The 57,671-nt window shown below is 67.7% G+C and carries 46 protein-coding genes, 3 tRNA genes and 1 pseudogene (1 of these 50 running past the window's edge); 20 read left to right on the plus strand and 30 right to left on the minus strand.

What is annotated here, in order from left to right; all coding sequences use genetic code 11:
• Positions 1 to 147: 147 nt before the first annotated feature.
• The 3 genes from RWR81_RS01695 to RWR81_RS01705 form a co-directional block, all read right to left on the minus strand.
• Complete coding sequence (locus tag RWR81_RS01695; protein ID WP_314453493.1) at positions 148 to 954, minus strand: helix-hairpin-helix domain-containing protein; 807 nt, start codon at positions 952 to 954, stop codon at positions 148 to 150.
• 152 nt (positions 955 to 1,106) lie between these two features.
• Entirely contained in the window at positions 1,107 to 1,994 is an 888-nt protein-coding gene (locus tag RWR81_RS01700; protein ID WP_314453495.1) for a DegV family protein, read from the minus strand.
• 77 nt (positions 1,995 to 2,071) lie between these two features.
• Complete coding sequence (locus tag RWR81_RS01705) at positions 2,072 to 3,331, minus strand: glycosyltransferase (RefSeq protein WP_314453498.1); 1,260 nt, start codon at positions 3,329 to 3,331, stop codon at positions 2,072 to 2,074.
• A gap of 383 nt (positions 3,332 to 3,714) precedes the next feature.
• Here RWR81_RS01705 and RWR81_RS01710 point away from each other — a divergent pair, with 383 nt between their 5' ends.
• Positions 3,715 to 5,661, plus strand: a complete 1,947-nt coding sequence (locus RWR81_RS01710; protein ID WP_314453502.1) for a helicase HerA-like domain-containing protein — start codon at positions 3,715 to 3,717, stop codon at positions 5,659 to 5,661.
• 121 nt (positions 5,662 to 5,782) lie between these two features.
• Here RWR81_RS01710 and RWR81_RS13665 read toward each other — a convergent pair.
• From RWR81_RS13665 to RWR81_RS01755, 10 genes and pseudogenes are all read right to left on the minus strand, one after another.
• Positions 5,783 to 5,964 (minus strand): annotated as a pseudogene (locus RWR81_RS13665) (hypothetical protein); the annotation flags it as partial.
• Positions 5,965 to 6,039: 75 nt separating this feature from the next.
• Positions 6,040 to 7,119 carry an ankyrin repeat domain-containing protein gene (locus RWR81_RS01715; RefSeq protein ID WP_314453505.1) on the minus strand — a complete coding sequence of 360 codons (1,080 nt, stop codon included), beginning with the start codon at positions 7,117 to 7,119 and terminating at the stop codon, positions 6,040 to 6,042.
• Between the two features lie 22 nt (positions 7,120 to 7,141).
• On the minus strand, positions 7,142 to 10,111 hold the full coding sequence (locus RWR81_RS01720) for a class I tRNA ligase family protein (protein ID WP_314453507.1): 2,970 nt from the start codon (positions 10,109 to 10,111) through the stop codon (positions 7,142 to 7,144).
• Positions 10,112 to 10,341: 230 nt separating this feature from the next.
• Positions 10,342 to 10,785, minus strand: a complete 444-nt coding sequence (locus RWR81_RS01725; protein ID WP_314453510.1) for an HIT family protein — start codon at positions 10,783 to 10,785, stop codon at positions 10,342 to 10,344.
• Between the two features lie 61 nt (positions 10,786 to 10,846).
• Positions 10,847 to 11,560 (minus strand): metal-dependent transcriptional regulator, encoded by a 714-nt coding sequence (locus RWR81_RS01730; RefSeq protein ID WP_314453711.1) that lies wholly within the window; start codon positions 11,558 to 11,560, stop codon positions 10,847 to 10,849.
• Positions 11,561 to 11,610: 50 nt separating this feature from the next.
• Positions 11,611 to 12,345 carry a vitamin K epoxide reductase family protein gene (locus tag RWR81_RS01735; RefSeq protein ID WP_314453513.1) on the minus strand — a complete coding sequence of 245 codons (735 nt, stop codon included), beginning with the start codon at positions 12,343 to 12,345 and terminating at the stop codon, positions 11,611 to 11,613.
• Positions 12,346 to 12,436: 91 nt separating this feature from the next.
• The gene (locus RWR81_RS01740; protein WP_314453714.1) at positions 12,437 to 14,272 is read right to left on the minus strand and encodes a serine/threonine protein phosphatase; all 1,836 of its coding nucleotides are present in this window, start codon (positions 14,270 to 14,272) and stop codon (positions 12,437 to 12,439) included.
• A 176-nt stretch (positions 14,273 to 14,448) separates the two neighbouring features.
• Positions 14,449 to 15,300, minus strand: coding sequence for an HAD hydrolase family protein (locus tag RWR81_RS01745; protein WP_314453516.1), 852 nt, complete (start codon positions 15,298 to 15,300; stop codon positions 14,449 to 14,451).
• Positions 15,301 to 15,406: 106 nt separating this feature from the next.
• Positions 15,407 to 15,580, minus strand: coding sequence for a methionine/alanine import family NSS transporter small subunit (locus tag RWR81_RS01750; RefSeq protein WP_314453519.1), 174 nt, complete (start codon positions 15,578 to 15,580; stop codon positions 15,407 to 15,409).
• A gap of 1 nt (position 15,581) precedes the next feature.
• Positions 15,582 to 17,159 (minus strand): sodium-dependent transporter, encoded by a 1,578-nt coding sequence (locus RWR81_RS01755; RefSeq protein WP_314453522.1) that lies wholly within the window; start codon positions 17,157 to 17,159, stop codon positions 15,582 to 15,584.
• Positions 17,160 to 17,387: 228 nt separating this feature from the next.
• On the opposite strand from RWR81_RS01755, the gene deoD reads away from it, so the two are divergent.
• Together deoD and RWR81_RS01765 are read left to right on the plus strand one after the other, a co-directional pair.
• Positions 17,388 to 18,110, plus strand: a complete 723-nt coding sequence (gene deoD / locus RWR81_RS01760) for a purine-nucleoside phosphorylase (protein ID WP_314453524.1) — start codon at positions 17,388 to 17,390, stop codon at positions 18,108 to 18,110.
• 314 nt (positions 18,111 to 18,424) lie between these two features.
• Positions 18,425 to 18,703 (plus strand): DUF1540 domain-containing protein, encoded by a 279-nt coding sequence (locus RWR81_RS01765; RefSeq protein ID WP_314453526.1) that lies wholly within the window; start codon positions 18,425 to 18,427, stop codon positions 18,701 to 18,703.
• A 116-nt stretch (positions 18,704 to 18,819) separates the two neighbouring features.
• On the opposite strand, the gene RWR81_RS01770 is transcribed toward RWR81_RS01765, so the two are convergent.
• The 9 genes from RWR81_RS01770 to nadD form a co-directional block, all read right to left on the minus strand.
• Positions 18,820 to 19,707 carry a hypothetical protein gene (locus tag RWR81_RS01770; RefSeq protein WP_314453529.1) on the minus strand — a complete coding sequence of 296 codons (888 nt, stop codon included), beginning with the start codon at positions 19,705 to 19,707 and terminating at the stop codon, positions 18,820 to 18,822.
• A gap of 124 nt (positions 19,708 to 19,831) precedes the next feature.
• On the minus strand, positions 19,832 to 20,479 hold the full coding sequence (locus RWR81_RS01775; RefSeq protein WP_314453532.1) for a MarC family protein: 648 nt from the start codon (positions 20,477 to 20,479) through the stop codon (positions 19,832 to 19,834).
• 85 nt (positions 20,480 to 20,564) lie between these two features.
• A tRNA-Ala gene (locus RWR81_RS01780) sits at positions 20,565 to 20,637 on the minus strand.
• Positions 20,638 to 20,678: 41 nt separating this feature from the next.
• Positions 20,679 to 20,751 (minus strand) — tRNA-Ala (locus RWR81_RS01785).
• 41 nt (positions 20,752 to 20,792) lie between these two features.
• Positions 20,793 to 20,865 (minus strand) — tRNA-Ala (locus tag RWR81_RS01790).
• A 93-nt stretch (positions 20,866 to 20,958) separates the two neighbouring features.
• Entirely contained in the window at positions 20,959 to 21,600 is a 642-nt protein-coding gene (locus RWR81_RS01795; RefSeq protein ID WP_314453534.1) for a histidine phosphatase family protein, read from the minus strand.
• Complete coding sequence (rsfS, locus tag RWR81_RS01800; protein WP_314453536.1) at positions 21,597 to 22,019, minus strand: ribosome silencing factor; 423 nt, start codon at positions 22,017 to 22,019, stop codon at positions 21,597 to 21,599. The genes RWR81_RS01795 and rsfS overlap by 4 nt, the downstream gene beginning before the upstream one ends.
• A gap of 67 nt (positions 22,020 to 22,086) precedes the next feature.
• Positions 22,087 to 23,706, minus strand: coding sequence for a hypothetical protein (locus RWR81_RS01805; RefSeq protein ID WP_314453538.1), 1,620 nt, complete (start codon positions 23,704 to 23,706; stop codon positions 22,087 to 22,089).
• Positions 23,696 to 24,379, minus strand: coding sequence for a nicotinate-nucleotide adenylyltransferase (gene nadD, locus RWR81_RS01810; protein WP_314453541.1), 684 nt, complete (start codon positions 24,377 to 24,379; stop codon positions 23,696 to 23,698). Before nadD ends, RWR81_RS01805 begins: the two co-directional genes overlap by 11 nt.
• 580 nt (positions 24,380 to 24,959) lie before the next feature.
• Here nadD and RWR81_RS01815 point away from each other — a divergent pair.
• The 10 genes from RWR81_RS01815 (at position 24,960) to RWR81_RS01860 (ending at position 37,344) form a co-directional block, all read left to right on the plus strand.
• Positions 24,960 to 25,736 carry a DeoR/GlpR family DNA-binding transcription regulator gene (locus RWR81_RS01815; RefSeq protein ID WP_314453544.1) on the plus strand — a complete coding sequence of 259 codons (777 nt, stop codon included), beginning with the start codon at positions 24,960 to 24,962 and terminating at the stop codon, positions 25,734 to 25,736.
• A 109-nt stretch (positions 25,737 to 25,845) separates the two neighbouring features.
• Positions 25,846 to 27,141 (plus strand): glycosyltransferase, encoded by a 1,296-nt coding sequence (locus RWR81_RS01820; RefSeq protein WP_314453548.1) that lies wholly within the window; start codon positions 25,846 to 25,848, stop codon positions 27,139 to 27,141.
• Positions 27,138 to 28,445 carry a glycosyltransferase gene (locus RWR81_RS01825; RefSeq protein WP_314453551.1) on the plus strand — a complete coding sequence of 436 codons (1,308 nt, stop codon included), beginning with the start codon at positions 27,138 to 27,140 and terminating at the stop codon, positions 28,443 to 28,445. Before RWR81_RS01820 ends, RWR81_RS01825 begins: the two co-directional genes overlap by 4 nt.
• Positions 28,445 to 29,614 (plus strand): glycosyltransferase family 4 protein, encoded by a 1,170-nt coding sequence (locus RWR81_RS01830; protein WP_314453554.1) that lies wholly within the window; start codon positions 28,445 to 28,447, stop codon positions 29,612 to 29,614. Before RWR81_RS01825 ends, RWR81_RS01830 begins: the two co-directional genes overlap by 1 nt.
• A gap of 47 nt (positions 29,615 to 29,661) precedes the next feature.
• Positions 29,662 to 31,437, plus strand: coding sequence for an ABC transporter ATP-binding protein (locus RWR81_RS01835; RefSeq protein WP_314453555.1), 1,776 nt, complete (start codon positions 29,662 to 29,664; stop codon positions 31,435 to 31,437).
• Positions 31,434 to 32,666, plus strand: coding sequence for an aminoglycoside phosphotransferase family protein (locus RWR81_RS01840; protein WP_314453558.1), 1,233 nt, complete (start codon positions 31,434 to 31,436; stop codon positions 32,664 to 32,666). The genes RWR81_RS01835 and RWR81_RS01840 overlap by 4 nt, the downstream gene beginning before the upstream one ends.
• The gene (locus RWR81_RS01845) at positions 32,663 to 33,760 is read left to right on the plus strand and encodes a phosphotransferase (protein ID WP_314453561.1); all 1,098 of its coding nucleotides are present in this window, start codon (positions 32,663 to 32,665) and stop codon (positions 33,758 to 33,760) included. The genes RWR81_RS01840 and RWR81_RS01845 overlap by 4 nt, the downstream gene beginning before the upstream one ends.
• Positions 33,757 to 35,082: a UDP-glucose/GDP-mannose dehydrogenase family protein gene (locus RWR81_RS01850; RefSeq protein WP_314453566.1), complete on the plus strand. Its 1,326-nt coding sequence runs from the start codon at positions 33,757 to 33,759 to the stop codon at positions 35,080 to 35,082. The genes RWR81_RS01845 and RWR81_RS01850 overlap by 4 nt, the downstream gene beginning before the upstream one ends.
• A gap of 89 nt (positions 35,083 to 35,171) precedes the next feature.
• On the plus strand, positions 35,172 to 36,707 hold the full coding sequence (locus RWR81_RS01855) for a sensor histidine kinase (protein ID WP_399497822.1): 1,536 nt from the start codon (positions 35,172 to 35,174) through the stop codon (positions 36,705 to 36,707).
• Entirely contained in the window at positions 36,685 to 37,344 is a 660-nt protein-coding gene (locus RWR81_RS01860; protein ID WP_314453568.1) for a response regulator transcription factor, read from the plus strand. Before RWR81_RS01855 ends, RWR81_RS01860 begins: the two co-directional genes overlap by 23 nt.
• A 54-nt stretch (positions 37,345 to 37,398) precedes the next feature.
• Here RWR81_RS01860 and RWR81_RS01865 read toward each other — a convergent pair whose 3' ends face one another.
• A complete protein-coding gene (locus RWR81_RS01865) occupies positions 37,399 to 37,914 on the minus strand; it encodes a ubiquitin carboxyl-hydrolase (RefSeq protein WP_314453571.1) in 516 nt (171 codons plus the stop codon).
• 148 nt (positions 37,915 to 38,062) lie between these two features.
• Complete coding sequence (locus RWR81_RS01870; RefSeq protein WP_314453574.1) at positions 38,063 to 39,358, minus strand: glutamate-5-semialdehyde dehydrogenase; 1,296 nt, start codon at positions 39,356 to 39,358, stop codon at positions 38,063 to 38,065.
• 185 nt (positions 39,359 to 39,543) lie between these two features.
• Between RWR81_RS01870 and RWR81_RS01875 the strand changes: the two genes are divergently transcribed.
• Together RWR81_RS01875 and RWR81_RS01880 are read left to right on the plus strand one after the other, a co-directional pair.
• The gene (locus tag RWR81_RS01875) at positions 39,544 to 40,698 is read left to right on the plus strand and encodes an AAA family ATPase (protein WP_314453577.1); all 1,155 of its coding nucleotides are present in this window, start codon (positions 39,544 to 39,546) and stop codon (positions 40,696 to 40,698) included.
• Positions 40,699 to 40,723: 25 nt separating this feature from the next.
• On the plus strand, positions 40,724 to 41,311 hold the full coding sequence (locus RWR81_RS01880) for a hypothetical protein (protein ID WP_314453579.1): 588 nt from the start codon (positions 40,724 to 40,726) through the stop codon (positions 41,309 to 41,311).
• A gap of 22 nt (positions 41,312 to 41,333) precedes the next feature.
• On the opposite strand, the gene proB is transcribed toward RWR81_RS01880, so the two are convergent.
• From proB to RWR81_RS01905, 5 genes are all read right to left on the minus strand, one after another.
• Entirely contained in the window at positions 41,334 to 42,428 is a 1,095-nt protein-coding gene (proB, locus tag RWR81_RS01885) for a glutamate 5-kinase (protein WP_314453720.1), read from the minus strand.
• Positions 42,429 to 42,516: 88 nt separating this feature from the next.
• The gene (obgE, locus tag RWR81_RS01890) at positions 42,517 to 44,124 is read right to left on the minus strand and encodes a GTPase ObgE (protein WP_314453582.1); all 1,608 of its coding nucleotides are present in this window, start codon (positions 44,122 to 44,124) and stop codon (positions 42,517 to 42,519) included.
• Positions 44,125 to 44,208: 84 nt separating this feature from the next.
• Positions 44,209 to 44,466 carry a 50S ribosomal protein L27 gene (gene rpmA / locus RWR81_RS01895; protein ID WP_314453585.1) on the minus strand — a complete coding sequence of 86 codons (258 nt, stop codon included), beginning with the start codon at positions 44,464 to 44,466 and terminating at the stop codon, positions 44,209 to 44,211.
• A 69-nt stretch (positions 44,467 to 44,535) separates the two neighbouring features.
• On the minus strand, positions 44,536 to 44,856 hold the full coding sequence (gene rplU, locus RWR81_RS01900; protein WP_314453588.1) for a 50S ribosomal protein L21: 321 nt from the start codon (positions 44,854 to 44,856) through the stop codon (positions 44,536 to 44,538).
• A gap of 183 nt (positions 44,857 to 45,039) precedes the next feature.
• Positions 45,040 to 48,393 carry an Rne/Rng family ribonuclease gene (locus RWR81_RS01905; protein WP_314453591.1) on the minus strand — a complete coding sequence of 1,118 codons (3,354 nt, stop codon included), beginning with the start codon at positions 48,391 to 48,393 and terminating at the stop codon, positions 45,040 to 45,042.
• 645 nt (positions 48,394 to 49,038) lie between these two features.
• On the opposite strand from RWR81_RS01905, the gene RWR81_RS01910 reads away from it, so the two are divergent.
• From RWR81_RS01910 to RWR81_RS01930, 5 genes are all read left to right on the plus strand, one after another.
• Complete coding sequence (locus RWR81_RS01910; RefSeq protein WP_314453594.1) at positions 49,039 to 50,595, plus strand: cytochrome ubiquinol oxidase subunit I; 1,557 nt, start codon at positions 49,039 to 49,041, stop codon at positions 50,593 to 50,595.
• Positions 50,596 to 50,615: 20 nt separating this feature from the next.
• Positions 50,616 to 51,749: a cytochrome d ubiquinol oxidase subunit II gene (gene cydB / locus RWR81_RS01915; protein ID WP_314453597.1), complete on the plus strand. Its 1,134-nt coding sequence runs from the start codon at positions 50,616 to 50,618 to the stop codon at positions 51,747 to 51,749.
• 75 nt (positions 51,750 to 51,824) lie between these two features.
• On the plus strand, positions 51,825 to 53,555 hold the full coding sequence (cydD, locus tag RWR81_RS01920) for a thiol reductant ABC exporter subunit CydD (RefSeq protein ID WP_314453599.1): 1,731 nt from the start codon (positions 51,825 to 51,827) through the stop codon (positions 53,553 to 53,555).
• Positions 53,552 to 55,405: a thiol reductant ABC exporter subunit CydC gene (gene cydC / locus RWR81_RS01925; protein ID WP_314453602.1), complete on the plus strand. Its 1,854-nt coding sequence runs from the start codon at positions 53,552 to 53,554 to the stop codon at positions 55,403 to 55,405. The genes cydD and cydC overlap by 4 nt, the downstream gene beginning before the upstream one ends.
• A 19-nt stretch (positions 55,406 to 55,424) precedes the next feature.
• Complete coding sequence (locus RWR81_RS01930; protein WP_314453605.1) at positions 55,425 to 57,599, plus strand: GAF domain-containing protein; 2,175 nt, start codon at positions 55,425 to 55,427, stop codon at positions 57,597 to 57,599.
• Between the two features lie 4 nt (positions 57,600 to 57,603).
• Here the strand turns inward: RWR81_RS01930 and RWR81_RS01935 are convergent, their stop codons facing one another.
• Positions 57,604 to 57,671 carry the final stretch of a response regulator transcription factor gene (locus RWR81_RS01935; RefSeq protein ID WP_314453607.1) on the minus strand. The gene runs 586 nt beyond the window's last position, so 68 of the gene's 654 nt are visible here — the last part of the coding sequence; the start codon falls outside the window, past its right edge; the stop codon is at positions 57,604 to 57,606.

Raw genomic sequence — 57,671 nt, forward strand, 5'->3', positions numbered from 1 at the left:
GCAGACGCAGGTCGAGGGCCTCGGGGGCCTTGGAGGAGGTCGCGTGCGCATGTCGCCTGCGGCGTCGGAGCCGGTCCTGGCGCAGGCGCTCACAGAGCGCGGGGTCGTCCCACGGGGCCCGGGAGTCGGTGACAGCGGAGGCGGCACTCATACAGAGGCCTGTTCTCGCAGGGCCTCGAGCTTGGCCTGACCGATGCCGGGGACATCGGTGAGCGCGTCAACGCTGGCGAAGGGTCCATGGGAGTCGCGGTACTCCACGATCCGTTGGGCCAGGGCCGGGCCAATACCGGGAAGCTTCTCCAGTTCAGATGTCGAGGCCGTGTTGATATTGACCGACCCTGAGGAGCCACCGCCATCGGGCCTTCCAGAAGCCGCGCTCGTTCCGGAGCCGGCGGCCCCGGCGGACTGGGGTGCAGGATCGGGCAGGACCTCGCCGACGCGCGGCACCCGGATCTGCTCGCCGTCAGTCAGGACTCGAGCGAGGTTGAGCTGCTCGGCGTCCGCGTCCGGAGCGGCTCCCCCAGCGGCATTGATGGCGTCGGTAACGCGGCTGCCTGTCCCCAGGATCACAACACCCGGCCTGGTCACCGCCCCGGTGACATGGATGACGACGCTGCTGGCGCCGGCCCTCGGTCCCCCCGGAGCGTGTCCTCCCGGGCCTGTAGCCGTACCCGCGATCGGCCCAGCGGTGGATACGGCGGCCGAGGGACGCGCCGCAGCGGTGGTCCCGGCTGCGGCCGGAATCGATTCGCCGCCGGCCGCGGTGGAGGTCATCACGGCCCGTAGTGCCAGGACGACGGCCAGGATAAGGAGAACGGAGCCGGCGACGACGGCGGCTCTCGGTGCGATCGCCAGACGGCGCGGCCGACGCACAGGCTCCTCGGGGTCGGTCGAGCACGCCAGACGCACAAGGTCGTCCAGGGACCGGTTCCCGGTGCTTCTCCTGACGCCCATGCCTCCGACGCTAAGAGCTGGAGCTGGTCCCCGCACAGTCGCCCCGTCTGCCTTGTGGAGAGCACTCGCAACCGGCTGCCTGTGGCAACCGGACGTCGTCGTGTCCGATAGTGAACATCGGCAACGGGGTGGAACGCGGCGTCGCGCCGCACTCAGCGGGACTGGAGGTCGGGAGCCACGGCGATGCCAAGGGCTCCGGGGCCCACATGGGTACGGGTCGCTTCGTCAACCGGGAGTGTGAGGATCTCGCTGACAATGGCGCCGGCCTCCTCCATGGCCTCGCGCAGACCGCTCTCGAGCTGCGCCAGCATGTCGGCATCGTCGCCCTGGATGGCCAGACGCACCGGGTCGGCGGGGCGCCTTGGGCCGGACAGGGCGGTTCCGCCAGCAGCACGGACGGCCTGCGCGATGAGGTGGCGCCTGGCGCGGGCCGCGCCGCGCACGGTCTCCGCAGCCCGGATCCCGTCGCGGGTGAGGGCCAGGACCGGCCGGATTCCGAGGACACCGTCGAGGCGAGCGGTGGTGCGATCGATCCGCCCGGAGCGGGCCAGCCGGCCCAGGTCGTCCACGACGAAGAGCTGGCAGGAACGGGCAGTGCTGGCCTGAGCCAGAGCCGCGCCACGCCGAGCGTCATGGGCGCGCGCGGCGGCAAGCACCGCGAGTCCCAGGGCACCCGAGCTGGTGCCGGAGTCGACGACACGCAGCCACTGCGGCCTGCGACGAACCGTATTCGTTACCCGCCCAGTCCCGGTGTGCCCCACGTCACCGGAGAGCTCGGCCTCGATCTGGGCCGCGGCGGTACGGGCGTTTTCCAAGGTGCCGGACAACGCCGAGGAGATATGGATGGCCAGGACCTCCTCGGCCCGTCGCGCTGCGCGGCGATAGGCGTCCACCAGTTCCTGAACGCTTGGACGTGACGTGGTTCCGGGCGCTCCGTCCTCACCGGGCACGGCGTGGAGCGGAACCACCTCGATCGCACGACCGCGCACCAGGGGCTCCGTCAGGCAAGCGGCCGAATCGGTGACGACGGCGAGCGACATGCCGTCTACCCTATCGGCTTTCCCTGCGCTCGCCGGCCAGGCGGTGCCAGTCGAAACCGGCTACCGGGTTCCATCTGTCAGGCGCTGCGGGAGGCGATGAGATCGGTGTAGAGGGCGACGAGCCGTTCGGTCACCGCCTCGGAGTCGAATTGCCGGGCCACCTTCAAGGCGCCGTCGGACAGCTCGGCGAGCCGGGACTCATCGGACAGCAGCGAGGCCAAGACCCGGGCGAAGTCCTCCCCCTCGATCCCGTCGGTGAGGATCGCGTTGTACTCGGTGAGGCACTCAGTCATCCGCTCGTCGCAGTAGACGATGGGCAGCCCGGAGGCGGCGGCCTCCAGGAACACCATGGGCTGGTTGTCGAAGTGGTAGGAGGCCAGGGAGAAGACGTCGGCCTGCTTGAGCAGGGCGGCCACCTCCTCGGGCGAGCACTGCCCGGCAAGTATCACCCGGTCGGCGACTCCGAGGGCCTCGGCGCGTAGGCACAACTCTTCCTGGGAAGGACCGGGCCCTACCAGCACCAGCTTGACCGGCATGTCGGCCAGGTAAGGCATGGCCTCAATGAGTGTCATCTGCCGTTTCTCGGGGCTGAGGCGCGCCACACAGATGATGATCTTCTCACCGGAGGCCTTGGGGACCGGAGAGTCGGCGGCGTTGGCCCGGCGGTAGCGACCGGAGTCCAGGCCGTTGGGCAGCACTATGCAGGGAGCGGCCAGTCCACCATCATCGATGAGGATCCGGGCCAGGTGCTTGGAGGGCGACAGGCAGGCGTCGCACTTGTTGGCGAAGGCCGCCGTCAACCGCCACCCCTGACGGGACAGGGCCATCTTCATATCACGCCGGTTGAGGTGCTTGATGGAGTTGCGACGAACCCGGGGAAGAACCGGCATCGACTTGAGCGCCACGGGGAAGGCGACGGAGAGAGCCAGCAGGCCGGAAATCACGGCCAACGGGTAGTCGTCGATGAGCTCGGTGTAGAGGGTGTGGATGGTGGTGACGTGAGGGATGTTCTGACGCTTTGCCACCCAGTGGGCCAGGACGCCCAGGCTGAACTGGGTCTGGCTGTGGACGATGTCGAAGTCGTAGGCGTCGAAGCGCTTGGCCAGACCGGGGTAGATGGTGGCGACCTCGCGGCTGTCGAAGACGTAGTAGCGCGAGGAGGGCAGGCGGATGACATGGTCGTCGGTCTCCTCGTAGCCCTCGGCCTTGGGAGCCACCACATAGACCTCATGGCCCATACCCTCCAAGGCCGCCCGGAAGGTGGCTGTGGAAGTGGCCACACCATGGACGGAAGGCAGGTAGTCGTCGATGAAGAAGGCGATCCGCATGATGCTCATCCGATCCTGTCGGCTGGAAGTGGCGGCAACCCGCCCCACGAGGGCGGCACATCCGGGCGTGACGACGGACGGGACAACATAGGGGCGCACAGACCTCGTGGCAGGGGACGGGTGGAGGGTACGGAGCCGGACGCGTGGTCACGAAGACTTCCGATCTCAGAGGCTACCCTGTCTGCCACGTTCTCGCCGCCCACAGGGCCCGAAACCACATAAAGACCGTTTTCTTTCCATTTCTCCTGCTCACCAGCGCCTTGGTGCCCGTGAGACCCCTATGACCGAAGTCCTCGGAGCCCCCTCCTCGCCCCTCCCTGATCCGAGGGCACGTCAGGCTTCCGACACGCCAGGATCAGCGCCCTGACAGGGGCGGCGTTTACGATGACATCATGACCGACTCCGCTGAGATCGCACGCCTCAAAGCCGAGGCCGCTCAGGCCGCCGCCGAAGCCGCCACAGCCAAGGCCGCCGCTGCTCAAGCCGCCCTCGACGCCGCAATCGCCTCCTCCAGTCCCGTCTCCACTGAAACCGTCCCGGTCATGGAGCCGGCCGACGCCGTCACCCCCGCCGACTCCGCACAGCCCGCCGCTCCCGCGCAGGCGCCGGCGCAGGAAACCCCCGCAGCACAGGATCAGGCAGAGGCCGAGCCTGACGCCGAGGAGACCGGCTACACCGCCGACGTCCGCGCCGGCTACAGCTTCTCCTCCCCCACCCTGGCAGTGGGCACTTACCTCGACACGCTCTCCGGCGGCGAGCCCGCTGCGGTCAAGGGTCTATCGGTCGGCATCCCTCTGGGGCTGCTCAACCGGCACGCGCTGGTGGCCGGCGCGACCGGGACCGGCAAGACCCGCACGCTCCAGCTCCTGGCCGAGGGCCTGTCCAGTGCTGGCGTCCCAGTGTTCCTCGCCGACGTCAAGGGAGACCTGACCGGCCTCGCCGAGGCAGGCGCCTCCAACGACAAGATCGTCTCCCGGATCGGCTCCACCGGTCAGGACTGGAAGGGCCAGTCCTTCCCCATCGAACTGTTCAACCTCGGCGGGTCGGACTCCGGCGCCGGCATCAGCGGCACCCCGATCCGCACGACGGTCACCGAGTTCGGGCCGATCCTGCTCTCGCGGGTCCTGGGCCTCAACGACACGCAGGCCTCCGCCCTCCAGCTCGTCTTCCACTGGGCGGACGGCCAGGGGCTGGCCCTGCTGGACCTCAAGGACCTGCGCGCCGTCGTCGACTACCTGACGAACACGGAGGCCGGTAAGGAGGAGCTCAAGACCATCGGTGGGGTCTCGGCCGCGACGGCCGGGGTCATCCTGCGTGAGATCGCGGCGCTGGAGGCCGCCGGCGGCGAGGCCTTCTTCGGCGAGCCGGCGCTCGACGTACGTGACCTCATGCGGGTCTCGCCCGACGGGCGGGGCGTCATCTCAGCACTGGAGCTGGCCGACATCCAGTCCCAGGGCACGCTGTTCTCCACCTTCCTCATGTGGCTGCTCGCCGAGCTCTTCGAGACGCTGCCGGAGGTGGGCGACCCGGACAAGCCCACCATGGTGTTCTTCTTCGATGAGGCCCACCTGCTGTTCTCCGGCGCCTCGAAGGCCTTCCTGGAGGCCGTGGTGCGCACGGTGCGGCTCATCCGCTCCAAGGGCGTGGGCATCGTCTTCATCACCCAGTCCCCCACGGATGTTCCCGACGAGGTCCTGGCCCAACTCGGCAGCCGGGTCCAGCACGCCCTGCGCGCCCACACCCCGGCCGACGCCGCCAACCTCAAGAAGGCGGTCTCCACCTTCCCGGTCAGCCCTGTCGACCTCAGCCGGGTGCTCACGTCGCTGGGAACCGGCCAGGCCGTCATCAGCGTCCTGGACGAGAAGGGGCGCCCGGCCCCGGTGGCCCCGGTGGTCGTCAACGTGCCCGCCGCCGTCATGGGGCCGGCCCAGGACGGCACCGTCAACCAGGTGCTGGGCTCCTCACCGCTCAAGTCCAAGTACGCCACCGGGGTGGACAACGAGTCCGCCTACGAACTGCTGGCCCAGCGGGTCCAGGCCGACGCCGAGGCAGCGCAGGCCGCCCGAGCCGCCGAGCAGGCCGCCAAGGAGCAGGCCAAGGCCGACGCCGCCGCCCAGAAGGCCCTGGAGAAAGAGGCCGCCCGCCAGGCGGCTCAGCGTCAGAAGGAGGCCGAGCGCCTGGAGCGCGAGGCCGTCAAGGAGGCCCAGCGCCGCCAGCGCGAGGCGGAGAAGGCCGCCGAGCGCCGCCAGCGGGAGATCGAGAAGACCATCGGCTCCGTGGGCCGTCAGATCACCCGCGAGATCACGCGCTCCATCTTCGGCACGCTCAGGCGCCGCTGAGCACCGACTCAAGCAGAGCGAAGGGGCCGCACCAAACCATCTCGGTTCGTGCAGCCCCTCGTGCTGTTCCTCGGCTACTCAACCATGACTGTGAACGACGCCGTCGGAGAGCCCGCCCCGGTCACTCGGGGACGATGCTCACCAGCTCGGGGCCCGGACGATCACCGTGCGTGTGCCCCGCCCGTCCAGGGTGCGGATAATGCCGGGGTCGACCTCGAGACGGTCGTTGGCCTTGCCCTTGACCTAGATGATGCAGGTGACCTTGTCAGCCGCCAGCGGCGCCTCAGCGGTCACGACCGGGAAGGCCTTGCGGTCCGGCGGGTACCGCGTTGGCCACGCCGTTGATTCGACGAGCACGACAGAACAGGCTCCTGCATGTCACCGCCCAACGTCCGGTAGCGGATTGGGAATGGGCGACGGGTTGAGACGAACCCAGGCGACAGCGAGTTCACTGACTCGGTCGATGGCATATTCGTCGTAAGCCGCCTGTCGCAACGCCGCCAGGTGCTGGCGGACCTCAGCTAACTCACCGGCAGGCAAAGACACACCGGAGCCGAGAATACCGGACAGCCCATCGACCAGTCTCTCATATGCCCTATCCCAGTTTCCCCCGCCGTTGTGGAGGATCTCGTAACTGATCCGCCCACCAATACGAATCGCTTCACCCTGAGCAGTTTTAGCACGCCCAGAGAGGGGAACCAAAGAATCCCATAGCGCCCCAAACGCCTTCTTCCAGTCTCCTGCGGGAACCACGATAGGACTGATTCCATCATGAAACTTGATAGGAGCGACAGGATCAACACCGCAGATCTCAAATAGACGATCTATCGCTCGCCCTGCTTCTGTAATTCTCTCGCTGCGCAGACCTTTAGCGAGCGCGCGTTGGTGATCCTTACTCATCTCTCGAAGCAACGGTGCCTCAGCGCCGGTAGGGCGCGCCCCGGCTGCAATAAGTCGCTCGATGACGTTGAGCGCGTGCAGCGGTGGAGGTTCTCTACTGAGCGCCAGATAGATGGCACTGTATTCATCCCCGCTCCAGCCCCGTTTGTGCTTCGTTGCATCGGCCCCGGAATCAAGAAGGATATCGATCGCCTTCAGGTAGCAGTGACTTGCAGCAACAAGCAAGGGGGTCACTCCCTTGGGATTCGCGGCCTCGATGTCGGCGCCCAGATCCAACAGCAAAGGAATCTGGTCATATTCTCCATGAGAAACACGACAGTGCAAAGGCCGGTCACCGAAACGGTTCTCAGCATTGATGTCCTCACCGCGCTCAACGAGCCAGCGAACCACTTCGTTCGAGCACGGGGTGAGATGCAGCACCGTACTCCTCGAATAATCTCGCGTCCGAGCACCGATCTCATACCTGGAAAGTGTGGCCGATATTTGCTCCAGGTCGCCGCCAGATAAAAGATCGGCGATCCCTTCAGGAAGAGTCTTCCGCAGCCTCACCATTCGCATCCCCTCATGATGTCCTGCCTAGTCACTCGGGAACGATACTCACCAGCTTGGGGGCGCGGACGATCACCTTGCGAACACCGCGCCCGTCCAGGGTGCGGATGACGCCCGGGGCCGCCAGGGCCAACCTCTCCAACTCGGTCTCGGAGATACCGGGGTCGACCTCGAGGCGGTCACGGACCTTGCCCTTGACCTGGACGACACAGGTGACCTTCTCGGCGGCCAGGAGGGACTCGTCGGTCACGACCGGGAAGTCCTCGTGGGCCAGGGAGTGCTCGTGGCCCAGACGCTTCCAGATCTCCTCGGCGATGTGCGGGGCCACGGGCGCCGTCATGAGGACGAGGGCCTCGACGGCCTCACGCGGGACCACGCTCAGCCCGGTGAGGTGGTTGTTGAGGACGATGAGCTTGGCGATGGCCGTGTTCAGGCGCATCCCCTCGTAGTCCTCGCGCACGCCCACGATCGTCTTGGCCACGAGCCGGCGGGTCTCCTCGTCGGCGAACTCGTCGACCACCGTCAGCTCGCCGGTGGTCTCGTCGACGACGTTGCGCCACAGGCGCTGCAGGAAGCGCTGACTGCCGGCGACGGCGCGGGTGTCCCACGGGCGGTCGGCGTCCAGCGGCCCCATGCTCATCTCGTAGACGCGGAAGGTGTCGGCGCCGTAGGCCTCGTACATGTCGTCGGGAGTGACGATGTTCTTCAGGGACTTGCCCATCTTGCCGTACTCGCGGCGCACCGGCTGCCCCTGCCACAGGTAGCTGGTGGTGCCGTCCTCGGCGGTGACCTCCTCGACCTCGTCGGCGGGCACATACTGGCCACGAGCATCGGTGTAGGCGTAGGCCTGAACGTAACCCTGGTTGAAGAGGCGGTGGTAGGGCTCGGAGGAGGAGACGTGACCCAGGTCGAACAGGACCTTGTGCCAGAAGCGCGCGTAGAGCAGGTGCAGGACGGCGTGCTCGACGCCGCCGACGTACAGGTCGGTGCCGCCGGAGGTGTTGCCGGCCTCGGGGCGCGGCCCCATCCAGTAGGCCTCGTTGGCCGGGTCGACGAGCGCATTGTCATCGGTGGGGTCGATGTAGCGCATCTCGTACCAGCACGAGCCGGCCCACTGCGGCATCGTGTTGGTCTCGCGATAGTACGTCCGGGGGCCGTCGCCCAGGTCGAGCTCGACCTCGACCCACTCGGTGGCCTTGCCCAGCGGCGGCTCCGGGGATGAGTCGGCATCGTCGGGGTCGTAGGAGCGCGGCGAGTAGTCGGTGACCTCGGGCAGCTCGACCGGCAGCATCGACTCGGGCAGTGCGTGGACGCCGCCGTCCTCGTCCCACACGATCGGGAAGGGCTCGCCCCAGTAGCGCTGGCGGGAGAAGAGCCAGTCGCGCAGGCGGTAGGTGACCGCGCCGCGGCCGGCGCCCTTGGCCTCCAGCCAGCCGATCATGGTGGCCTTGGCCTCGTCCTTGCTCATGCCGTTGATGTCCAGGTCGCCCTGGGCGGAGTTCACGACGACACCGTCACCGGTGTAGGCCTGGGCGGTCAGGTCGACGCCGTGGGGGTCATCGGCCGGGCCGATGGTCTGGATGATGTCGACGTCGTACTTGGTGGCGAAGGCGTAGTCGCGCTCGTCGTGAGCGGGCACGGCCATGATGGCGCCGGTCCCGTACCCCATGAGGACGTAGTCGGCCACGAAGACCGGCACCTTCGCGTCATTGACGGGGTTGATGCCGAAGAAGCCGGTGAAGACACCGGTCTTGACCCGGCCCTCGTCGGTGCGCTCGACGTCCGATGTCGCCGCGGCCCGGGCACGGTAGGCGGACACGGCCTCGGCCGGGGTCGCGTAGCCGCCGGTCCAGGCCTCCTTGGTGCCCTCGGGCCAGGCGGCCGGGACGGTCAGGGCCGCGGCGTCGTCGGCAATCTGGGTCTCGGTGCGCACCGAGCCGGAGGACTCGACGCCTCCCAGCATGGGGTGCTCGGGGGCCACCACCATGAAGGTGGCGCCGAAGAGGGTATCGGGGCGGGTGGTGTAGACGCTCAGCGACGCGTCCTGACCTGCCCCGGGTACGGCGAAGGTCACCTCGGAGCCCTCGGAGCGGCCGATCCAGTTGCGCTGCATGAGCTTGACCTTCTCGGGCCAGTCCACGGTGTCCAGGTCCTCGGCGAGGCGGTCGCCGTAGGCGGTGATGCGCATCATCCACTGGCGCAGGCTGCGCTTGAAGACGGGGTAGTTGCCGCGCTCGGAGCGGCCCTCGGCGGTGACCTCCTCGTTGGCCAGCACCGTGCCCAGGCCGGGGCACCAGTTGACGGGTGCGTTGGAGACGTAGGCCAGGCGGAAGGAGTCGATGACCTCGGCCTGCTCGGCGCCACTCAGGCCGGCCCAGCCGCGGCCGCCGGGGACGGGGACCTGGCCGGAGGCGAGCTTGTCGCGCAGCTCGGACACCGGCCGGGCCGCGCCCTTGCCGCGGCCGTCGCGGCGCGGGGCCTCGGGGTCGAACCAGGAGTTGAAGACCTGCAGGAAGATCCACTGGGTCCAGCGCACGTAGTCGACATCGATGGTGGCCAGGGAGCGGCGCGGGTCGTGGGACAGGCCCAGGCGACGCAGCTGGCGGCGCATGTTGGCGATGTTGGCCTCGGTGGAGATGCGCGGGTGCTGGCCGGTGGTGACGGCGTACTGCTCGGCGGGCAGGCCGAAGGCGTCGTAGCCCATCGTGTACAGGACGTTCTTACCGGTCATGCGGGTGAAGCGGGCAACGACGTCGGTGGCGATGTAACCCAGCGGGTGACCCACGTGCAGGCCCTTGCCGGAGGGGTAGGGGAACATGTCCAGCAGGAAGTACTTCTCCTTGTCCGCCCCGGGGCCTGCCAGGGCGCCGACGGGGTTGTCGGCGTTGAAGGTGCCCTCGGCCTCCCAGCGGTCCTGCCAGGCGGTCTCGATGGAGTCCGCCAGGGCCGCCGTGTAGCGGTAAGGGGTGTCGGACTCGCCCGGTGCGGTTCTCTCTGACATCGCAGCAGCGCTCTTTTCCTACTCGTGCTTCCTGGTGCTGGGGCACAGCCTATCGCCCGGCGACAGTGGGGCCCGACGGCGTCTGCTCCCCGGGCGGGCGAGACCGGTCACGTCGGTGGAACCCACTGCAGCCGCGGCATAGGCCCTCAATGTCTACCAATATCGACGTTTTCTTCATAGGCGACACGTATACGTGTCGCCTATGAAGAAAACGTCGATTCAGTGCGTCGTTACACTGCCGAGCTGTCCAGCCTCGCGGGCACGAACTCACCCCAGCCGTCCTCGACGAGGCCGGCCCGCAGGCGCTCCATGGCGGCGTCGAGCTCGGGTCCCTCGGGGTGGCGGGCAGAGGAGAAGGACAGGTCCTCCTCGGAGCGGATTGGCAGCACATGAAGGTGCAGGTGGTCGATCCCGTAGCCGGCCACGATGAGCCCGGCCCTGGGCGCCTCGAAGACGCGCACCTGCGCGGCACCGATGCGCTTGGCGACCACAGCCAGGTGCGCCACCACGTCGTCGGGCGCATCGATGTAGGAGTCGACCTCGACCCGCGGAACCACCAGGACGTGCCCGTCGGTGTGCGGCTCAATGGTGGCGAAGGCGACGCAGACCTCGTCCGCCCACACGAAACGGCCGGGGATCTCACCCTTGATGATCTTGGTGAAAATCGTGCTCATGACCCCATTGTCCCCCAGCCCCGCCCGGATCCGTCCAGATTCATACAGGCGGCGATCCTGATCAGGCCAGCAGCCACAGGGAGCCGTCGGGGATGATGGCCTCCGGTGCTCCCCCGGGCGGCGCCCCGCCGCGCGAGGCCTCCGGGTCCAGCAGGGCGATGACGGTCGCCCGCCGGCGCTTGCCACCCTCCTTGGCGGGTGCCACGGTGCCGCGGTCGCGGATCCGCACCCGGCTGTCCAGCCCGATACCCGCCCGCGCCAGACGGCGCAGCGTCTCGGAGTCGTCCTGGATCCGTCCGACGACGCCGTCGGACCCCACTGGCCGGGTCTCCAGGCGCACCAGGTCGGGCACGACGAGCCGACCATCCGCCGTAGGGATCGGGTCCCCGTGCGGGTCTCGTGTGGGATGCCCCAGGACCGCGTCGAGCCGTTCCAGCAGCCGCTCGGAGACGGCGTGCTCGAGTTCCTCGGCCTCGGCGTGCACCTCGTCCCAGCCGAAGTCGAGTTGAGTGACCAAGTAGGTCTCCAGAATGCGGTGACGGCGGATCATGCCCATGGCCCGACGCCTGCCCTCCTCGGATAGGGTGACGGCCCTGTAGGGCTCATGGATGAGCAGCCCCTCGTCCACCAGACGGGCCACGTTCTCCGAGGCGGTCGACGGCGCCACCTCCATGCGCTTGGCCAGGCCGGTGATGGAGGCACCCGCCCCGCCCCACTCGCAGGCGGCCCACACGACCTTGAGGTAGTCCTGGGTGACGGTCGAGTCCCCCACCACCGACGGCTTCCAGGCGGATCCGGTCGAGTCCGTCCTGCTCACGGGCGACGTCACCCGAACACCTTCGCCAGCTGGCTGCCGAAAGCGATGATGATGGTGATGACGACCGCCAGGTACATCGCCGTCATGATCCACCAGCGGGCCCTGAGCAGGTCGAGGGCCAGGTTGTCTCGCAGCCCCAGGTGCCCACCGGCCGCGGTCCAGGCCCAGGAGTGGGCGGCCACCGGGATGGTGACGGACCAGATGACCATGCAGAACGGGCAGAGCTTGCCGAAGGTCATGATGGAGACGGACAGGAACCAGATGACGAAGGCGATCCCTCCCAGGCTGCCGGCGCTCAGCCCCCACCACATCCACCGCGGCAGGCGCGCGCCGCTGAACAGGGCCGCTCCGATCGCAGCCAAGGCACCGAAGGCGATGCCCCCGACGAAGGAGTTCGGCACCCCCAGAAGGTTGCCCTGCCACACATTGAGGGAGTCTCCGCAGGACACCAAGGGACTAACATCACAGATCAGATCCGCATCCGGGTTGCGCAGCAGATCCAGTTGAGCGCTGATGAGCTCCCAACAGGCGACGATCCCGATGAGCCCGCACACGATGAGCAGTCCGCCGAAGCCTCGCTCGGCCCCGGAGCGGCGCAACCAGGCGGGCGAGCCGGCAGGGCCGTCATCGGTGTTACGTCGAGTACGCCGGTCGAGCTCCCGCTCGGGGGCCGACCCCAGATAGGCCTCGAGCTCGGCCTCGCTCATCTCGTCGATCTCGGCATCTGTGGGCATGCGCGACATCGTCAGTCTCCTCACCGGGTGCGCGTCACGAGTTCTTCTAGTGGTCTGACTATCAGAGTAAGAGCGTATGCCACAACGGACCGCCTGTGCCCTACCCGTCCGAGAACCCGTTCTGGTCCTGCGGCTCGGCGCCCTCCTGCGGCTCCCTCCCCTCCTCAGACTCGGCCGGCACCTCGCTCGGCGACTGCTCCGAGGAGACCGACGCCGAGGCACCGGGAGTCGAAGACATGATCGCCGTCTCCTGCCCCGGGGGGAGGCCCGGAACCGGCCGCCACGCCCCCACCGTCACCGAGGCATCGGGGTGGAGAATGACCGCGCGCCAGGCCACCAGCGCACCCGTGGCATCGAAGGACAGAACGTGGAGGAAGGCGTCCTCCGTCACCGAACCGAGCGAGGTTCCGCCCTTACCGGCCCCGGAGATGATCCCGGAGACGGGCCCACCGGTCCGGGGGCTGATCGCCGTAGTCATCCCTCGCTCAGCGTGGACGTGCCCGGCCAGGAGCAGCGGCGCGCAGCCCTCCTTCATGAGGGGATCGAAGGCGGCCGGCTGATGGATGAGGATGACGTCGACCGGTGTGCGCTCACAGCTGACCTTGGCCAGGCGGGCAGCGATCTGCTCGGTGGTCTCATCGCTGCGTGGTCTGGTGCCCGCCGCCGTCGTACGTTCGGCGTCATCATCACCGAGGACTGAGATTCCGGCGACATTCTGGACCGAGCCGTCGGTAACGGTCCATCCTTGGGAGCGCAGGTGGGCGGCTGTGGCGTCGGAATCGTGGTTGCCGATAGTGGCGACCTTCGCCGTCGATCCCGGTACCGCCTGGGTCAGCGCATCGACACACACCCGCTCCGGGGCGGAGCCGGTCATGGTCAGGTCGCCGTCATCCATGTGGACGTCCGCACCGGAGAGCTGATCGAGGACTCCGGAGAAGGCGATGACGTCGAGGTTGCAGTGCAGATCGGTGGTGAGCACAGCCGTCTTGCGGCCACGCTCGGGAACCGAGCGGGCCCCCGTCACTGGAGGCGCCGTGACCGAAGGTGATGCGGGGGCCGACGGCATCGCAGATGTCGTCAGGGAATCGGGGGGCGGGAAGGTCTCTTCCTGCGGCGGCGGACCGGCCTCCACCACGACCTTCGCGGAGGAGGCCTGAAGCCGCGCCTGAAGATCCCCGGTATCCACTTCTCCGTCGACGGCGGTGATGTCCACAAGACCATCGGTCTGCTCGGCGGTCTTCCAGGCGATACGCAGGTTGGTGTCCGCCTTGGCGTAGAAGTCCTTGTTGGTTTCGACGAAGGAGCGCGCCTTGGGGCCGTAGGCAGTGACCACGTCGGCGATGCGTCCTGAGAATCGGGCCCGGGCCAGTGGGGTGCCCTCAAGGACGGACAGGGTGGAGCCGTACGCGGCGTCCGTGCGCATCGCCGGGACCAGCAGGGAGGTCACGGTGGCTGTAGTCACTGAGACCACCACGATCATCGCCCAGCGGTGCGAGGCGCCGGCGCGGACCGTTTCGCGCAGGGGCTTCGTCCGAGCCAGGCGCCAGGCGGCCACGCAGCACAGGAAGATCGCCTCAACGACCCCGGCCCGGCGCAGGGCGTCACCGGCCAGGCCGTGGAGGCCCTGCCGGATCGTCAGGTCGGGATGGGAGACGAGGGAGAGATAGGAGGCCGCGTCGGAGGACAGTGAACGCCCCACGCTGGCTGCATCGGCGGCGTCGGGAGCCGGGTCGCCGGGGATCTCGCCCAGGACCACCTTGAGGCCGAGGACTCCCGCGGGCGATTCCATCGAGGCGGTCCCCAGTGGCCCGAGGTCGAGCGTGATGCTGGAGTCCAGGGTCGTCGACCAGGTCGCCTCATGGGGACCGACCGGCGCTGAGGCCGTCGCCGTGGACAGCCCCAGGAGGAGGGAGACCAGGCCGGAGGCCAGGATCATCGCCGTCGTGCCAATGGCCGTACGGGTGCCTGAGCAACGCCGACGCCACCAGGTCCGCAGAGACAACGGCACCGTGACGACCCGGACGCAGCGGTCACGGGCGGCCGTCAACACGCCGCGCCACGGGCCGGCGGCATCAGAGCGCGTATCGGAATCCGAGCGTGTCACTGCCCACCTCAGGGACGGCCCCCCAGGGACACCCGGGTGACGTGGTCCTCACTGTACTCCTGGGAGGCGATGAAGCTCGCCAGGGAGGTGACGTAGGTAACGGTATCCTGCCACCCACCCACGGCCTGGCAGGGAACGCCCAGGGCCTTGACCGGGTAGTCGTTGCCCTCGGGGTCCAGGCGGTCACCGATGAAGAGCATCTCCTCCAGCGCGATCCCGGTGACCTCGGCCAGGCGCTTCATGCCGTAGGCCTTGTCGACCCCCTTGAGGGTGATGTCCACGCTCGTGGAACCGCCGGAGCGAACCTCCAGCTCCGGCAGGAGCGGGGCGACGGCGTCGCGCAGTGCGGCTTTCCTCTCCCCCGTGGGGTCCCAGGCGCGTTTGGCCTCCAGAGGGGCGTCCTGCCCCAGGGCGGAGAAGGTGATCTGGCTGCCACGGTCCTCCAGGATGTCACCCCAGGTCCGCTCCTCCCACAGGCCGAGCCGGCGCGCCTGAGCCTCGACGATCTCGAAGCCGGCGCGGATCTGCTCGGGCGTGAGGTCATTGGCGTAGACCAGCCTCCAGGCGTCGGTTCCCCGACCGGCCTGGGAGGGATCGTAGGTGTAGTACCGCGTGCCGCAGGTGGGCATGAGGTGGAGCCGGGAGAGCTCGTCGGCGTCGGCGTCGAGGTGGGCCAGAACCTGGTCGCGGAACTGGCCCATCTGCCCCCCGGAGATGATGCAGACGGGGACGACGTCGAGCAGCCTCCTCAGCGCCGTGGCCATCGCGGGCGGCATGGCCGACTTCGAGGGTGCCAGCGTGTCATCGAGGTCGAAGGCCACCAGACGGGGCTGCTGAAGGCTCACATCAGTCTGAGTCATAGGCGTATTGTGGCTCATTCGGCTGAAGACCGGTCGAACCGGGGCCCGAACGGGTGGTGGAGTCAGTCTCTCTTCCCATCTGTCTTGTCAGTGGACGCCGAACGGGTCAGTCGGCCTGCTTGGGATGAAGCATGTGCTCGCGAGCCCGCACCGCGGCCTCCACCCGGGCGTCACGATCCTCGCGACGTCCGCGCGAGATGAGCGCGGTGATGGAGACCGCCAGGCCGCCCCAGATGATGACGACGGCCGCGAGCATGACGAGTACGGCGATCCCGGTCATCTCACTTCTCCTCCTCGGGGGCGGACTCAAGCGCGAGGGGCTCGAACTCGTCCACCGGTGACTTCCAGGGAATCAAGGACATCACCGAGGTGGCAACAGCGACCAGCAGGAGCATCCCCCAGCCGAAGACCATGATGAAGCCGTTCGAGTAGGTGTCGTATCCCTGGGTGACATAGGTCCACAAAGTCTGGACGAACATGTAGCCCAGCAGAACAGGAACGATGCCGCCGACCAGAACACGCCACCACAGACCGATCATCCGCGACTCGGAGACGGCGTTGAGGTGGTCCTGGAGCAGCCCGGTGTGCCGCAGAACCCAGGCTACGGCCACGCACATGATGATGGCCGAGGCGACCACGCCGATGTTGTTGATGAAGGCATCGACGACGTCGAGGTCCGGTAGCCCCGAGCTGGTGGCGAACAGGATGAAGGACAGCACAGCGGCCGGGACACCAACGACGAGCGAGGCCTTCTTCGGGACCAGGCCGAGCTTCTCCCCCACCCCGGCGGCCACCACCTGGATGATGGAGATGAAGGAGGTCAGCCCCGCCATTGCGAAGGACGCGAAGAAGAGCACTCCGAACAGCGCACCGCCGGGCATCTGCGAGATGACGGTGGGGAAGGTGATGAAGGACAACGAGGGGCCCGTGATGTTCTCCAGTTTATCGACGCTGGTGCCCTGGGCGCCCGCCATGAAGCCGAGAGTAGCGAAGACGCCAATACCTGCGAGCAGCTCGAAGGAGGAGTTGGCGAAGCCCGCCACCAGGCCGGTGCCCACCAGGTTGGAGCGGCGCCGCCGAAGGTAGGAGGCATAGGTGAGCATGATGCCGAAGCCCACGGACAGGGAGAAGAAGATCTGCCCGAGTGCGGCCATCCACACCTTGTAGTCCAGCAGAGCCGACCACTTGGGGGTGAATAGGGCGTTGAGCCCCTCACCCGCACCCGGCAGCAGGAGTGCGCGCACCACGAGGGCGGCGAACATGAGGACAAGCAGCGGGAGGAAGATCTTGTTGGCCTTCTCCACGCCATCATTCACGCCCAGGGCGGTGACGACCAGGCCGAAAGCCCACACGAACAGCAACGGGACGGCCACACCCATGACGATGGTCGGCGAGTAGCCGACCTCGGAACCCAGGCGATCCATTCCAATGTAGTGCTGGAAGAAGCCTCCCGCGTCATCGCCCCAGGCGATGGTGAAGGAGAAAAGCATATAGCGCAGGGACCAGGCCACAACCACTGCGTAGTAGGTCATGATGACGAAGCAGATGAAGACCTGGAACCACCCCAGCCATTCCAGCCTGGTGGACAGGCGTCGGAAGACCGCCGGCGGCGAGCCCCGGAAGCGGTGTCCCAGGGCGTAGTCGAGGAAGAGGATCGGCAGTCCGGCCGCCAGCAGCGCGATGACGTAGGGGACGATGAAGGCGCCGCCACCGTTGGCGTAGGCCACACCCGGGAAGCGCCAGATGTTACCCAACCCGATCGCCGAACCGATCGCGGCCATGAGGAAGCCGAGCTGTCCGCTCCACTGCTCGCGCGGTGGTGCCTGAAGAGACTCGCTCTCCCCTGTCTTGGAGGTCATGAGCAACCTTCCGTGATCTCGCAAACGAAGGCGCCCCATCGGCCGCCTTTTCCTGCGGATTGGTCGCAGGCCCCTCTATTTCTTGACGCTAGCTTTCACGACCACGATGTGTCGTCCGATGTCCACGATACGGACGTCATGGAGGATGATCTCCTGTTCTTTGTCACGCGACATGTGTCACACTGAACGTCACCAAACCTAGCACCCACCCCTTCTGAGAGGAGCCCCATGTCCACCCCGCACATTGCCGCAGCACCAGAAGACTTCGCCCCGGCCGTCCTCATGCCCGGAGACCCCCGGCGGGCCCAGCGCATCGCCGAGACCCTCATGGACGACGCCCGCCTGGTCACCGACGTGCGCGGGATGCTGGGCTTCACCGGAACCGTAAACGGCAGGCCCCTGAGTGTCATGGGCTCAGGCATGGGCCAGCCGTCCTTCACGATCTATGCCACCGAGCTGTTCAGCCAGTTCGGGGTGGAGCGGATCATCCGGGTGGGAACCGCCGGAGGCGTCTCCCCGAAGATCAGGATCGGCGACGTCATCGTGGCCACCGGCGCTCACACGGACTCCTCGATGAATCAACTGCGCATCCCGGGCGTCAACTTCTCCGCGGTCGCCGACTTCCATCTGGCCCGAGCCGCCTATGAGGCCTCACTGACCGGGCAGGCAGCGGTTGATGGAGCAGTCCACTTGGGCACGGTCATCTCACGCGATCACTTCTACTTCACACCCGAAGGTCAGACCGAGGCCCTGGCCGACTACGGGGTGCTGGGGGTGGAGATGGAGACGGCCGCCCTCTACGGCGTCGCCGCCGAGTACGGCAAGCAGGCTCTGGCGGTCCTGACCGTCTCCGACCACATGCTCGACCACTCGGGCGACATGAGCGCCGCCGAGCGCGAGACGCGTTTCGCCGACTCTCTGCGCCTGGCCGTGGCCGCCGCCCACAGCTGAGGCCAGCAACAGACGAAACCGAGGTCCCCTACCACGGGCACGGGGTACAGGAAGGATGAGATCCTTCGCCTTCTTCCCACAAGACTTGCCTTACCTGATCGGAATAACGAAACTCAACGGCACACAACCCCATATTCTCTCAAGGCCTCCACAATGACGGATCCACCCCGGGCGACAATGCCAGAACACTGAAATTCCAACGTTTAGCAGCACCGAGTGATGCAGGCCAGGCTGTCCTTCGTTGCCGGGGTGCGCGCGCAGATTTACGTTATTCATGTCTGCAGCGCGCACACCCGCTCGAAAGGAAAAGCATCATGTCCGTCACTCAGATCGCCTCCTGCACCACCACCTCCTGCGCCTTCAACAACGGGGGCTGCACCGCCTTCGCCATCACCGTTGGTGGCGACAATGGCGCACCGGCCTGTGACACCTTCATCAGCCTCGATGCACGCGGCGGCCTGCCCGTGGCCGAGGGACACGTGGGGGCCTGCCAGCGCCTCGAGTGCGTCCACAACAAGGACCTCATGTGCACGGCCGAGGCCGTGACCGTCGGCGGCGACACCGCCGCCTGCAAGACCTACGAGGTTCGCTGATCACAAGGACCTCCGGCTCGAGCGGCTGGGGGCCAATGGGGGACTCCACCATGTGGTGGAGTCCCCCATTTCGATGTCGACACTCAGGTGCTCGGAATCAGTCGAGATTGGCGACCTCAGGGCCGGGCCAGGCGCTGCGGCAGGGCCTGGGAGGCGAGCCGCTCCAGAACCGGCCCAACCTCCGCGGCGCTGGCCAGAGCCTCCGGGAAGGAGACCACCAGGGTGGCGACCTCCTCACCGGTGATGGACATGAGAGTAACCCCGTGTGCGTCGACGTCGACACACAGGGTCTTGTCCCACAACGTGGGGCACACACCGACGGCGGGGCGGGAGGAGCAGGTCCACCCGGACATCTGCCCCTCGCTCACGGCCTCACAGACGGCGCGCAGTCCCAGCTGGCCGACCGCACTGACCGCCTCATGGGCGTCCATGACCTCCTGGGGGCTCCAGGAGACGGAAGGCGCTGAGCCGTCGTCGGCGGACTCGAAGTCAAGGATCTCCTCGATGTCATGGCTGGAGACCCCGGAGACGCAGTGGAGCATGACCCGTTCGCAGGCGATGACGCCCAGGCGCCCTCCGGGCCCCGCGGCGATCTCACGTACGCGCTCAAGAGGATCCTCACCGACGATGGCGCAGTGGCAGGCAGATGTCCGGGATGAGGCCAGAACGAGCGCCCGGTCCTCACCGTCTACCCACGTCAGACTGCCCAGCAGGTGGGCCGTGGCAGCGGTGATGCGCACGCCGGGCTCGGCGGCGTCGAGGGTGACGTCGAGGCGGACGTCGACGGCGACGTCGTCGGGCGCGATGGCCAGCGGGGTACCTTGAGGCGGGCAGGCGGCCACGAGGACCCGACCATCGGCCCGCATAGCGTGAGCGACGAAGGCGGCGGGCGCGGAGGGGTCGATGCGGTAGGCCGTCACCGCGGCGCTTCCACCGCCGGCCAGGAGGCGCCTAGCCGTGCGCCGGGCGCGCTGCATGATGTCGGGGACCTGAACGGACGTCACACGCTTACCTTCCTACCGTGTTGCTGCACGTGGGAGCGGGTGCCCCAGCAACATCTGAAGGTGAGGCTACCCTCAGAGTCTCTGAAGAGCCAGCCCTTAGGGACACATGTGCGTGGAGCGCGTCTCAGTGAGCCAGCCCAGGGAAGAGGTGCTGGATCCCGACGACGATCATCTGTACCGCGATCGAGGCCAGGATCATGCCCATGAGGCGGGTCATGATGGTGCGCATCGTCATGGACAGACGCGCACCGATGGTGGCGGAGAAGTAGAGAACGATCCCGAGTGTCAGGAGGATGACTGCCAGCGCAGTCGCAACAGCCGCATGCCCGCCCAGCCCCTGAGCCTGGGACTGGATGACGATGATGGTCGCAACCGTTCCCGGACCCACGAGGATAGGAAAGGTCATGGGGTAAAAGGCGACATCGTTCCCACTGCCAGCAACGGCGTCGTGCTGCTCCTTCTCCCGCGCGCTTCCCTCATGGGCGCTGGATCCACTGCCGTTGAGCATGGACAGGGAGATGATGAGCAGGACGATTCCACCCGCGATCCGGAAGTCGTCGACGCCGATGCCGAAGAACCTCAGGATTGTCGCGCCGAGGAGCAGGATGACGGCACACATGACGGTGGAGGAGATCGTTGTACGAACCGCCGTGCGCCGCTGGGTCGCGGCATCCTGGTCCTGTGTGAGACTCAGGAACAGGGGCAGGTTGACGAAGGGGTTCATGATCGCGAAGAAGGCGCCCAGGGCCTTGACCAGCACAGCGATAGCCATATCCGCATTGTGCCGCACACGCCGGCGGCGAGCAGAGAAACAAAACGGCCCTCGCCTGACGGCAGGACCTGCTGATGAAGAACTGTGGAGCTAGGGGGATTCGAACCCCCGACCTCTTCCATGCCATGGAAGCGCGCTACCAACTGCGCCATAGCCCCGATGTGGGTGCTCCACCCGGAGAAGAATTCCGAGCGGTTCGTGGAGCTAGGGGGATTCGAACCCCCGACCTCTTCCATGCCATGGAAGCGCGCTACCAACTGCGCCATAGCCCCGATGTGGGTGCTCCACCCGGAGAAGAATTCCGAGCGGTTCGTGGAGCTAGGGGGATTCGAACCCCCGACCTCTTCCATGCCATGGAAGCGCGCTACCAACTGCGCCATAGCCCCGTCCGGGTGTCGCTCGCGTGCGGCGACGCGGATAACTGTATGGAGACTGGCCCCGTCAGGGCAAATCTGCGACGCGTGTACTACCTCACCCACTCAGCCGAGGATCTTGCCCAGAGGGCTAGGGTCCACCGGCGGCCCGGCGTTCCACTTCACCACGGACCAGCCCGGGGGACGCTTGCTAGTGCGCATGAGCGCGTAGCAGCAGTTGCTCATGCCGCGCAGGCCGAGCCACTGCTGAGGGTCCATGCCCAGCAGGTAGGTGGCCCCTAGGTTGGTGGCCGCCCCATGGGAGACGGCCACGACGACCTCTCCCTCCGCAGCGCCGGCGGTGATGGCCTTGAGCGCCTCCCCCACTCTCTCGGCGGTCTCGCGGCGTCCCTCGATCCGGAACTGAGGAAGATCACCACCAGCGCGCCAGGTGTCGTAGTGTTCGGGCCACTGCTTCTTGATGTCGGCCGCCTTGAGGCCCTCCCAGTCTCCGAAGGACTTCTCGGCCAGTCCCGGGTCGATCTCGACGCCCACCCCAGTCAGTGACGCCAGAACCTCGGCAGTGGCGCGCGCTCGCGTCAGCGGGGAGGAGACGATCCGTGTGGGTGCCAGTGCCGCGATACCGTCGGCCGCTCGCCGAGCCTGCTCTCGCCCCGTCTCATTGAGGGGGATATCGACCCGTCCCTGGATGCGCCCCTGAAGGTTGTAGTCGGTCTGGCCGTGACGCCACAGGATGAGGTCGGTCATGACGACTCAGTACCTTCCGGACGGCCTTCCCCCTCACCTTCTCCGCCGTGCTGCTCCACCAGGTCCTTCGGCAGCTCGATGGTGGGGCAGTCCTTCCACAAGCGCTCCAGCGAGTAGAACTCCCGGTCCTCGTTCAGTAGGACGTGGACGACGACGTCGCCGTAGTCCACAAGCACCCAGTGCGCGTCGGCGAAGCCCTCACGGGTCCGACGCCTGGCCCCGGCGCGATGCATCGCCTCGTCGATCGCGTCGACGATGGCGTGGACGTGACGGTGGTTCAAGCCGGAAGCCAGCAAGAAGACGTCGGTCAGACCGAGTCGCTCGGAGACGTCGACGGCTACAAGGTGCTCAGCCTTCTTACCGGCCGCGGCACGAGCGGCGGTGGCAGTCAGACCGACGGCATATTCGGTGGCGGGCACGGATCTCCTTCGGGACGAGTCAGTCAGGCATCATGCAGCAGCGGCGACTGTACCGTGCACGCCTCCGTCATACGAGCTGACGGATCCACTGCCCCGTCTCAACGGTGGCACTCATCGCGCTGGCGCTGAATCGGCCGCTCACGACCAGCCAGATCACAACCGCAACAATGAGCAGCACGACGACGACGATGAGCGCAGCCATGAGTATCTTGCCCGTACGTGAAGAGGAACCGGACTGCTCCATCGGTAGGACGCGGTCGGGAGCGGGGACCCGTCCAGTCACCTCGTTGACGGGGGCGAGATACGGTTCCTCGGGCGCCTCAGCGGCAGGGACCGCCACGGCGTCCCACTCCGAGCCTCCGGACGGGCCCTGACCGGCCTCAGTCTCATCGGTGTAGAAGGCGTAAGGGCTAACAGCCTCCGAGGACACGGCGTCGGAGGACTCAACGGCCCCGGTCACGATCGTCTCCTGGAATCCGGCGGTCTGACCGGGCTGGTGCAGTGACTTCCACTGTGGAGCACCGACCGAGCCGAACTCAGCCCCCTGCTGCGACTGGGGCGAGGACATCATGGCCAATGCCTCAGCATCAACCGCGGCGACGTTCTCCTGCACCATCGGCTCCTCGATAGGGGCGACACCGTAGGCACCCTGGACATCCGCTGCATCCTGGGCGGACGAGGAGCTGTCCACGGGTTGGACCGAGCTGAGCTCGCCCGTGGAGATATTGACCGTGCGGACACCCTGCGCAGCCGCCGGGATGCGCACGATAGGACGGCGCACGGAGCCGGTCGAGGAGGCCGACCCGGCGCTCAGACCGATGCGAGCGGACTCGGAGGCCTCCGGGGCACGGTCCTGCCCGAACGCGGCGAAGTCACCGACACCGGTGGCGGATGCGGAGACGGCGGAGACGGCCTCCGCCGGTTGGGAGGATATCGTCTCTCCCCGAGTCACGGACTCGAGGCCCTCCCTGTAGTCGTAGGGACCGGTCCTGGGCTCGTTGACGTCGACCTCAGCCGGCCCCTGAGACTCGATGCTCTTCTGCGCATCGGCATCAGAGGCCGGGCCGCCCTCGAGGCGATCCTTGAGTGAGAAGCGAGTGGGCACCGGCGCCGGAGCCGAACTGGAGTCCGCGGCCCAGTGGGCGTCATAGTCCAAGGTCGCCACCGGCAGATCCACTGCCTCCATGAGACCCGTCTCGATCTCGGAGATCGCCACAGCCTCGGCCGCCGACAGCGAGCGCCAGCTCGGCGCAGAGGCCGATGGCCCCTCGGGAACCGATAGGTTGAGAGGCGGGTTCTGTCCGCCCTGCTCGAGGTAGGTGACGCCGTCATCGTCCACGGCCGGGGACTCGGCCGACCTCCCCGCCCCAGTGTCGGCCTCGGCACCCGATTGAGCCTGCGAACGACCGGTGACCGATGCGGGATCTGCCAGCGGATCCTGAAGAGCCTGGGCCTGCTCAGGGGTGATCTCACCGGCCTCGACGGCCGCCCTGAGCGCCTTGGCCTCCTCACGTAGGCGTCTCATCTCGCGTCGGGTCAGGAGCGGCTGCTGCCCGGTCAGGATCGCTTCGCGCTCGGCGGCGCGCTCCGCCTGCCGAATCGCCCGACGACTACCGCGTGGAGCGTGCTCGTCCTGCGTCGGCTCCTCGGACGTGGGGGCATTGACGCCGGTCTGCTCAGTGCTCACCGTCGTTCTCCTTCCTCAGGGACTGCTCGCGGGCCACTCTCGCCGTCATCGACGTCGCCGACGCCGGCCGCAAGGCCATACGATAAAGCCCGTACTTGCGTATGTACTGCACGACACCATCAGGGACGAGATACCACACCGGGAATCCTTCCCCGACCCGCTGACGGCAGTCCGTCGACGAGATCGCCATGGCCGGCACCTCCACCAGTGAGATCCGGTCACGGGGGACCCCGGAGTCACTCAGGAGGTGCCCGGGGCGCGTCACTCCCACGAGATGGGCCAGATCGAAGATCTCCTCACTGTCCTTCCAGGTGAGGATCTGCGCCAAGGCATCCGCACCGGTGATGAAGTACAGCTCCGCGCCCGGGTACTCGGCCGCGATGTCATGAAGGGTGTCGATCGTGTACGTGGTACCGCCCCGATCGATGTCGACCCGGGAGACCGTGAATCTCGGGTTGGAGGCTGTGGCAATGACCGTCATGAGGTAGCGGTGCTCGGCTGGGGAGACTCTGCGCTCCTTTTTGTAAGGCTGAGCCCAGGTGGGGACGAAGATGACCTCGTCGAGGGCAAAAACGTTCTGAACCTCACTGGCCGCAACAAGGTGCCCGTGGTGGATCGGATCAAAGGTTCCACCCATGATGCCGATGCGAAGCGGGCGAGCAGACTGGGTCACGCGCTGCGCCTCGCTTCATTCCTGGGGGACACGTTGGTTCTCCTCAACCGGTACGGACGACTGCAGTTGGCGAATATACTGCCACGGCATGCATCCATTGTGGGTCTCCGCAACGCCATAAGCGAGTTGTCAGCCAATGGCGCAGCGACACAAGGCAATACCCGGAATAATATCAGGGAATCACCAGTTATCCAGCGATCGCCCGGTGACTCCCAACGCTGGCGCCTGCTCTCCCGGTCCGGTCGTCTCCTCACTCCTCCCCGGGTCGGACCGGAACTGACGTCGAGGGAGTCGAGGGAGCTGAGCCGACTGGCCCCGTGCGCGGTCGAGGTCGGCCGGACTGTCCAGGGCGACCTTCCAATCGACGACAACAGTAGGCAAGGCCCATGTCATCAGACGTCGATTTCAGCAGGCGGCTTCAGGTGCACCTGATCTATGCTGGCCCCGGCACGTCTACTACCTGCCGTGCAATTACAAGGATGAGGCAGGCAGTCGATGCACATGTCATGTGCCGTGCTCCGGTGCGTCCCAGCCCCATTCCCCCGACCCGGGCCACCCCTTGAGTTCCAGGAGGATCGAGATGTCTCGGCATGATCGCCATTCGGCCATCCTCGACATCGTGATGGACGAGGGCAGCGTCCACATTGACGACGTCATTGCCCGTCTCGGCGTCTCGGCCGCCACCGCGCGGCGCGACCTCGACCACTTGGCGGACCAGCAGCTAGTCACCCGCACCCGCGGCGGAGCCATCGCCAACCCCACCTCCACGGAACTGCCTCTACGCTACCGCTCCTCGAAGATGGCCGATGAGAAGACCCGGATCGCCAAGGCCGCGGCGGCCATGGTGCACCCAGGCGACTCCATCGGTCTCAACGGCGGCACCACCACCACCGAGGTCGCTCGGGAGATCGTGCTCCTGCCGGACCTCACCGATCCAGACATGCCCGTCACCCTGGTCACCAACGCCGTCAACATCGCCAGTGAGATGACCGTGCGCCAGTGCGTACGCGTCGTCGTCACCGGAGGTGTCGCGCGGGACAGGTCCTTCGAGCTCACCGGGCCACTGGCCGAACTCATCCTGCCCTCGATCAGCGTGGGTACGCTCTTCCTGGGCGTCGAGGGCCTTGACGAGAGGGGTGCCTACGCCCAGCACGACGGCGAGGCCGCAGTCAATGCCGCCCTGGTCGAGGCGGCCCAACGTGTCGTCGTCGTGTGCGACAGCTCCAAGCTCGGCTCGACCGCCTTCGCCCTCATCTGCCCCACCGCCTCGATCGACGTGGTCATCACCGACGACGGTGCCCCCGCCGACCAGGTCGATGCCCTGCGTCGGGCGGATACCGAGGTGAGGACGGTTTAGTCTCCGAGAAACCTGAGAGTTCTCTCATCCCTCCCTAATCGTCATCTTCTCCTGACCGGTCAGGCTCGTTCTCAAGCGATTCAGAACCGATACCAGGAGGAGGGACGACATGACAACCGCTCCCCTACGAGTGGCGCTCTACAGCCACGACGCCAAGGGGCTGGGACACCTTCGCCGCAACCTCGCTCTGGCCCATCACCTGGCCCGGACACTGCCGGGGCTCACCGGCCGCGACATCACCGGCTTGGTCATCACCGGGCTGGCTCCGGGACAGGAGCACCGGCCTCCGGAAGGTTTCGATTGGCTGGTGCTGCCGGGGGTCAAGAAGACCGGGGGCGTCTACCTGCCCCAGCGGCTGCGCATCACCCGTGAGGACCTGGGTCTGGTCCGCAGCGCCCTGCTGTCCGGTGTCCTGGCGACCTTCACCCCGGACCTGCTCATCATCGACCGTCACCCCTATGGGGTGCACCAGGAACTGCGCGAGCCTCTGGCGCATCTGCGCCAGGCGAGCCCCGGCGCGCGCGTGGTGCTCGGTCTGCGCGAGGTCCTGGACACGCCCACGTCAGTGCAGCGCGAGTGGGCCGAGCTCGGCGAGGCGGACACACTGCGCCGGCTCATTGACGAGGTCTGGGTCTACGGAGACGCCTCGGTCCATGACCTGAGCGCTACTGGCGAGGCTCCGACGGCGTTGGAGGAGCGGATGCGCTACACCGGCTACCTCGCCCACGGCCGCGATATCACAGAAAACGCTCACGGCTCCGAGGCGTCAGAAGCCCTGGCCGGTAACGCCGAGGCCACCGGCGCCTTCATCCTGACCACCGCCGGTGGCGGCTCCGACGGTGTCAACCTGCTGCGTGCCGCGGCCGCGGTGCGTATCCCCGACGGGTACCGGCACGTCGTGGTCACCGGCCCTCAGCTCGACGCCGCCCGGTTCCACCAGGTCGCTCAGGCGGCCGGCCCCCACACCATCGTGCGCCGGTCCTGGCCGGGGATGAGCCACCACATCCAGCAGGCCGCAGCGGTCATCTCCATGGCCGGATACAACACGGTCAGCGAGATCCTCGCCTCCGACACCCCGGCTCTCCTCGTCCCCCGTGAGACACCTCGCCTCGAGCAGCTCATCCGGGCCACAGCCCTGAAGGACGCGGGCGCCAGCGACCTCCTGAGAGTCACGGACCTGAGTACTGCGGCACTCGAGAACTGGCTTACCGAACTGCTGAGCGACCAGGACACCGGCACTCACAGCCAGCTGGCAGGGCGACGTCGTCTGTGCCTGGACGGTCTGGAAACCGTTCCCCTGCTCGCAGCCGAACTCCTCGGCAATCGGGACAACATCCTCGACACCCGCCTCACTCATCTCACCAGCCACGCCACCGGCCTCACCAGGATGGAGATCCCCGCATGAGTCCCGCAACCGATCACCGGCAAGACAGTCATCAGAACGGCGCCCGCATCGGATACGTCCTCAAGGTCTACCCGCGCTTCTCGGAGACCTTCATCGTCACCGAGATCCTCGCCCGCGAGGCCCAGGGCGAGGACCTGAGCATCTACGCGCTGCGCCCCACCACGGACTCGCGCTTCCACCCCGAGATCGCCCGGGTGGCCGCCCGGGTCAACTGGGTGGGCCGGCCGGTACGGGCCATCGACATGTGGAGCCGGCTCACCGACGGTCTGACCCGCCAGGACGACCGCGAGCGCTTCGCCGCCATCATGCCGGTACTGGCTGACCTTCCCGGTGACGAGGTGGCTCAGGGCGTGGAGCTGGCACGTCAGGCACGCAGGGACTCCATCACCCACCTGCACGCGCACTTCGCGTCCCTGGCGGGCCGGGTCGCATGGATCGCCTCGGCCCTGACCGGCATCCCCTACACCGTGACCACCCACGCCAAGGACATCTTCCATGAGTCGGTGGACCCCGTGTGGCTGCGCCGGATCTGTGCCGACGCGCAGCGAGTCATCGCCATCAGTCGCTACAACGAGGCGCACCTGAACAAGGTCTTAGCGGGTACAGGGGCCACGGTGTCGCTGCGCTACAACGCCATCGAGCTGGACCGCTTCTCCTATCGGGCTCCACAGCCGGTGGCCTCCGGGAGGACCGGAGCGCTTCGGGTGTGCGCCGTGGGCCGCCTGGTGCCTAAGAAGGGCTTCGCCGACCTGATCGAGGCGGTGCGGATCCTGATCAGCTCCGGCGTTGACGTCGAGGTGGAGCTGGCCGGCGACGGTGAGGAGCGCGAGCGCCTGACCGCGCAGATCGACCGTCTGGGGCTGGCAGGCAGGGTCCGTCTGCTGGGTCCGCTCACACAGGCGGAGGTGCGTGATCTGTTGGCGCACTCGGACGTGTTCGCGGCGCCCTGCATCGAGGCGGCCGACGGCAACATCGATGGTCTGCCCACGGTGATCCTGGAGGCGATGGCCTGCGGGACGCCGGTGGTGGCCACCGCGGTCTCGGGGCTGCCGGAGGTGGTTCGCGACGGCGTCACCGGGCTCCTGCTGCCGCCCGGGGACCCCGCCGAGCTGGCGGTGGCCCTGCGCGGGATCGCGCTGGGCGAGGTCGACACCGTGTCCTTGTCACGTGGGGCGCGCAGGCTCATCGAGGAGCACTTCGACTCCCGAGCCCAGGCCGAGGTCCTGTCCGTCTGGCAGTCAGGCCCCCGCACCGCTCCCGCCACTCCCACCATGCACCCGACCGATGAGGAGGGAGTCGCCTGATGCGGATCGCCTACATCTGCTGCGACCCGGGTATCCCGGTGTTCGGGACCAAGGGCGCCTCGGTACACATCCAGGAGGTCGTCCGCGAGCTGCGGTCCATCGGCCACGAGGTGACCCTGTACGCCGTACGATCCGGAAAACATGTTCCCGACGACCTCACCGACCTCGAGCTGCGGCTGGAGGCCGTGGCCGACGTCGAGCCCGCCGAGCGGGAGCAGGCGCAGGCGCGCGCCGCGGAGCGGATCGTCTCCCGGGTGATCGCCGACGGCGCCGACCTGGTCTACGAGCGCTACTCCCTGTTCTCCATGGCGCTGGCTGACATCACGGCTGCCACTGGAGTGCTGGGGATCCTGGAGGTCAATGCTCCGTTGATCGATGAGCAGCGTCGTCACCGCTCGCTGGTGGACGCCTCCGGTGCGGCGCAGGTGCTGCGCCGTCAGGTGGCGGCCGCCCGGGCCACGGTGTGCGTCTCGGACCCGGTGGCCGACTGGGTGCGTCGCCGCACCGCCGATCTTCCGGATGCGAACGACGTCGCGAGCCGGGTCCATACGGTTCCCAACGGTGTGAGTGTGCGCCGCATTCAGCCCCAGCCGGAGGACCCGGACCGAGTGGTCGTCACCTTCGTGGGGACCCTCAAGCCCTGGCACGGAGTGGCCGACCTCATCACGGCTGCGGCCCTGGCGCGCCAGAGCTGGAGCCTGCGGATCATCGGGGACGGCCCCGAGATGGACTCGCTGCGCGCCCAGGCCGGGCGCCTGGGGGTGGATGTGGACTTCCGTGGGGCGGTCGCGCCGCAGGACGTTCCCGCCCACGTAGCGGGCTCGGCGATCGGGGTGGCTCCTTACCCGGACCTGGGTGGGGGCGAGCAGCAGTACTTCTCCCCCATGAAGGTTCTGGAGTACCTGGCCGCGGGGCTCGCGGTCGTGGCCTCCAACGTCGGACAGGTCCCCCAGCTGCTTGAGGACGGCTCTGGCCGGCACGGTGTGCTCGTGGCCCCCTCGGACCCCACGGCCCTGGCCGCGGCCCTGGATGACCTGGCGGCATGTGCGGACCGGCGCTCCCGCATGGGCAGCAGCGGGCGTCTTCTGGCCGAGCAGCGCCACTCCTGGCGTCGGACCGTCACCCGGGTCCTGGAGCTGGCCGGCCTCGCTCAGAGTGGTGAGCGGTAATGGGCGTGCCTGTGATTCGGCGCGCGGCTCGGGCTCAGCACTCCCCCATGCGTCAGACCCTGCGCCTGGTGGGGCCCGACGCCGCGCCGCAGTGGCGTCTCATGGCCGGAGGCACGCTGGTGCTTCTGGCGGAGGTGGCCTTCCGGGTGCTGGAGCCCTGGCCCCTGAAGATCGTCATCGACTCGTTGGTGGCCTCGATGGGCCGGCACACGGGCAGCGCACCCGCCACGACCTCCTCCTTGGTGGGGCTGGGCGTGGTCCTCCTGGTGCTCGTGGCCGGTCGAGCGGGGTGCAACTACCTGGCCACCGTGGCCTTCGCCCTGGTCGGCTCACGCACGGCGGCCTCCCTGCGCAGCCGGGCCTTCCACCACGTCCAGGGACTCTCCCAGCAGTTCCACGCCCGCAACCGCAGCGCGGACACGGTTCAGCGCCTCATCGCCGACGTCAACCGCATGCAGGAGGTGGCCGTCACCGCCGGCCTACCGATGGCCGCCAACACCTTGACCCTGCTGGTCATGGTCGTGGTCATGGTGTTCCTGGACCCGCTGCTGGCAGTGGTCGTGGTCATGGCGGTGGTGGCCTTCGCGATCGCCTCCTCCGGCAACTCTCGGCGGATCTCCGCGGCCTCCTTGCGCAGCCGCAAGTCCGAGGGGAACCTGGCCAACACCGCCCAGGAGGCCCTCGGCGCCATCAAGGTGGTCCAGGCCTACGGTCTGGAGCCCCTGCTGCACGAGCGCTTCACGGGCGCCAACACCGTCTCGCTGAGCGAGGGGGTGCGTTCGCGCCGCATCGCCGCGCGCCTTGAGCGCTCCACGGACGTCATCGTCGGCATGGCCACCGCCGTGGTCATGGTCGGCGGGGGCATCCGGGTTCTGAGCGGCGCGATGTCCCCCGGTGACCTGGTGCTCTTCACGACCTACCTTCGCACCACCATGAAGCCGCTTCGGGACATGGCCAAGTACACCGGCCGCATCGCTCGGGCAGCGGCCTCGGGCGAGCGGGTCGCCGACCTCATGGCGGTCGAACCCGAGATCGTCTCCCCGCACGATGCCACTGTCCTGGACCGCGTCCATGGCATGGTCCACTTCGATCACGTGCACGCCGCCTACGAGGGCCGCCCGGTGCTCCACGGCGTGAGCCTGACAGTGGTTTCCGGTGAGCACGTGGCACTCGTGGGACCATCGGGCTCGGGCAAGTCCACCCTGGTCTCACTGGTGGTGCGAGCCCTGGATCCGACGTCGGGGACGGTCAGTCTCGACGGTTACAGCCTCGAGGACCTGGACCTGAGGTTCCTGCGCTCTCAGGTCTCGGTCCTGCACCAGGAGGCAGTGCTGCTGACCGGCACGATCCGCGAGAACATCCGTCTGGGACGGCCCGACGCCACCGATGAGGAGGTCGAGGCGGCCGCGTGCGCCGCCCACGCCCATGACTTCATCACCCAGATGCCCGACGGGTACGACACGCCCGTGGGAGAACGGGGCGGCACCCTCTCCGGGGGCCAACGTCAGCGCATCGCCATCGCCCGGGCGCTGCTGCGGGACTCGCCGATCATCATCCTGGACGAGGCGACCACCGGACTGGACCCCGCCTCGACATCGACTGTGCTCGAGGCGATCGACGAGCTGGTGACCGGACGCACAACGCTGACGGTCACTCACGACCCCCAGGCCGCGATGCGCGCCGACCGAGTGGTGTGGATCCAGGACGGGCGGATCCTACTGGAGGGCAGCCCACAGCGGCTCCTGGACACCTCAGTCGAGTTCCGCCGGTGGGCGAACAGCCATCTGTCCGGCTCCTTCGCCCTAGAGGGGAGCGGATCGTGAACCTGTCAACGATCCCCACTGCGACCACGGCCGACGCCGTCTCCACGCTGCTCGACGCCGACCGGCTCAGTGAGCTCCTCGACCAACCAGTGCGGGCAGGCCGGCTGCGCATCAAGCCGAGCGTCTCGGTCCTGGTGTCCTTGACGGAGCGCTCCACCGGGCTCACGTCCGGGTGGGCGCGGCTGCTCTGGCCGGTCTCCCACTCCAAGGCCGCCCAGGCCGAGCGCCTGGCCACATCCTTGGGACTCGACCAGGCTCCTGTCACCCGGGCCGTAGACGGGGACCTGCTGGTGCAGAGTGGTCCGGTTCGCACCGATCCCAAGCTGGCCGAGCCGATGGCCGGCGCCGTCCGCCAGGGGGTGCTGGGGTCCTGGAAGGCCGAGGACGTCCTGCGCTACAACCCCTCCCGGCGTCTCGTGCTGCGAGATGGCTCCACGGTGCTGCGGATACGTACTCGGCCCGGCGGCCCGGCCGACGACGTCCATCGCGCCCTGGCCGAGCTCCTCCCGGTCCCGCGTCTGCTCGACTCCAAGGCCGTGACCCGGTGTGAGGGACATGTCAGCATCCAGCAGTGGTGCGGCGACACGAACCTGACCGAGCTCTTCGAGGACCGGACCGCTGAGCAGACCACGTCCGAGGTCGTCTCCGAGCCCGCCATCGGTGCCACGCGGCGCGTGGGGGCGCTGCTGGCCGAGCTGCACTCCTGCGTGGGTGCACTGAATCCGGAGCTCGTCGACCGGCTGCCTCACCGGCATCCCGATGCTCGGGACCTGGCCGAGGTCCATGCCCGTCAGCTCGATGCCCTGGACCCCGAGCTGGCCCTCCGTGTGCGGGCGGTGGGATGCATGCTGCCCACCCGGATGTCGGGAGAACCGGTCCTCGCTCACGGCGACGCCTCCCCCGACCAGGTGCTGTACGAGCGCTCCTCCGGGCGCATCTGGCTGACCGACTTCGACCGGGTGCGCCTGGCTCCGGCAGTCACCGACCTGGGCTCCTACCTCGCGGTGGCCCCGGCCTTCCAGGGGCGCGCCCTGCTGGAGGGCTACGCCGAGCACCGACCTGTGCCCGGCGCCGAGCATCTGGGGGTGGCGGTCGCCCACTCGCGCCTGGCGCGGCTGGCCGATCCTCTGCGCCGGGCCGATCCGTTCTGGCGTGAGCGCATCGGAGCGGAGCTGGACGTCATTGAGGGCATCGCCCGGTCACCCGAGAAGGAGACCACCTGGGCATGACAGAAGCCGCGACTGCGACACGGATGACTGAGACGACACAGAAGCCAGAGGTGACCGGCATGCTGAGCACACTGCGCGCGATCCCGGGGCTGCGCCGCGCCTGGCCCGGGCACCGGGGCTCGGACTCCACGAGTGCGAGTATCGAGTGCGTCGACGGCGAAGGCCGTCTGCGCGCCGGTCACGTCACCGCCGGAGCGGCTCCCGACCTGCTGCCCTATGCCACCGACCCGGCCCTTCCTGCCCTGTCCGCGCGCCTGACCGGGGCGCTCGTCGTCCACCGCGCCGGCCGCCGCGCCGTGGTGATGGACGACTCCCGGGTTCGCAAGGTGGTACGGCCCCACAGAGCCGCCTCCCTGGTGCGGGCGCACACGAGCGCCGCCTCGGTACTGCGAGTCACCGGCCTGCGCACCCCCAGGATCCTGGACAGCGAGGATGACGTCGTCGACCTCGAGCTGCTGCCCGGCCGCAGCCTCGATGAGCTCGGCGATGCCGGCCTGCCCGGGTGGCAGCGGCTCACAGACTCCTGGGCACACCTGGCCCGCGCCGAGGCGGACCTGCCCGTCTACGGACCGCATCAGGAGATCGAGGTGCTGCACCGCTGGTTCACCTCCGCCCGCCGCTACGGCGTTATCCACCAACCGGAGCTGCTGCGCGAACAGGTGGCGGGCACCTGTCTGAGCCTGCGGGAGGACAACGAGACGCCCATCATCGCCCACCGTGACCTCCACGACGGTCAGCTCCTGTGGGACGGGAGAGACCTGTCGCTGCTCGACCTGGACACGGCGGCCATGGCGGAGGCAGCCCTCGACCTGGGCAACCTCTGGGCCCACGCGGACCTCATGGCGGTGCGGGGCCGGCTCGGCCCCGAGGCCCACGCACAGGTCCGCGGGCTGCTCGACGACCTGGCCCGCACGCTGCCCATGACGGTGGAGCGCCTGGAGACCTACTACCGCTCATCGGCGCTGCGACTCGTCTTCGTCCACGCCTTCCGACCCGCAGCCCACCAGTGGTTGCCCACCTGGGTGCGCCACTGCCTTGAGCACGCCTCGCCTTCCGCTCCCCTCGACCTCACGAACGATTGGAACCACTCATGAACCCCCTCAAGATCAGTGTCATCGGTTGCGGATACCTCGGCGCCGTCCACGCCGCCGCCATGGCTCACCTGGGACACCACGTCCTGGGGATCGACACCCGGTCCGAGCAGGTCGAGGCCCTCTCCCGGGGCCGCGCCCCCTTCTACGAGCCTGGCCTGCCCGAACTGCTGATCTCCGGCGCCCAGCAGGGCGACCTGCGCTTCACCTCGACGCCGACACTTGCTGAACTGGCCGAGGCCGACGTCCACTTCATCGCCGTGGGCACGCCGCAGTCGGCCACTGGAGGGGAGGCCGACCTGAGCCAACTGTGGAGCGTGGTCGGCATGCTTCACGACACCCTGCCCGAGGACGGGCGCAGCCTCGTGGTGGGAAAGTCGACCGTGCCAGTAGGCACCGCCCAGCAGGTGGCCGAGCGCCTGGCCGGTCGCGCCCTGGTGCTGTGGAACCCCGAGTTCCTGCGCGAGGGCTTCGCCGTGGCCGACACCCTCCACCCCGACCGAATCGTCTACGGAGTGCCCGCCGACTCCCGCGACGCCCAGGAGGCCCAGGCCGCTCTCGACACCGTCTACCAGCCCCTGCTGGAGGAGGGCATCCCCCGGATCGTCACCGACTACGCCACCGCCGAGCTGGTCAAGACCGCGGCGAACTCCTTCCTGGCCACTAAAATCAGCTTCATCAACGCCATGGCCCACCTGTGCGACACGGCCGGGGCCGACGTCACCGTCCTGGCCGACGCCATCGGCCACGACCCGCGCATCGGCAGGCGCTTCCTCCAGGCCGGGGTGGGATTCGGCGGAGGCTGTCTGCCCAAGGACATCCGGGCACTGCAGGCCAGCGCACACCTGCACGGCGCCATGCACCTGGCGGACCTGCTGGGGCAGGTCGACTCCATCAACCGCGAACAGCGCGACCGGATCGTCGAACTGGCCCGCACCCACGTGGGCGGTGACCTGTCCGGTAGATCGATCACCATCCTAGGGGCCGCTTTCAAGCCTTTGAGCGACGACGTGCGCGACTCCCCCGCCCTGGACATCGCCTCCCGCCTGGCAGGCCTCGATGCGGAGGTGACCGTCTGCGACCCGCAGGCCCTGCCCGTCGTGGCCCGTTCCCACCCCCATCTCACTGTGGAGGAGGATCCTCGCACCGCGCTCAAGGGCGCCGAGCTCGTCCTGCTGCTGACCGAGTGGGACCAGTTCGTTGCCCTCGACCCCGCTGATGCCGCCGCCGGCGTCGCCGAGCGCGTCATCATCGACGGACGTAACGCCCTGGACCCGGTGGCCTGGCGTGAGGCCGGGTGGACCTACGCGGGGGTGGGACGCTGAGTCTCACCGACATCGGCTCCGCCCAAGCTCGACGTTACCGAGCGGGGCCCTGTCCCGCACAACCTGATCAAGCAGGGCACAATGGCGACGTGACCTCACTGATGCCCACTCGTACCGTCACCATCGGTACCCGCGTCATGTGGGCGATCGTGCTGGTCGCGGGCATCGCACTGGTCACCTGCGGGGCGATCGTGTGGGCGCTGGGGCACTCGAGTGTGTCGGCCGACGCCACGAACCGGCTCGAGCACAGCCGAGACCGGATCCGCGAGCTGGCCGCGGACGGTACGGATCCCTCCAGCGGCCAGCCCTTGGAGGATGTCTCAGCGATTCTTCGCACCCACATCCAGCGCACCGTGGAAGGACCCGGGGAGGCCGAACTCGGCTTCGTGGGCACCGACGCCAGCACGGAACTGACCTGGGTGTCCTCGGACAACGTCTCCTTCCGCCCGGAGGAGGACGCTGAACTGCTCACACAGGTGACCTCCCAGGCCGCCGCCTCGGAGTCGGTCATCGAGACGGTGCGCACCTCCTCATCGAGCTACCGGGTCCTCGTCGTCCCGGTGCAGGACGGCTCCCAGCACGGCGCCCTCGTACAGGTCATCGACCTCAAGGTCGCCGAGTCCCAGCTTCATCGCACCATGACCTTCTATGCCGCGGCGGCCGTCTTCACCGTCGCCCTGGTGACCGGCCTGGCCTGGTTCGCCGTCGAGCGGCTCCTGCGCCCCATCGAGCAACTGCGGCGCGCTACCGAGTCCATCGGCGAGGATGACCTGACCACCCGGGTTCCGGTCAAGGGCCGAGACGATCTGACCGCCCTGGCCGCGGCCGTCAACCGGATGCTGGACCGCGTCCAGACCTCGGTGGAGGCGCAGCGCAACCTGCTCGACGACGTCGGCCACGAACTGCGCACCCCGATCGCCGTGGTCCGTGGGCATATCGAGCTCACTGATCCAAGCGACCCCGAGGACGTACGCCAAACCCAGGTACTGGCCATCGACGAGCTCGACCGGATGGGAATGCTCGTGGACGACCTGATCCTGCTGGCCAAAAGCTCCCAGAACGACTTCATCACCCCGGTGGACACCGACGTCGCCGAGCTCACCGAACTGGTCTTCGACAAGTCCCTCGCCCTGGGCGAGCACCGTTGGAAACTGGAGTCGGTCGCCTTCACCCGTGCCATGCTCGACCCTACCCGGATCACCCAGGCCTGGCTCCAGCTGGTGGCCAATGCCGTGAAGTACTCCGAGCACTGCAGTACTGTCTCACTGGGCTCAGCAATCAGGGACGGCCATCTGCTGATGTGGGTGGGCGACGAGGGCATCGGCATCGCCCCTGAGGAGATCGACCTGGTGCGTCAACGGTTCAAGCGCACCGCCGGCGCCCAGGAACTGGCCTCGGGAACGGGGCTGGGCCTGAGTATTGTGGAGACAATCGTCACAGCGCACGGCGGAGAGCTGGACATACGCTCCCAGGTAGATGAGGGATCGGTACTCACCATGAGAATCCCTCTGAACCCCGCAGCCCCAGCACCCTCCTTAGAGGAGGACGCCCCGGACCCACCTGTGTCACACGCCCTGCACAACAGCCAAGGAGTGATCCGGAATGAGCAGGATCCTGATCGTTGAGGACGAGCCCCGGATCGTCGCCTTCCTCGCCAAGGGTCTCAAGGCGGCCGGGTTCGCCACACACACTACCGCCGCAGGTCTGGAGGCCGTGGCGCTCGCGGTCCAGGAGAGCTTCGACCTCATCATCCTGGACGTGGGCCTACCCGACATTGATGGTTTCGAAGTGCTCCAGCAACTGCGTGGCCAGGGCGTGGTGACCCCAGTCATCATGCTGACAGCGCGCTCCTCGGTGGCCGACCGCGTCGCCGGTCTCGAGGGCGGGGCCGACGACTACATGCCCAAGCCCTTCTCCTTCGAGGAGCTCCTGGCCCGTATTCGGGTTCGGTTGCGCCCGGAGGTCACGGGAACCGACCAGATGCAACTGACCCACCGCGACATGGTCCTGGACCTGCGCACCCGTGGCCTGACGCTGGAGGGCCGCACGGTGAAGCTCTCCGCACGGGAGTTCGCACTGGCTGAGACCTTCATGCGCCACCCCGGTCAGGTCCTCAGCCGTGAGCAGCTCCTGGGCGCCGTGTGGGGGCTGGACTTCGATCCGGGATCCAACGTGGTAGAGGTCTATATCTCCTACCTGCGCACCAAACTCGGTAAAAACCGGGTGGAGACGGTGCGCGGCATGGGCTACCGCCTCGTCTGACCCCGGGCCCCTGACTGCCGGCACCCGTGTCCCCTGAGTGAGGAGACGACCGTGTCAGTCGTCGTCGATGTCGTTGTCACCATCACTGTCACCGGAACCGGTTCTGACGAGCTTCTTGTCATCGTCATCGTCGTCGGCATCGGAGTCGTGGCCACCTTGTTGCCCGGCAACGGCCGGGGCGCTCGGAATGGAAGGCACGGGCTGACGGACTCCGTGGTCGACGGCGACCGGCGGATCGGGGTCCACTGCCTGAGGCACGTGGCCCTGCCCCGAGGGCACCGACGAGTCCGTCGCAGCGTCGTGCACATCCTGGTGAGCATCACTGCCAACGTTGTGCTCCGTACTGCCGGCGCCACCGGAGGCGGAGGCATGCTCCGGTGCGTCCGAGGTGGAGGATTGCGATGAGGTGACCCGTGGTGTTCCGGTCAGGACAATGCCCGGTTCACTCACGGACTCGGCGTGATGGAAGAACACCATGCGGGTGATGCCGACCAGGAGCCCCGAGGTGACGACCACAATTGCCGTGGCAATGAGACGGCCGCGTCCGACCCTGCGAATCAGGTTCCGCATTCAGCCCCCTCTGGCCTGCCTCTGTCTGAACTACCGGTGCATGCACCCTTGAGTCCTCAGCCCCTCTCCAGGGTCCAGGGACCGTTATCGACGGTAACACGAATAACGCATCATGGCACAGGTGCGGCACGCAGGACGCAGGGCGGGCTCAAAGCCGGGTGTGCCCGTCGCCCTCGACGATCCAGGTGGTCGTGGTGAGCTCGGTCAGGCCCATGGGGCCGCGGGCGTGGAGCTTCTGGGTGGAGATGCCCAACTCCGCTCCCAGGCCGAGCTGACCTCCATCGGTGAAGCGGGTCGAGGCGTTGACCATGATGGCCGCCGAGTCCATGCCCGCGATGAAGTCATTGATGACATTCACGTCCTGGGCGAGAACCGCCTCGGTATGACCGGTGGTGTGGGCCCGGATGTGGTCGATGGCCTCTTGAAGATCATCGACGACGCGCACGGCCAGGTCCAGCGACCCGTACTCGGTGTCCCAGTCGGTCTCTGTGGCCTCGGTCAGGAGCGCCTCGTGCCCACTGCGGGAGGCCGCGTCGGCCAGAAGCCGGTGGGCGACGGCGTCGGCGTGCAGGACTGTGTCCTTATCCCACAGGGCCACGGCCGCGGTCGGCAAGTAGGTCGCGGCAACGTCGGCGTGGACCAGGAGCGTCTCAGCGGCATTGCACACACCGACGCGCTGGGTCTTGGCGTTGACGATGATGCCCACCGCGGACTGGAGGTCGGCGCTGGCGTCGACGTAGACGTGGCAGTTGCCCGAGCCGGTCTCGATGACAGGCACGGTGGACTGCTCGACGACGGTGCGGATGAGCCCGGCCCCGCCTCGCGGCACCAAGGCATCGACCAGGCCATGGGCCTGCATGAGGGCCCGGGCTCCGTCCCGTCCAGCGGCATCGACGCTCGTCACAAGGTCTGCGGGCAGCGTCTGCCTCTCCAGGGCGCTGCGCAGGGCGGCCACGATAGCGGCGTTGGAGTCCTGGGCGGCGCTGCCGCCGCGCAGGATGATGGCGTTGCCGGACTTGACGGCCAGGGCGGCGGTGTCGACGGTGACGTTGGGACGGGCCTCGTAGATCATGCCGACGACACCCAGGGGCACTCTTACCCGGCGCACCCGCAGTCCGTTGGGCATGACCGAGCCGTCAACGACCTGACCGACGGGGTCGGGCAGGGCGGCCACCTCGTGCAGGGAGTCGGCGATGACGGCCAGGCGGTCGGAGTCCAGGGCCAGGCGGTCGAGGAGGCCGGCCTTCATTCCTGCCCGGCGTCCACGCTCCAGGTCGGCGGCGTTGGCCGCGAGGATCGCTTCACCGTGCTCGGTGAGGCTGTGGGCCATGGCCTCCAGGGCGGCATCCTTGACGGCGCGTGGGGCCCTGGCCAGGCTCCGTTGCGCCGCACGGGCTGAGCGGGCGGTTGCGGTGACGAGCTCGTGGGCGTCGACGTCGTTCATGGGGTCACCATAGAGGAAAAAACAATCTAGCAAAAGCGATTCCGAAGAGATAGACTACTTGAGGCTTATTCACAGGGCGAGGCAAGCGGTCCCTGACCTGGGCAAACGCAAGCGGTCGTCGTGGCTGTGAATAACCCTTCTTGGGTCCTTATAGACAGCAATCATGCGATGGGAGCAAATCTTCCGTGAAGATAACCCACATTTCTGCGAACAACTGGCGGAACTTTAAGACAATAGACTTTAACCTTGATCGCAGATTATTCATCGTCGGCCCCAACGCTGCCGGAAAGTCCAACCTACTCGACCTCTTCCGCTTTCTAAGGGAAGTTGCCGCACCCGGAGGAGGGCTTGCCAGCGCGATTTCCAGCCGAGGCGGCCTCAGCAAGGTACGCAGTCTGTTTTCCCGAAACTTCCGAAAAGGAAGGCTCATCATTGACGTCGACCTCATCGACGGCGACACATCCTGGAGGTACCGATTATCCATCAAGGGAGAATCAGGGGGACTCAACCGACCAATCGTCGACGAAGAGGTTGTCGAACAGGATGGGACGATAATCCTCAAGCGCCCCAACTCGGTGGATAAGTCAGATAAAGAGCGCCTCACGCAAACGCACCTCGAACAGATCGCGGCGAACCAGGAGTTCCGCGACATAGCAGACTACCTCAGCAAGGTCCAGTACTTCCACCTGGTTCCTCAAATTATTCGAGATCCGGGGCGAATCAATGCCACCCCTCAGGACCCATTCGGAAAAGACTTCATCGCCCAGATGAACGCCACGCCCAAACGCACGAGGGACGCATGGATGAGACGAATGCAACGCGCCCTGCAAGCAGCCGTCCCCGAGTTCAAGTCTCTTGAGATTGAGGTAGACCCCTCGGGCGCCCCCCACCTCAAAGCCGGTTACAGGAACTGGCGCTCCACCCCGTCAACGCAGTATGAAACGGATTTCTCTGACGGGACCTTACGGCTTATCGGCTTGCTTTGGACCATCATCAAGGCACCCAGCAATGCTGGAGTTCTTCTTCTGGAGGAGCCCGAGTTGTCGCTCAACTCCGCCATCGTCAAGGTTCTACCTTCGATGTTCGCCACGGCACAGCGTTCCAATGACCTTCAAATCGTTTTATCCACCCACGCCCCTGAGCTTCTCGACGAGGAGGGGATCAGCCCGAAGGAGATACTCGTTCTACAAGTGACTGACGACGGAACGACCGCCAATCTTCTTTCAAATCTCGACAATGCAATGGATGGCATTGAAATCGGCCTCCCTGTTTCAGATATCATCAACGGCCTCATAGCCCCAGAAGAACTACAGGGATTGGTTAAATCTTCAGGTCGCTGAAGGTGCACCAACATGCTTACACCATATGTCTAAAGTACTCATCGAGGAACAATCGGACCAAGGGATGGCCAAAAGAATAATTAATCACTCCGGTCTCTCCGTGGGGCAACTCGTTACCAAACACGGTTCAGGCAACATCGACAAACTCATTCCGAAACTATCAAGAACCACAGCAAGCAACCCTTGGGTAGTTTTTCGTGATTCCGACACAAGATGCCCAGTAGAGCTTCGTGAACAATTAACGAAGTCAACGACAGTCAACCCGGCGTTTTTGCTACGCATTGTCCACCCAATGACAGAGGGATGGCTCATGGCCGACCCACAGTCATTTTCGCAGTACTTTAAGATTACAGCAAAGAAGGTTCCCGTCGACACCGAGCTTCTACCACACGCCAAACATAGCTTACTCGCACTATGCAAGAAGTCACGCAGTCGTGATATCCGTGGTGACATAGTTCGCCCTGACGGGAGCACGGGACCCTTATATGTCTCTCGAATTAATGAATTCGCAGAAAACTATTGGGATATTGCCACGGCTGCCCAGAACAGCCCGAGCCTCAACCGCGCTCTCGTACGTTTAGCAGAGCTGCGTTCCTTCCTCATGAACCAGTAATGAGTAATGCTATGAAACTGTTTCAGACTCCGGCGATGCGGGGCAGCTCGGCGAGATCGTCGCGGTGGATCACGAGAGCCACGTGATCGGGGGCGGCGGCGCCCTCGGCCCGGGCCACCAGGACCTCCCGCAGCTCAGCGGCGGCGTAGCGGCATATCCCCCGGGCCAGGACGCCCTCGGGGCCAACGACGTCAACCACGGAGCCCGACTCGAAGTCGCCGTCGACGCCGGTCAGGCCGGGCAGCAGAAGCGACTTCTTCCCCACGGTCAGGGCCCGAGCCGCCCCGGCATCGATGAGAACACGTCCTTCGGGCTGGGAGGCGTGGGCCATCCACAGCCGGCGGCTGGGACGGTGAGGGCCGGTGGGCTCGAACCAGGTGCCCAGTTCCGTTGGAACCTGCTCCCGGCCCAGGAGCCCTGCGGCGTCGTCGGCCCGGGCGATGAGGGTGGTGGTGCCCGAGGCGCAGGCGATGGTGGCGGCCTGGAGCTTGGTGGTCATGCCGCCGGTCCCCACGAAGGAGCCGCGCCCCGAGACGCTGACTCCCTCCAGATCGGCGGCTGAGCGTACGTGTCGGATGGGCTCGGCGCCGGGGGTCCCGGGCCGCGCGGTCCACAGACCGTCGACGTCGGTGAGCAGCACCAGGACGTCGGCGGTCACCAGGTGGGCCACGAGGGCGGCCAAACGGTCGTTGTCGCCGAGGCTGAACTCGCTGGTGGCCACTGCGTCGTTCTCATTGATGATGGGGACGGCCCCCAAAGAGAGCAGGGAGTCGAAGGTGGCGCGCACCGTGCGGTAGTGGCTGCGGATGGCGACGTCGTGGGCGGTCAGCAGAACCTGCGCAGTCACCAGGCCGTAGGCGCTCATCGCGGTCTCCCAGCGGGCGGCGAGCCGCCCCTGTCCCACGGAGGCGGCCGCCTGCAGGAGACTCAGCTCGTCGGGGCGTCGGCTCAGTCCCAAGGGCACCAGGCCTGAGGCGACGGCTCCGGAGGAGACCAGGACGACGTCGTGACCACGACGCCGCATGCCGGCGATGAGACCGGCGAGGATGTCGATGCGGTTGAGATCGAGCCCGCCGTCGGCGCGAGTCAGGGAGGAGGAGCCGATCTTGACTACCACGCGGGCACCTTCGGGCAGCCGTTCCGGGCGCCCCTGCCCGCCGGCGGCGCGGGCACCGGTTCCTGATGGAGTCACTGGCACCCTCCTGTCAGTCCTCATCGTCCCCGTGCCAGGTGGCGGCGTCAGTCCACAGCCCCTCGGCGGCCTCGTCACGCAACTGCTGGCGCGCGGCCTCCTTGGCGTCCATCATCTCGTGGTACTGGCTGCGCCGCTCCACGTTGGTCCGGCGTCGACTGCTCTCCAGGCGCAAGTCGGTGCCGCGGGCGCCCAGCAGCTCGGGGCCGGTGGTCATCGAGGGCTCCCAGGTGAAGAGCACTCCCCCGTCGACCTCGCCGATGAGAACGGTGTCGCCGGCATGGGCGCCGGCCTTGACGAGCTCGTCCTCGACCCCGGCCGCGGCCAGGCGGTCGGCGAGGTAGCCGACCGCCTCGTCGTTGGAGAAGTCGGTCTGACGCACCCAGCGCTCGGGGCGCTGACCGCGGACCTGGTAGACCTGCCCCTCGCTGGGATGGGCCAGCAGACGCACCTGGGCGACGCTCTCCTTCTCCCGGCGCCCGACCGCGGCGGGCCGGATGATGGGGCGCGGCTCACCAGAACCGTCGGCCCCACCGGACTCGCCGTCACGCTGGGGAGCCGCCGCAGCCGTCTTCCGAGCCCGCTCGACCTCGCCCGCCAGGGCGAAGGACAGGGGCCGCAGCCCCGTGTGTGCCACCGCAGAGACGATGTGCACGGACAGGCCCCGGGCCTCGATGTCGGCGCGCACGAACTCGGCGAGCTCGGCGGCGTCGGGGACGTCGACCTTGTTGAGCACCACGATGCGGGGGCGCTCCATGAGCGGGACCCGGCCGGTGAGGGAGGGATCGTCCTCCTGCTCGCCGAGGCGCTCGGAGTAGGCGGCGAGCTCGGCCTCGATGGTATCCAGGTCGGACAGGGGGTCGCGCCCCGGCTCGAGGGTGGCGCAGTCCAGGACGTGGACGATGACGGCGCAGCGCTCAATGTGCCGCAGGAAGTCCAGCCCCAGCCCCTTGCCCTGGGAGGCGCCGGGGATGAGGCCGGGGACGTCGGCGATCGTGTAGCGGACGTCGCCGGCCTCGACGACCCCGAGGTTGGGCACGAGGGTCGTGAAGGGGTAGTCGGCGATCTTGGGACGGGCGGCGCTCATGGCGGCGATGAGGGAGGACTTGCCGGCGCTGGGGTAGCCCACCAGGGCGACGTCGGCGATGGTCTTGAGCTCCAGGGTGATGTCCTGGGCCTGACCGGGCTCTCCCAGGAGGTGGAAGCCGGGGGCCTTGCGCTTGGAGGAGGCCAGGGAGAAGTTCCCCCGTCCACCGGTTCCGCCCTGGGCGACGACGATGCTGGCGCCCTCCCCCACGAGGTCGGCGATGACCCAGCCGGCGGCGTCCTTGACAACGGTGCCCTCGGGCACGGGCAGGACGAGGTTCTTGCCGTCGGTGCCACGGCGCCAGTCCCCCATGCCGGGGGTGCCGTTCCCGGCCCGCTGGTGCGGGGAGCGGTGGTAGCTCAGCAGGGTCGTCACCCGGGGGTCGACGGTCAGGACGACGTCTCCGCCGTGACCACCGTCGCCGCCGTCGGGCCCGGCCAGGGGCTTGAACTTCTCACGGTGCACGGAGGTGCAGCCGTCGCCGCCGTCGCCGCCGGCCACATGGAGGACCACTCGGTCAATGAAACTGGGCATGGGGTCTCCTGAGAGTCAGGGGATAACGCAAGGGCGGACGGCAACTGCCGTCCGCCCTCATGCGACGCGTGCTGAGCCCGGGGCTCAGGCCTCGGGAAGCACGATGTTGACGACCCGACGGCCACGGAAGGTGCCGAACTCGACGTTACCGGCAGCGGTGGCGAACAGGGTGTCGTCGTTGCCACGGCCGACGTTGCGGCCGGGGTGGAAGTGAGTGCCTCGCTGCCGGACGATGATCTCGCCGGCCTTGACGAACTGACCGCCGAAGCGCTTGACGCCGAGGCGCTGCGCGTTGGAGTCGCGGCCGTTGCGGGAGGAACCAAGCCCCTTCTTGTGTGCCATGATGAAGGCTTCTTTCTTCTCGAGCGTATGCGTTCAGGGTGCCCGCTGTACTGGCTGACGCCGGAGCGGTCACTTGATGGCGGTGACCTTGACGGCCGTCAGCTGAGCGCGGTGGCCCTGGCGCTTGCGGAAGCCGGTCTTGTTCTTGAACTTGAGGATGTTGATCTTGGGGCCCTTCTCGTCGCCGACGATCTCGGCGGTGACGGAGGACTTGGCCAGGTCGGCGGCAGCGGTGGTCACCTTGTCGCCATCCACCAGCATGACGGGGGCGAGGGTGACCTCGTCGCCGATCTCACCGGCAAGCTTGTCGACAACCACGACGTCGCCGACGGAGACCTTCTCCTGACGGCCGCCGGCCTTGACGATCGCGTAGACCACTTGAATGCTCATCTCTGTAGATTCTTCGAAAGGCTCTCGCGCGCTGTGCGGCTTCAATCGGCCTCACCGGGAGGGCCCTGTCCTGGGCAACGGCGCAAGACGCACCGGCAGATAACTGTAGGCGATCATGTCGCCGGCACCAACCTCCTACCCGTCCTACCCCCTGTGTTCTTGGGCACGACAACAGCCAGGGCGCTAGGCCGACGTCGCCGGGTCGTCTGAAGAATTCTCCGGCGTCGGCGAGGCGACGGCGGGAGTCCCGGAGGCACCCGAGGTCCCCTCGGACTCCACGCCGCCACCGCTGTCCACCTGCGCGGTCTGAGCCGAGGGTGCGGCGCCGCTCGCGGTGGCCCGTCTCCTCGTTCTCCCAGCAGGCTTGCTGCCACTCGGTTTCTCAGCCGGCTCCCCCGCCATCTTCTCATTCGGCTTATCGGCCGCCCTCTCGGTCTTCTTAGCCGACTTCTTACCGGACTTCTTCTCAGACTGCTTCTTCTCGGTCTTCTTCGCCGACTTCCTCCCTCTGGTCTTGGCCGACTTGTCCTCGGCCACGAGGGCCCGTCCGTCCTGACCGCCGGTTTTCTCGACGATATCGCTCTCGTTCCCGGCCCGCTCCTCGCCGGTCCCTTGCAAGCCCACGGCATCCCGAGTCTCTTGAGCCTCCTTGTGAGCCTGCTCGGCGGCGGCCGCGATCTGGGCCAGAGCGCCGCGGACCACGGCCCGGGCCTCGTCATCGGCACCGAAATCAGACGAGCCGACGGCGTCGGACCCACCAGAGCCCTTGGTCTTATCATCACTCTTGCCGCTCTGGGCCCTCCTAGCCTCCTGGGCGTCCTTCTTACCGCCGCCGGCAGCCGCCTGCTCCTCGCGGTTCTTACGCCCGCGCGAGCGCCCGCCGCGGGAGGCCGAGGCCGACATGTCGACCCTCTGGTTCTCCACGGGCTCGTCGTGGACGATGAAGCCACGACCCTTGCAGTGCTCGCAGGTGGTGGAGAAGGCCTCGACCAACCCCTGCCCCACCCGCTTACGGGTCATCTGGACCAGGCCGAGGGAGGTGACTTCAGTGACCTGGTGACGGGTGCGGTCGCGACCCAGGCACTCCACGAGCCGACGCAGGACGAGGTCCCGGTTGGACTCCAGGACCATGTCGACGAAGTCAATGACGACCATGCCGCCGATATCGCGCAAACGCAGCTGACGAACGATCTCCTCGGCGGCCTCAAGGTTGTTGCGGGTGACGGTCTCCTCCAGCGTGCCGCCCGCACCGGTGAAACGGCCGGTATTGACATCGATGACGGTCATTGCCTCGGTGCGGTCGATGACCAGGGTGCCGCCGCTGGGCAGCCAGACCTTGCGGTCGAAGCCCTTGGCGAGCTGCTCGTCCACACGGTGGGCGGCGAAGACGTCCTCGGGGCCGGTCCAGTGCTCGAGGCGCTCGGCCAGGTCCGGACTGACCTCGTCGATGTACTGGGAGATCGTCGACCAGGTCTTGTCACCCGAGACGATGAGCTTGCGGAAATCCTCATTGAACACGTCGCGGATGACCCTCACGGCGAGCTCCGGCTCGCCCTTGAGGAGGACTGGGGCCTTGCCGCTGCCCTTGATGACGGAGGAGGACTTCTTCTCGATGGTCTCCCACTGGGCCACGAGCCGCTCGACGTCGGCAGTCAGCTGCTCCTGAGTGGCGCCCTCGGCGGCGGTGCGCACAATGACTCCGGCGGAGTCCGGCACGATCCGCTTGAGGATCTTCTTCAGGCGACTGCGCTCGGTGTCGGGCAGCTTGCGCGAGATGCCCGTCATGGTGCCACCGGGGACGAGGACCAGATAGCGACCCGCCAGAGTGATCTGGCTGGTGAGACGAGCGCCCTTGTGACCGATCGGGTCCTTGGTGACCTGGACCAGTACGGTGTCGCCGCTTGAGAGGGCGTCCTCGATACGACGAGGCCTTCCCTCCAGACCGACCGCGTCCCAGTTGACCTCACCTGCGTAGAGCACGGCGTTGCGGCCCTTGCCCAGGTCCACGAAGGCCGCCTCCATGGAGGGCAGGACGTTCTGGACCCGTCCGACATAGACGTTGCCGACCATGGAGGTCTGGGTGTGCCGGGAGACGTAGTGCTCCACAAGGAGGCCGTCCTCCAGGACGGCGATCTGGTTGAGACCGTCGGACTCGCGCACGATCATCTGACGGTCCACGGACTCGCGACGGGCCAGGAACTCGGCCTCGGTGACGATGGGCCGACGGCGTCCGGCCGCCCGTCCTTCGCGACGGCGCTGACGTTTGGCCTCCAACCGGGTGGATCCCTTCAGGGCGGTCACCTCATCGCGCGGGTCGCCGCCCTCGGAGCGAGTGCGGGACCGACGCCGCCGGCGGCGCGATCCGGATACCACCTCGGCGGGGTCCGCAGAGGCCTCGCGGGCCGAAGGCGCCGTGTCGCCGACCTCCTGTCCGTCTGAGTGGGACGAGTCGGCGGCGGCTCGGGACTCGTCGTCGGCCTCATTGAGCGCGGAGTCCTCACTACGCGAGCGTGAGCGCCGACCTCGCCCGCCCCGTCGGCGCTTGCGGCGGGTTCCGCCATCGCGCGACTCATCCTGAGAGTCGTCCTGGGGACCACCGGGGGCGTCGTTCTCGGGAGCCCCGGCAGACGGAGGCCCAGCAGCGGACTCGGCATCGTCGTCGCGCTCCTCGACCGGAGGAGCAGAGGCGCTATGCCCCTTCTGTGGCGCTCCCGCACCCGCGACCACCCGACGACGGCGACGACTGCGTCCGCCCGCCCGCTCCCCCAGGAGCGACGAGGTCCCTCCATCCTCACCATCGGACGCTCGGCTTTCCGTGACGGCCCGAGAGCCCGATCCAGGCCCTTCAGGCTCCTCCCTCCAGTCGCTTCCGCCCTGATGACGCGAGGCCGTCGGGGCCTCCTGGGGTGCAGCAGTGGCGGCGGTGACCCGTCGACGCCGACGGGCCCGGCTGGGGTCGGGGGCCTGGAACAGGAGCGAGGCGGCGGGCAGGCGCGGAGCCGCGGGCTCCCCCCGGTCCTCCCAGGTGGCCTCTTCGTCCGGACCGTCCTGTGCGTCAGGTTCCTCGTCATCGGTGTCGTCGACGTCGCTGGCACCGTCAACCGGCTCGCCCTCGACCTGCGACTCCGCCTCAGCCTCTGCTGCATCCGTGACCGGCATGACGCCCGGCACGGCACTGCCCGACTCATCGGGCTCGCCGATCTCCGTATTGATGACGTACGGCTCGGCGGCCGGGACCGCCTCAGGGGCGGCCGAGGCTGCGACGACCTTGCGCCGACGACGCGACGGGACTACTGGTGCGACCGAAGCGGCCGAGGGCTCGGGCTGTTCAAGGTCGGGATCGTCGGCAGCCGAGGTGGTGATGGCATCTGCGGAGTCTGTCGCGCCCGGTTGCTCAGCAGCGGGAGCCTGAGCCGGGGCGGCGGCGGCAGCGGTGACCTTGCGACGACGGCGTGGGGCCGGGGCACTCACGGCATCACCGACTGTCTGTTCCTGCTCGTGCGATTCTGTTGATTCTGATGTGGTGCGACGTGCCATGGGGCTTGCACTCTCCGAGGCCGGCGCCGTCGTCGTACCCTCGACGCGTCAGCGCGGTTGTGCTCCCAGACGGGAGCAGCGAAAAAGTCTACGAGCGCACCCTGAGGAGCGCATGCCTTGCCTGACATCCACACAGACCGGGCTCGCAGCGGCGCAGCTCAGGCGGCGCAAGGTCCTCGGACAGGGGCGGTTGGAAGGCGCGACTCAGGCACTGGTACGGAGCACCTGAAGCCGGGTCGAAGTATCCCACACTTGCCGCGACAAGCGCTTGCGCAACTCGTCATGGTCCGCGTCATGCGCATGGCGACCTCTGGTCTCATCCCTCTCAACCTTCGCTACACAGTCAACACCCATCCATTATTTGGACAATTCCCAGCGCACCTCTACCGCTTACTCACGGACCTTCATCCTGCCCACACACCCCACAGTCTTCAGCACCAGCAAGCAGAAACCCCTACCGGAAAACCTCTTGAACAACAGTGAGGACAAGGAAAATCTGAGGCTCGCCACGAGCGTGCCACCACCTCGGGATCCAGTTCTTTCATGACAGCATGTCATAGATGTCCTACAATACCCCTATTGACCTGTAGGACGTTCTACAGAACAACTTATTGATCTCATCGTCATCCCCGAAAGGTGGCACGAATGGCCATCTCTCCCATGGCGCTGGACTCTCTGGATCTGGCGCGCTGGCAGTTCGGTATCACCACCGTCTATCACTTCATCCTGGTTCCGCTGACCATCGGACTCTCGCCGCTGGTGGCCCTCATGGAGACGCTGTGGCGCCGAACCGGCAACAAGCAGTGGCTGGTGGCCACCAAGTTCTTCGGCAAGATCCTGCTGATCAACTTCACGCTGGGTGTGGCCACCGGAATCGTCCAGGAGTTCCAGTTCGGCATGAACTGGTCGGAGTACTCGCGATTCGTGGGCAATATCTTCGGGGCCCCGCTCGCCTTCGAGGCCCTGCTCGCCTTCTTCATGGAGTCCGTCTTCCTGGGCCTGTGGATCTTCGGGTGGGACCGCCTGTCCCCCAGACTCCACAACCTGTGCATGTGGGCCGTGGCCGCCGGCACGAACTTCTCCGCCTTCTTCATCCTCACCGCCAACTCCTGGATGCAGCACCCGGTGGGCGCCGTCGTCAACCCCAGGACAGGGCGTGCCGAGCTCGACGGCGTGAGCGGCTTCCTCAAGCTGCTGTCCAACGAGATGGTGTGGGCCACCGTCCTACACGTCATCGCCTCGGCGCTGCTGGTCGCCGGTGCCGTCATCATGGGCGTCTCGGTGTGGTGGATGACCAAGGCCGCCCGCGCCGAGCAGGACTTCGAGGCCCGTGAGCTGTGGCGGCGAGTCACCCGCTTCGGCGCCATCGTCATGGTGGCCGCCGGCCTGGTCACGGCCGGCAGCGGGCACATGCAGGGCCAGCTGGTCGCGGAGTACCAGCCGGCCAAGATGGCCGCCGCCGAGGGCCTGTGCCACTCCGAGGCCGGGGCGCCCTTCACCGTAGCCGCTTTCGGAGACTGCAAGAACGAGGACGACATGGTCCGGTTCATCTCAGTCCCCGGTATCTACTCCTTCATGGCGACCAACGACTTCGACGCCAAGCTCACCGGCCTCAAGGAGGCCGGGGACACCTACGCCGAGCGCTACGGCACCACCGATACCCGCGGCAACGCAGTGGACTACAGCCCCAACGTCATGGTCAATTTCTGGTCCTTCCGCCTCATGATCGGTCTGGGCATGGCCTCAATGGGGCTGGGGGCGCTGGCCCTATGGCTGACCCGCTCCGGGCAACTCATCACTCGCCTGGCCCTGGGCAAGGTGGCGTTGGCCACCATGTGGCTGCCCTTCATCGCCTGTTCCTTCGGGTGGATCTTCCGTGAGATGGGACGCCAACCCTGGGTCATCGCACCCAACCTGTCCGACCCGGTCTCCCAGGTCTACATGCTCACCGCCGACGGCGTGTCCTCAGTGGTCTCCTCGGGCACGGTGCTGGCCTCGATGGTCATCTTCACCCTGCTGTACGCCGCACTCGGCGTGGTCTGGTTCGTCCTGCTGCGCCGCTACATCCGTGAGGGCGTGCGCACCCCGGTGCCAGACAAGACCACAGATTCCTCGTCCTCCGAGGACATCGACTCGAACGGCTCCGATGACGAGTCCAACGACTCGCCCCAGAGCGCCCCGGCACTGTCCTTCGCCTACTGAACCGAGGAAGGTAGACACCCATGACACTGAGCATCCTCTGGTTCATCCTCATCGCCGTCCTGTGGATCGGCTACCTCGCCCTGGAGGGTTTCGACTTCGGCGTTGGAATGCTCGTAAGGATCCTGGGCCGCGATGAGCGCGAGCGGCGCGCGACGCTGGCCACCATCGGCCCTCACTGGGACGGCAACGAGGTATGGCTGCTGACCGCCGGTGGGGCCACTTTCGCGGCCTTCCCCGAGTGGTACTCGACCCTGTTCTCAGGGGCCTACATCGTCCTGTTCCTCATCCTGCTGTGCCTCATCGTGCGCGTGTGCGCCATCGAATGGCGCCCCAAGGTCAACTCCCAGACCTGGCGCGACCGATGGGACCGGATCCACACGATCAGCGCCTGGCTGCCCTCCATCCTGTGGGGCGTGGCGTTTGCGAACCTGGTCCAGGGCATGCGCATCGAAGTCGTCCAGATCTCCAACGGCGCCGTGGTTCCGGCCGGCCAGGTGCCTGCCGACTCCCTCGTAGCCGGCGCAGCCCACCAGATCACCGGCGGGCTGCTCAGCATGGTGACACCCTTCACTCTCCTTGGGGGCGCCGTCACCTGCTTGCTCTTCCTCAACCACGGCGCGCTCTTCGTGGCCCTCAAGACCACCGGGGAGCTCTCGCAGCGGGCCCTGTCCCTGTCGCGCAGACTCGCTCCGATCGCTACCGTCATCACCGCCGCCTGGGCGCTATGGGCGCAGTTGGCCTACTCGGGCAGCCCCCTGTCCTGGATCCCGTTGGTGGTCGCCGCGGCCGGGCTCATCAGTTCACTGCTGGCGGGTCGGGCCGGGAACGAGGGACGGGCCTTCGCCCTGCACTTCGTGGGGATCGCCTTCGCCGTCGTCCTCATCTTCGCCGCAATGGCCCCCAACGTCATGCGCTCCTCGGTGGATCCGGCCTACTCACTGACGATCCAGCAGGCAGCCAGCGCCGACACGACGCTGCTCATCATGACCGTCGCAGCAGCCGTATTCGTGCCAGGAGTCCTGGCCTACACGGTCTGGAGCTACAAGGTGTTCGCCTCTCGCATCAGTGCCGAGAGCATCAACCCCGACCAGGGCGGACTGCACCCCACGCTGGTACGCGACTCCACCCAGCCCGAGGCCCATTTCGGGTACTGAGCCGGCGCATAGAGCGCCGGAGCGCATCGGCCGGGGGTGGCAGGCCTTTGGACCCACTCCCCTATCCTTGGGTGGGTGAAGCCCCTCGACCCCCGGCTGATGCGTTACGCCCGTTCAGCCCGCCGTTACATCGCCGCCACAACCGTGGCCGGAATCGTCACCGCTGCTCTGGTGGTGGCGCAGGCCTTCCTCATCTCAAAGGCGGTCTCCTCGGTTGTCTCCGACGGCGCGGGACCGGCATCCATCAGGATGCTGGTGGCGGCTCTGAGCGGCGTCGTAATGGCTCGGGCACTGGTAGTCCTTCTTCAGGAGATCCACGCCCACCGCTCCGCCACCGGCACGATCATCGAGCTGCGCCGCCTGGTCCTGGAGCACGCCGCTCGGCTGGGGCCCCGGTGGCAGGCGCTGCACGGCGCCGGGACCGCAACTCTCCTGACCCGAGCCCTGGACGACCTCGAGCCCTACTTCACCCGCTACCTGCCCCAGCTGGTGCTGGCCGCCACGGTGACCCCGGCGACGGTGCTGGTTCTCATCACCCAGGACTGGCCAGCAGCGGTAGCGGTGGTGTGCACACTTCCCCTCATTCCTGTCTTCATGATCCTCATCGGGAGAATGACGCAGTCCGTCTCCCAGGAGCGCCTCAGGGCCATGCAGGTCCTAGGGGACCAAGTGCTCGATCTCATCTCCGGGCTGCCCACGCTCAAGGCCCTCGGGCGCGAGCAGGGACCGGCCGAGCAGGTGCGCGCCCTGGGACGCAGCTACCGGCGCACCACCATGTCGACCCTGCGGATCGCCTTCCTGTCGGGGGCGGTCCTGGAGTTCATCACGACGCTGTCGGTGGCAATCATCGCCGTCGAGGTCGGATTCCGACTGGTGGCCGGCCGCATGGACCTGTTCACCGGTCTGCTCGTGCTCATGGTGGCTCCGGAGGTCTATCAGCCGCTGCGGCAGGTGGGTTTCCAGTTCCACGCGTCGGCCAACGGGGTGGCGGCCGCCGAGGCGGTCTTCCAGGTCCTTGAGACCTCTGTCCCCAAACGCGGCACCCTGCCGGCTCCCGATCTGCGCTCGTGCGCGATCGAGCTCGACGCCGTCTCGGTGGCCGCCCGCGGAACGTGGGCACCCGCCCGGCTCAGTGCCACGATCCCTCCCGGCAGCTTAGTGGCGCTGACCGGGCCGTCGGGCGCGGGCAAGACGACGACGACGCAGGTTCTGCTCGGCCTGCTTCCCGCGGACCGGGGACGGGTGCGGATCGTACCGGCCCCCGGCACCACCTCGCAGGAAGCCCTCGACCTCAGTGAGATCGATCCAGTCACCTGGTGGGAGCAGATTGTCTGGGTCCCCCAGCGTCCCACCATCATCCCGGGAACTGTGCTGGACAACGTACTGCCGGACGGCTCCGGGGAGAACACCGTGCCCCAGGCGCTGGTGGAAGCCGCCCGTGCCACCGGCTTCGATGAGGTTGTGAGGCGTCTGCCGCAGGGGTGGAGGACCATGGTGGGCAGTGGTGGCGTGGGGCTGTCCGTCGGACAGCGCCAGCGGCTCGCCCTCACGCGGGCCTTGTGCTCCACGGCGACGCTGGTGGTCATGGACGAGCCGACCGCCCATCTGGATGCCGCCAGCGAGGCACACCTCCTGGACGGTGTCCGCGCCCTGCACTCCTCCGGACGCACCGTAGTGGTCATCGCGCATCGTGCTGCGCTCATCGCCCTGGCCGAGCGGACCATCGCCGTGGCAAGTGAGTCATTGGAGGAGCAGGAGATCCCGAATGTCCGGGAGCCGGGGATGCAGGAAGGCAGGATCCAGTGAGCCCGTTCAAGCCCGTCAGCGCGCTCCTGTCTTCCGCCCTGTCCGCCCGCGAGCGCCAGTCGCTGCGCCGGGCGTTGACCCTGCTGCACCTGAACCGCTCGAGCTTCGCCCTGGCGGTCCTGGCCGGTACGGCGGGGACGGCCTCGGCCGTGGCCCTGTCCGGGGTGGCGGCCTGGCTCATCGCCCGCGCCTCTCAGATGCCCGACGTCGTCGCACTGGGAGTGGCGCCGGTTGCGGTGCGGCTTTTCGGCATCTCGCGCTCGGTTCTGCGTTACTGCGAGCGGCTCGTCTCCCACGACACCGCCCTACGGGGAATGGGCGTCCTACGCACCCGTCTTTATCAGGCCCTGGCCTCGGCCCGCACGGACACGGTTGCTGGGCTGCGTCGCGGCGACGTCCTGGCCCGGGTGGGTGGCGACATCGACGCGGTCGGCGACCTCGTGGTGCGCGCTTATCTGCCCGCAGCGGTTGCGGCCGTCCTGGGGACAGCGACATCTCTGGGGGTGGGAGTCGTGTACTGGCCGGCCGGCCTCATCCTGGCGGCCTGCCTGCTGCTGTCGGGGCTGGGGGCCCCGTTGGCCACGATCCGCTCCGCTCGGCTCTCCGAGCAGGCCCGTCAGCGACAGGCCACGGAGTTGTCCGCCGAGGTGCTCGCGGTCCTGGAGGCCGCGCCGGAGCTGACCGTCTCCGGACGTCTGCCGGACTCCATGCGCCAGGCCGCCTCCCGGGAGGAGAGTCTGGCCCGCCTGCGCGACCGGGCCGCGATTCCCGCCGCGATCGCGGCGGCGCTGGATGTGGCGGCCATGGGGATCGCGGTCGTTGGCAACCTCGTGGTCGGGGTGGACGCCGTGGCCGCCGGGCAGCTGGCTCCGGTGTGGTTGGCCGTGATCGTTCTTGTGCCGCTGGCGGCCTTCGAAGTCACCTCCGCGCTCGGCCCGGCCAGCGTGCAGCTGGTGCGCTCGGCGGGCGCCGCCTGCCGGATCGTGGAACTCATCGAGACTGCTGAGTCCGGTGCTCAGGCCTCTCCCACCACCCGGGAGCTGCCGGTTCCCTCCACCCAGGGGCCGCGCCTGCGGGCCAGGAACCTGGCGGTGGGCTGGCCCGGTGGTCCCATCGTGGCCGACGGCATCGACCTGGACCTTCATGTCGGCAGGCGGGTGGCGATCGTGGGGCCGTCGGGAATCGGGAAGTCGACCCTGCTGGCCACGCTGGCCGGGCTCCTGGAGCCCAGGGGCGGCAGTCTCACGCTCGATGGTGTTCCGCTTTGGCGGATCACCCGCCCCGACGCGGCGGCCAGGGTCTGCCTGACCGCTGAGGACGCGCACGTCTTCCATACGAGCGTCCTGGAGAACCTGCGCGTGGCGCGCGGAGACGTCTCCCCGGTCGAGGCGGCCGAGCTGCTGCGGCAGGCCGGGCTCGGTGACTGGCTCGAGGCGCTGCCCGACGGCGTCAGCACCATCATCGGGACCAACGCCACAACGCTGTCGGGCGGGGAACGGCGTCGGCTGCTCCTGGCCCGGGCGCTGGCGGCCCCTGCACCGCTGATGCTGCTGGACGAGCCCGGAGAGCACCTCGACCCCGCGACCGCCGACCGGCTCGTGACCGACCTGCTGGCGGCGGGGACCCGCGAGGGCCGTGGCACACTGCTGGTCACTCATCGGCTCAGCGCACTGGCGCACGCCGACGAGATCCTGATCATGGGACGGCCCCCGCAGGCTGCCGAGGAGCAGGCACCAGCGACTATCCTGCACCGGGGAGGCCACCACGAGCTCAAGGACACCTCCGAGGCCTACCGGTGGTCGCTCTCCCAGGAGGATCAGGACAGGCCGCAGGACAACACGCCCACATGAGCCGGACAAGCTGAGCACGATGACGACACGCGACCCTCATGACGCAGCGGAACCGCTCCCGCAGAACCCCCTCTTCCCCGGTACGCCCAAGGGCGATCCGCAGGAGCTCCAGGAACAGTCCGCCCAGGAGGCCATCACACCTCCGTCAGAGGAACCGACCCCGGTAGGGCGCCTGGCCTACGCCGTCCACGCCGATCAGCTCGCCTCCACCCGCGGCCGTCAGGCCGCGTCCCTCCAACCGAGCCTGGACGAGTCCACCGTCAACCTCATCCAGGCGGCCCTGCAGCTGACCAGCTCTCTACGCGTTCCCGACGCGCTGCGTCGACTGGTGGAGTCGGCATGCTCCATCACGGGTGCCTCCTGGGGCACCATCGCGGTACTCAGCCACGCGGACACGGACATCAACGCCATCGACGCCGGAGTCTTCTCCGAAGGCCCGGGCACCGGCCTGAGCAGCGGTGTGCCCAGGGCGACTCTCGACGAGCTGGCCCAGATGGCCGGCACCGTATCAGGCACCGCAGGCGACTCACCCACCGCTGTTGTCGGTGTCCCGGGTACCACCAGCGGCCCCGGCGCCTCCGGCACCTCCGCAGACACGCCGCTCGGTGGGCTGCAGGACACGGGCCTGGTCATCGACAATGACCTGGGTCGGGCCTCGGCCTTCACCGGCGCCATCGAGGACGAGGAGACCGGCAGTCTGCTCTCGGCCCCGCTACGACTGCACGGGCAGGTCTACGGACACCTCTACCTGTGCGACAAGCCCGGGGGCTTCAATCGTTCCGACGCCGACGCCGTCCTGACCCTGGCCCAGGCCGCGGCCGTGGCGGTGGAGAACGCCCGCCTGTACCGCGAGGCCCGCGACCGCGAGCAGTGGATGGCCGTCTCCCAGGAGCTGACGACGCTGCTGCTCTCCGGCGCCGAGGAGGACGACGCCCTGACCCTCATCGCTCACCGGGTCCGTCAGGTCGCCCATGCCGACACCGCCGCCCTCATCCTGCCCAGTATCGGAGAGAGCTGGATCTGCGAGATCGCCGACGGCGAGCACGCCGGCGAGTTGATCGGCACCTTCTTCCCTCCTGAGGGCCGGGCCCTGACCACCCTGGCCCACCAGACCGGACTCGTCGTGAGCTCTCTGGAGGAGGCCTGGCGGGAAGGCGACCTCCTGGTGCGCCAGCTGGCCCGCTTCGGGCCGGCCCTCTACGCCCCGATGATCCACCGGGGCCGGGGCGTGGGCGTCATGCTGCTGCTGCGCTCCCCCGGTGCGACCCCGTTCACCGCCCAGGACCTGGAGATCGCCGAGCTCGTGGCGGGCCAGGCCACGATGGCCTTCGAGCTGGCCGACGCCCAGCACGCCGAGGAGATGGCCACGCTCCTGGACGAGCGGGCCCGCATCGGCCGGGACCTGCACGACCTGGCCATCCAGCAGCTCTTCGCAACCGGGATGCAGATCTCGGCGGCTCGGGAGCGGCTGGCTGCTGCGCAGGGCAGTGACGCGACTGCCGGCGCGGAGACGGACCTGGACATGGTGTGCTCCGTCCTGAGCACCGCGCTGGAGGCGGTGGACGACTCCGTGGGTCAGATCCGTTCCATCGTGCGCTCCCTGCGTGACCGCGACGAGGAGGTCGGCGTCGTCGAGCGTCTGCGACGGGAGGCATCCCTGGCCCGCAACGCGCTGGGCTATGCCCCCTCGCTGCTGCTGAGCGTCGACGGCCGGGGCCTGGCCCAGGTGGACCGTGACGAGGAGGATCGGCTCATCGCATCAGTCGACGCCATGATCGACGCGGACATCGCCGATGACATGGTGGCCGTGGTGCGCGAGGGGCTGAGCAACGTGGCCCGCCACGCTCACGCCTCCTCGGTGACGGTGGACGTCAAGATCGAGGGAGTGCTCCCCGGCTCGGAGCTGTGCTGCGGACCGGGGGACGTCGAAGGACACGCCTCGGGCGACGCCGAGCCGTTCCGGGGAAGCCCGGTGGTGGAGATCGTCTGCCGCGACGACGGCGTCGGGGTGGACCCGTCGGTGACGCGCCGCTCGGGGACGGCCAACATGGCGGAACGGGCTCGCCGTCACGGTGGGAGCTTCGTCATCGGCCCCAGGGCCCGCTCCGACGGTGAGCGCCGCGGTACCTGCTTCACCTGGCGGGTGCCGCTGAGGCGGCCCCATGACCGGTCGCGGAATGGTCGTGGTCTGTGATCGATCAGCCGTTGCGCCAGCCCGAGGCGCGTTGACCGGCCACCCAGGCGGCGACCTGGGTGCGCCGTTGCA

This window comes from uncultured Actinomyces sp., from assembly GCF_963526355.1.
Lineage (GTDB): Bacteria > Actinomycetota > Actinomycetes > Actinomycetales > Actinomycetaceae > Actinomyces.

What these genes read in the sequence shown, in the direction of transcription:
- RWR81_RS01695 (WP_314453493.1), bottom strand. Translation starts at nt 954, where the DNA reads ATGGGCGTCAGGAGAAGCACCGGGAACCGGTCCCTGGACGACCTTGTG.
- RWR81_RS01700 (WP_314453495.1), bottom strand. Translation starts at nt 1,994, where the DNA reads ATGTCGCTCGCCGTCGTCACCGATTCGGCCGCTTGCCTGACGGAGCCC.
- RWR81_RS01705 (WP_314453498.1), bottom strand. Translation starts at nt 3,331, where the DNA reads ATGAGCATCATGCGGATCGCCTTCTTCATCGACGACTACCTGCCTTCC.
- RWR81_RS01710 (WP_314453502.1), top strand. Translation starts at nt 3,715, where the DNA reads ATGACCGACTCCGCTGAGATCGCACGCCTCAAAGCCGAGGCCGCTCAG.
- RWR81_RS01715 (WP_314453505.1), bottom strand. Translation starts at nt 7,119, where the DNA reads ATGCGAATGGTGAGGCTGCGGAAGACTCTTCCTGAAGGGATCGCCGAT.
- RWR81_RS01720 (WP_314453507.1), bottom strand. Translation starts at nt 10,111, where the DNA reads ATGTCAGAGAGAACCGCACCGGGCGAGTCCGACACCCCTTACCGCTAC.
- RWR81_RS01725 (WP_314453510.1), bottom strand. Translation starts at nt 10,785, where the DNA reads ATGAGCACGATTTTCACCAAGATCATCAAGGGTGAGATCCCCGGCCGT.
- RWR81_RS01735 (WP_314453513.1), bottom strand. Translation starts at nt 12,345, where the DNA reads ATGTCGCGCATGCCCACAGATGCCGAGATCGACGAGATGAGCGAGGCC.
- RWR81_RS01740 (WP_314453714.1), bottom strand. Translation starts at nt 14,272, where the DNA reads ATGATCCTGGCCTCCGGCCTGGTCTCCCTCCTCCTGGGGCTGTCCACG.
- RWR81_RS01745 (WP_314453516.1), bottom strand. Translation starts at nt 15,300, where the DNA reads ATGACTCAGACTGATGTGAGCCTTCAGCAGCCCCGTCTGGTGGCCTTC.
- RWR81_RS01750 (WP_314453519.1), bottom strand. Translation starts at nt 15,580, where the DNA reads ATGACCGGGATCGCCGTACTCGTCATGCTCGCGGCCGTCGTCATCATC.
- RWR81_RS01755 (WP_314453522.1), bottom strand. Translation starts at nt 17,159, where the DNA reads ATGACCTCCAAGACAGGGGAGAGCGAGTCTCTTCAGGCACCACCGCGC.
- deoD (WP_314453524.1), top strand. Translation starts at nt 17,388, where the DNA reads ATGTCCACCCCGCACATTGCCGCAGCACCAGAAGACTTCGCCCCGGCC.
- RWR81_RS01765 (WP_314453526.1), top strand. Translation starts at nt 18,425, where the DNA reads ATGTCCGTCACTCAGATCGCCTCCTGCACCACCACCTCCTGCGCCTTC.
- RWR81_RS01775 (WP_314453532.1), bottom strand. Translation starts at nt 20,479, where the DNA reads ATGGCTATCGCTGTGCTGGTCAAGGCCCTGGGCGCCTTCTTCGCGATC.
- RWR81_RS01795 (WP_314453534.1), bottom strand. Translation starts at nt 21,600, where the DNA reads ATGACCGACCTCATCCTGTGGCGTCACGGCCAGACCGACTACAACCTT.
- RWR81_RS01815 (WP_314453544.1), top strand. Translation starts at nt 24,960, where the DNA reads ATGTCTCGGCATGATCGCCATTCGGCCATCCTCGACATCGTGATGGAC.
- RWR81_RS01820 (WP_314453548.1), top strand. Translation starts at nt 25,846, where the DNA reads ATGACAACCGCTCCCCTACGAGTGGCGCTCTACAGCCACGACGCCAAG.
- RWR81_RS01825 (WP_314453551.1), top strand. Translation starts at nt 27,138, where the DNA reads ATGAGTCCCGCAACCGATCACCGGCAAGACAGTCATCAGAACGGCGCC.
- RWR81_RS01830 (WP_314453554.1), top strand. Translation starts at nt 28,445, where the DNA reads ATGCGGATCGCCTACATCTGCTGCGACCCGGGTATCCCGGTGTTCGGG.
- RWR81_RS01835 (WP_314453555.1), top strand. Translation starts at nt 29,662, where the DNA reads ATGCGTCAGACCCTGCGCCTGGTGGGGCCCGACGCCGCGCCGCAGTGG.
- RWR81_RS01845 (WP_314453561.1), top strand. Translation starts at nt 32,663, where the DNA reads ATGACAGAAGCCGCGACTGCGACACGGATGACTGAGACGACACAGAAG.
- RWR81_RS01850 (WP_314453566.1), top strand. Translation starts at nt 33,757, where the DNA reads ATGAACCCCCTCAAGATCAGTGTCATCGGTTGCGGATACCTCGGCGCC.
- RWR81_RS01860 (WP_314453568.1), top strand. Translation starts at nt 36,685, where the DNA reads ATGAGCAGGATCCTGATCGTTGAGGACGAGCCCCGGATCGTCGCCTTC.
- RWR81_RS01865 (WP_314453571.1), bottom strand. Translation starts at nt 37,914, where the DNA reads ATGCGGAACCTGATTCGCAGGGTCGGACGCGGCCGTCTCATTGCCACG.
- RWR81_RS01870 (WP_314453574.1), bottom strand. Translation starts at nt 39,358, where the DNA reads ATGAACGACGTCGACGCCCACGAGCTCGTCACCGCAACCGCCCGCTCA.
- RWR81_RS01880 (WP_314453579.1), top strand. Translation starts at nt 40,724, where the DNA reads ATGTCTAAAGTACTCATCGAGGAACAATCGGACCAAGGGATGGCCAAA.
- obgE (WP_314453582.1), bottom strand. Translation starts at nt 44,124, where the DNA reads ATGCCCAGTTTCATTGACCGAGTGGTCCTCCATGTGGCCGGCGGCGAC.
- rpmA (WP_314453585.1), bottom strand. Translation starts at nt 44,466, where the DNA reads ATGGCACACAAGAAGGGGCTTGGTTCCTCCCGCAACGGCCGCGACTCC.
- rplU (WP_314453588.1), bottom strand. Translation starts at nt 44,856, where the DNA reads ATGAGCATTCAAGTGGTCTACGCGATCGTCAAGGCCGGCGGCCGTCAG.
- RWR81_RS01905 (WP_314453591.1), bottom strand. Translation starts at nt 48,393, where the DNA reads ATGGCACGTCGCACCACATCAGAATCAACAGAATCGCACGAGCAGGAA.
- RWR81_RS01910 (WP_314453594.1), top strand. Translation starts at nt 49,039, where the DNA reads ATGGCCATCTCTCCCATGGCGCTGGACTCTCTGGATCTGGCGCGCTGG.
- cydB (WP_314453597.1), top strand. Translation starts at nt 50,616, where the DNA reads ATGACACTGAGCATCCTCTGGTTCATCCTCATCGCCGTCCTGTGGATC.
- RWR81_RS01930 (WP_314453605.1), top strand. Translation starts at nt 55,425, where the DNA reads ATGACGACACGCGACCCTCATGACGCAGCGGAACCGCTCCCGCAGAAC.